At 41.2% G+C, this 57,671-nt stretch carries 56 protein-coding genes and 1 riboswitch (2 of these 57 running past the window's edge); of the genes, 39 read left to right on the forward strand and 17 right to left on the reverse strand.

Annotated elements, in window-relative coordinates; translation table 11 throughout:
- A protein-coding gene (locus tag ACULLH_RS07515) for an RNA polymerase sigma factor (protein ID WP_190809072.1) crosses the window boundary here: on the reverse strand, positions 1–266 show its 5' portion. The gene continues 244 nt to the left of window position 1, outside the view; the window shows 266 of its 510 coding nt (coding positions 1–266); the start codon lies at positions 264–266; its stop codon lies beyond the left edge, outside the window.
- 211 nt (positions 267–477) lie between these two features.
- Between ACULLH_RS07515 and ACULLH_RS07520 the strand changes: the two genes are divergently transcribed.
- A complete protein-coding gene (locus ACULLH_RS07520) occupies positions 478–1,941 on the forward strand; it encodes a S41 family peptidase (protein ID WP_454088126.1) in 1,464 nt (487 codons plus the stop codon).
- Between the two features lie 59 nt (positions 1,942–2,000).
- Here ACULLH_RS07520 and ACULLH_RS07525 read toward each other — a convergent pair whose 3' ends face one another.
- Positions 2,001–2,945, reverse strand: coding sequence for an ABC transporter substrate-binding protein (locus ACULLH_RS07525; protein WP_454088127.1), 945 nt, complete (start codon positions 2,943–2,945; stop codon positions 2,001–2,003).
- A 17-nt stretch (positions 2,946–2,962) separates the two neighbouring features.
- The gene (locus ACULLH_RS07530; protein ID WP_454088128.1) at positions 2,963–4,825 is read right to left on the reverse strand and encodes a TonB-dependent receptor plug domain-containing protein; all 1,863 of its coding nucleotides are present in this window, start codon (positions 4,823–4,825) and stop codon (positions 2,963–2,965) included.
- 70 nt (positions 4,826–4,895) lie between these two features.
- Positions 4,896–5,127, reverse strand: a riboswitch (cobalamin riboswitch).
- A 54-nt stretch (positions 5,128–5,181) separates the two neighbouring features.
- Between ACULLH_RS07530 and ACULLH_RS07535 the strand changes: the two genes are divergently transcribed.
- The 5 genes from ACULLH_RS07535 to ACULLH_RS07555 all read left to right on the forward strand — a co-directional run bounded on the left by ACULLH_RS07535 (position 5,182) and on the right by ACULLH_RS07555 (position 10,102).
- The gene (locus ACULLH_RS07535; protein WP_454088129.1) at positions 5,182–6,339 is read left to right on the forward strand and encodes an ABC transporter substrate-binding protein; all 1,158 of its coding nucleotides are present in this window, start codon (positions 5,182–5,184) and stop codon (positions 6,337–6,339) included.
- Positions 6,340–7,371, forward strand: coding sequence for a FecCD family ABC transporter permease (locus tag ACULLH_RS07540; protein WP_454088130.1), 1,032 nt, complete (start codon positions 6,340–6,342; stop codon positions 7,369–7,371).
- A complete protein-coding gene (locus ACULLH_RS07545; RefSeq protein WP_454088131.1) occupies positions 7,371–8,150 on the forward strand; it encodes an ABC transporter ATP-binding protein in 780 nt (259 codons plus the stop codon). The genes ACULLH_RS07540 and ACULLH_RS07545 overlap by 1 nt, the downstream gene beginning before the upstream one ends.
- A gap of 62 nt (positions 8,151–8,212) precedes the next feature.
- Complete coding sequence (gene rmuC / locus ACULLH_RS07550; protein WP_454088132.1) at positions 8,213–9,556, forward strand: DNA recombination protein RmuC; 1,344 nt, start codon at positions 8,213–8,215, stop codon at positions 9,554–9,556.
- Entirely contained in the window at positions 9,557–10,102 is a 546-nt protein-coding gene (locus ACULLH_RS07555) for an acyl-CoA thioesterase (protein ID WP_454088133.1), read from the forward strand.
- Here the strand turns inward: ACULLH_RS07555 and pgl are convergent.
- The gene (gene pgl / locus ACULLH_RS07560) at positions 10,099–10,812 is read right to left on the reverse strand and encodes a 6-phosphogluconolactonase (RefSeq protein WP_454088134.1); all 714 of its coding nucleotides are present in this window, start codon (positions 10,810–10,812) and stop codon (positions 10,099–10,101) included. The genes ACULLH_RS07555 and pgl overlap by 4 nt on opposite strands.
- A 159-nt stretch (positions 10,813–10,971) precedes the next feature.
- Positions 10,972–12,504 (reverse strand): glucose-6-phosphate dehydrogenase, encoded by a 1,533-nt coding sequence (gene zwf / locus ACULLH_RS07565; RefSeq protein ID WP_454088135.1) that lies wholly within the window; start codon positions 12,502–12,504, stop codon positions 10,972–10,974.
- Between the two features lie 185 nt (positions 12,505–12,689).
- Here zwf and gndA point away from each other — a divergent pair, with 185 nt between their 5' ends.
- From gndA to ACULLH_RS07635, 14 genes are all read left to right on the forward strand, one after another.
- A complete protein-coding gene (gene gndA, locus ACULLH_RS07570; RefSeq protein ID WP_454088136.1) occupies positions 12,690–14,099 on the forward strand; it encodes an NADP-dependent phosphogluconate dehydrogenase in 1,410 nt (469 codons plus the stop codon).
- Between the two features lie 6 nt (positions 14,100–14,105).
- Positions 14,106–15,386 (forward strand): RNA polymerase sigma factor, encoded by a 1,281-nt coding sequence (locus ACULLH_RS07575; RefSeq protein WP_454088137.1) that lies wholly within the window; start codon positions 14,106–14,108, stop codon positions 15,384–15,386.
- An 86-nt stretch (positions 15,387–15,472) separates the two neighbouring features.
- Complete coding sequence (locus ACULLH_RS07580; RefSeq protein WP_454088138.1) at positions 15,473–15,829, forward strand: YciI family protein; 357 nt, start codon at positions 15,473–15,475, stop codon at positions 15,827–15,829.
- A 10-nt stretch (positions 15,830–15,839) separates the two neighbouring features.
- Positions 15,840–16,040, forward strand: a complete 201-nt coding sequence (locus ACULLH_RS07585) for a hypothetical protein (protein ID WP_454088139.1) — start codon at positions 15,840–15,842, stop codon at positions 16,038–16,040.
- Positions 16,041–16,042: 2 nt separating this feature from the next.
- Positions 16,043–16,519, forward strand: a complete 477-nt coding sequence (locus ACULLH_RS07590; RefSeq protein ID WP_454088140.1) for a YHS domain-containing (seleno)protein — start codon at positions 16,043–16,045, stop codon at positions 16,517–16,519.
- A 274-nt stretch (positions 16,520–16,793) separates the two neighbouring features.
- The gene (locus ACULLH_RS07595; RefSeq protein ID WP_454088141.1) at positions 16,794–17,597 is read left to right on the forward strand and encodes an ABC transporter ATP-binding protein; all 804 of its coding nucleotides are present in this window, start codon (positions 16,794–16,796) and stop codon (positions 17,595–17,597) included.
- Complete coding sequence (locus ACULLH_RS07600) at positions 17,581–18,333, forward strand: hypothetical protein (protein WP_454088142.1); 753 nt, start codon at positions 17,581–17,583, stop codon at positions 18,331–18,333. The genes ACULLH_RS07595 and ACULLH_RS07600 overlap by 17 nt, the downstream gene beginning before the upstream one ends.
- A 1-nt stretch (position 18,334) precedes the next feature.
- Positions 18,335–18,703, forward strand: a complete 369-nt coding sequence (locus ACULLH_RS07605; RefSeq protein WP_454088143.1) for a GntR family transcriptional regulator — start codon at positions 18,335–18,337, stop codon at positions 18,701–18,703.
- Positions 18,690–19,244, forward strand: a complete 555-nt coding sequence (locus ACULLH_RS07610; protein ID WP_454088144.1) for a GIN domain-containing protein — start codon at positions 18,690–18,692, stop codon at positions 19,242–19,244. The genes ACULLH_RS07605 and ACULLH_RS07610 overlap by 14 nt, the downstream gene beginning before the upstream one ends.
- Before the next feature lie 118 nt (positions 19,245–19,362).
- Entirely contained in the window at positions 19,363–19,839 is a 477-nt protein-coding gene (locus ACULLH_RS07615) for a hypothetical protein (RefSeq protein WP_454088145.1), read from the forward strand.
- The gene (locus tag ACULLH_RS07620; protein ID WP_454088146.1) at positions 19,836–20,087 is read left to right on the forward strand and encodes a hypothetical protein; all 252 of its coding nucleotides are present in this window, start codon (positions 19,836–19,838) and stop codon (positions 20,085–20,087) included. Before ACULLH_RS07615 ends, ACULLH_RS07620 begins: the two co-directional genes overlap by 4 nt.
- A gap of 24 nt (positions 20,088–20,111) precedes the next feature.
- Positions 20,112–20,792, forward strand: coding sequence for a DUF4386 domain-containing protein (locus ACULLH_RS07625; protein WP_454088147.1), 681 nt, complete (start codon positions 20,112–20,114; stop codon positions 20,790–20,792).
- A gap of 85 nt (positions 20,793–20,877) precedes the next feature.
- On the forward strand, positions 20,878–21,711 hold the full coding sequence (locus tag ACULLH_RS07630) for a DUF2306 domain-containing protein (protein WP_454088148.1): 834 nt from the start codon (positions 20,878–20,880) through the stop codon (positions 21,709–21,711).
- Positions 21,712–21,866: 155 nt separating this feature from the next.
- Positions 21,867–22,703 carry a hypothetical protein gene (locus ACULLH_RS07635; protein ID WP_454088149.1) on the forward strand — a complete coding sequence of 279 codons (837 nt, stop codon included), beginning with the start codon at positions 21,867–21,869 and terminating at the stop codon, positions 22,701–22,703.
- 8 nt (positions 22,704–22,711) lie between these two features.
- On the opposite strand, the gene carB is transcribed toward ACULLH_RS07635, so the two are convergent.
- Positions 22,712–25,564, reverse strand: coding sequence for a carbamoyl-phosphate synthase large subunit (carB, locus tag ACULLH_RS07640; RefSeq protein WP_454088150.1), 2,853 nt, complete (start codon positions 25,562–25,564; stop codon positions 22,712–22,714).
- A 101-nt stretch (positions 25,565–25,665) separates the two neighbouring features.
- Positions 25,666–25,824, reverse strand: coding sequence for a 50S ribosomal protein L34 (gene rpmH, locus ACULLH_RS07645; RefSeq protein ID WP_073176261.1), 159 nt, complete (start codon positions 25,822–25,824; stop codon positions 25,666–25,668).
- 170 nt (positions 25,825–25,994) lie between these two features.
- On the opposite strand from rpmH, the gene ACULLH_RS07650 reads away from it, so the two are divergent.
- A complete protein-coding gene (locus ACULLH_RS07650; RefSeq protein ID WP_454088151.1) occupies positions 25,995–26,510 on the forward strand; it encodes a DUF2892 domain-containing protein in 516 nt (171 codons plus the stop codon).
- A gap of 13 nt (positions 26,511–26,523) precedes the next feature.
- Here ACULLH_RS07650 and ACULLH_RS07655 read toward each other — a convergent pair whose 3' ends face one another.
- Complete coding sequence (locus ACULLH_RS07655; RefSeq protein ID WP_454088152.1) at positions 26,524–27,483, reverse strand: lytic transglycosylase domain-containing protein; 960 nt, start codon at positions 27,481–27,483, stop codon at positions 26,524–26,526.
- Positions 27,484–27,528: 45 nt separating this feature from the next.
- On the reverse strand, positions 27,529–28,194 hold the full coding sequence (locus tag ACULLH_RS07660; protein WP_454088153.1) for an alpha/beta fold hydrolase: 666 nt from the start codon (positions 28,192–28,194) through the stop codon (positions 27,529–27,531).
- A gap of 149 nt (positions 28,195–28,343) precedes the next feature.
- Here ACULLH_RS07660 and ACULLH_RS07665 point away from each other — a divergent pair, with 149 nt between their 5' ends.
- Entirely contained in the window at positions 28,344–28,637 is a 294-nt protein-coding gene (locus ACULLH_RS07665; protein WP_454088154.1) for a GNAT family N-acetyltransferase, read from the forward strand.
- A 47-nt stretch (positions 28,638–28,684) separates the two neighbouring features.
- Here the strand turns inward: ACULLH_RS07665 and mtaB are convergent, their stop codons facing one another.
- From mtaB to ACULLH_RS07690, 5 genes are all read right to left on the reverse strand, one after another.
- On the reverse strand, positions 28,685–30,013 hold the full coding sequence (gene mtaB / locus ACULLH_RS07670) for a tRNA (N(6)-L-threonylcarbamoyladenosine(37)-C(2))-methylthiotransferase MtaB (RefSeq protein WP_454088155.1): 1,329 nt from the start codon (positions 30,011–30,013) through the stop codon (positions 28,685–28,687).
- A gap of 159 nt (positions 30,014–30,172) precedes the next feature.
- Positions 30,173–30,643 carry a YybH family protein gene (locus ACULLH_RS07675; RefSeq protein WP_454088156.1) on the reverse strand — a complete coding sequence of 157 codons (471 nt, stop codon included), beginning with the start codon at positions 30,641–30,643 and terminating at the stop codon, positions 30,173–30,175.
- A gap of 153 nt (positions 30,644–30,796) precedes the next feature.
- Positions 30,797–31,912, reverse strand: a complete 1,116-nt coding sequence (locus ACULLH_RS07680; RefSeq protein ID WP_454088157.1) for an anion permease — start codon at positions 31,910–31,912, stop codon at positions 30,797–30,799.
- A gap of 178 nt (positions 31,913–32,090) precedes the next feature.
- Positions 32,091–33,263 (reverse strand): GlmU family protein, encoded by a 1,173-nt coding sequence (locus tag ACULLH_RS07685; RefSeq protein ID WP_454088158.1) that lies wholly within the window; start codon positions 33,261–33,263, stop codon positions 32,091–32,093.
- A 79-nt stretch (positions 33,264–33,342) separates the two neighbouring features.
- Positions 33,343–33,612 (reverse strand): type B 50S ribosomal protein L31, encoded by a 270-nt coding sequence (locus ACULLH_RS07690; RefSeq protein WP_452127339.1) that lies wholly within the window; start codon positions 33,610–33,612, stop codon positions 33,343–33,345.
- Between the two features lie 163 nt (positions 33,613–33,775).
- Here ACULLH_RS07690 and ACULLH_RS07695 point away from each other — a divergent pair, with 163 nt between their 5' ends.
- A complete protein-coding gene (locus ACULLH_RS07695) occupies positions 33,776–34,294 on the forward strand; it encodes a DUF4199 domain-containing protein (protein WP_454088159.1) in 519 nt (172 codons plus the stop codon).
- A gap of 42 nt (positions 34,295–34,336) precedes the next feature.
- The gene (locus ACULLH_RS07700) at positions 34,337–35,284 is read left to right on the forward strand and encodes a glycosyltransferase family 2 protein (RefSeq protein WP_454088160.1); all 948 of its coding nucleotides are present in this window, start codon (positions 34,337–34,339) and stop codon (positions 35,282–35,284) included.
- Here ACULLH_RS07700 and ACULLH_RS07705 read toward each other — a convergent pair.
- Positions 35,281–37,920 carry a T9SS type B sorting domain-containing protein gene (locus ACULLH_RS07705; RefSeq protein WP_454088161.1) on the reverse strand — a complete coding sequence of 880 codons (2,640 nt, stop codon included), beginning with the start codon at positions 37,918–37,920 and terminating at the stop codon, positions 35,281–35,283. The two genes, ACULLH_RS07700 and ACULLH_RS07705, sit on opposite strands and share 4 nt — an antisense overlap.
- 160 nt (positions 37,921–38,080) lie before the next feature.
- Between ACULLH_RS07705 and ACULLH_RS07710 the strand changes: the two genes are divergently transcribed.
- The 6 genes from ACULLH_RS07710 (at position 38,081) to ACULLH_RS07735 (ending at position 43,698) form a co-directional block, all read left to right on the forward strand.
- On the forward strand, positions 38,081–39,787 hold the full coding sequence (locus ACULLH_RS07710) for a phospho-sugar mutase (protein WP_454088162.1): 1,707 nt from the start codon (positions 38,081–38,083) through the stop codon (positions 39,785–39,787).
- 4 nt (positions 39,788–39,791) lie between these two features.
- Positions 39,792–41,624 (forward strand): ABC transporter ATP-binding protein, encoded by a 1,833-nt coding sequence (locus ACULLH_RS07715; protein ID WP_454088163.1) that lies wholly within the window; start codon positions 39,792–39,794, stop codon positions 41,622–41,624.
- Positions 41,625–41,698: 74 nt separating this feature from the next.
- Positions 41,699–42,241: an RNA polymerase sigma factor gene (locus ACULLH_RS07720; RefSeq protein ID WP_454088164.1), complete on the forward strand. Its 543-nt coding sequence runs from the start codon at positions 41,699–41,701 to the stop codon at positions 42,239–42,241.
- A 34-nt stretch (positions 42,242–42,275) separates the two neighbouring features.
- The gene (locus tag ACULLH_RS07725; RefSeq protein WP_454088165.1) at positions 42,276–42,806 is read left to right on the forward strand and encodes a hypothetical protein; all 531 of its coding nucleotides are present in this window, start codon (positions 42,276–42,278) and stop codon (positions 42,804–42,806) included.
- Entirely contained in the window at positions 42,799–43,239 is a 441-nt protein-coding gene (locus ACULLH_RS07730) for a hypothetical protein (RefSeq protein WP_454088166.1), read from the forward strand. The genes ACULLH_RS07725 and ACULLH_RS07730 overlap by 8 nt, the downstream gene beginning before the upstream one ends.
- Before the next feature lie 108 nt (positions 43,240–43,347).
- Entirely contained in the window at positions 43,348–43,698 is a 351-nt protein-coding gene (locus ACULLH_RS07735) for a DUF6515 family protein (protein ID WP_454088167.1), read from the forward strand.
- A gap of 51 nt (positions 43,699–43,749) precedes the next feature.
- Here the strand turns inward: ACULLH_RS07735 and ACULLH_RS07740 are convergent, their stop codons facing one another.
- The gene (locus ACULLH_RS07740; protein ID WP_454088168.1) at positions 43,750–44,778 is read right to left on the reverse strand and encodes a WD40/YVTN/BNR-like repeat-containing protein; all 1,029 of its coding nucleotides are present in this window, start codon (positions 44,776–44,778) and stop codon (positions 43,750–43,752) included.
- 74 nt (positions 44,779–44,852) lie between these two features.
- On the opposite strand from ACULLH_RS07740, the gene ACULLH_RS07745 reads away from it, so the two are divergent.
- From ACULLH_RS07745 to ACULLH_RS07770, 6 genes are all read left to right on the forward strand, one after another.
- A complete protein-coding gene (locus ACULLH_RS07745) occupies positions 44,853–46,064 on the forward strand; it encodes an RsmB/NOP family class I SAM-dependent RNA methyltransferase (protein WP_454088169.1) in 1,212 nt (403 codons plus the stop codon).
- A 460-nt stretch (positions 46,065–46,524) separates the two neighbouring features.
- Entirely contained in the window at positions 46,525–50,190 is a 3,666-nt protein-coding gene (purL, locus tag ACULLH_RS07750) for a phosphoribosylformylglycinamidine synthase (protein ID WP_454088170.1), read from the forward strand.
- A gap of 36 nt (positions 50,191–50,226) precedes the next feature.
- Complete coding sequence (locus tag ACULLH_RS07755) at positions 50,227–51,864, forward strand: beta-N-acetylhexosaminidase (protein WP_454088171.1); 1,638 nt, start codon at positions 50,227–50,229, stop codon at positions 51,862–51,864.
- A 79-nt stretch (positions 51,865–51,943) separates the two neighbouring features.
- Positions 51,944–52,372, forward strand: coding sequence for a GNAT family N-acetyltransferase (locus ACULLH_RS07760; protein WP_454088172.1), 429 nt, complete (start codon positions 51,944–51,946; stop codon positions 52,370–52,372).
- 2 nt (positions 52,373–52,374) lie between these two features.
- Positions 52,375–52,947: a Crp/Fnr family transcriptional regulator gene (locus ACULLH_RS07765; RefSeq protein ID WP_454088173.1), complete on the forward strand. Its 573-nt coding sequence runs from the start codon at positions 52,375–52,377 to the stop codon at positions 52,945–52,947.
- 63 nt (positions 52,948–53,010) lie between these two features.
- Positions 53,011–53,367 carry a DUF4406 domain-containing protein gene (locus ACULLH_RS07770; RefSeq protein WP_454088174.1) on the forward strand — a complete coding sequence of 119 codons (357 nt, stop codon included), beginning with the start codon at positions 53,011–53,013 and terminating at the stop codon, positions 53,365–53,367.
- A 23-nt stretch (positions 53,368–53,390) separates the two neighbouring features.
- On the opposite strand, the gene ACULLH_RS07775 is transcribed toward ACULLH_RS07770, so the two are convergent.
- Positions 53,391–54,650 carry a cytochrome-c peroxidase gene (locus ACULLH_RS07775; RefSeq protein ID WP_454088175.1) on the reverse strand — a complete coding sequence of 420 codons (1,260 nt, stop codon included), beginning with the start codon at positions 54,648–54,650 and terminating at the stop codon, positions 53,391–53,393.
- A 198-nt stretch (positions 54,651–54,848) separates the two neighbouring features.
- Between ACULLH_RS07775 and ACULLH_RS07780 the strand changes: the two genes are divergently transcribed.
- The 3 genes from ACULLH_RS07780 to ACULLH_RS07790 all read left to right on the forward strand — a co-directional run.
- Entirely contained in the window at positions 54,849–56,618 is a 1,770-nt protein-coding gene (locus ACULLH_RS07780; protein WP_454088176.1) for an AMP-dependent synthetase/ligase, read from the forward strand.
- A gap of 141 nt (positions 56,619–56,759) precedes the next feature.
- Positions 56,760–57,206 carry a MarR family winged helix-turn-helix transcriptional regulator gene (locus ACULLH_RS07785; RefSeq protein ID WP_454088177.1) on the forward strand — a complete coding sequence of 149 codons (447 nt, stop codon included), beginning with the start codon at positions 56,760–56,762 and terminating at the stop codon, positions 57,204–57,206.
- Positions 57,207–57,219: 13 nt separating this feature from the next.
- Positions 57,220–57,671, forward strand: the beginning of a protein-coding gene (locus tag ACULLH_RS07790; protein ID WP_454088178.1) for a 3-hydroxyacyl-CoA dehydrogenase/enoyl-CoA hydratase family protein. 1,954 nt of this gene lie beyond the right edge of the window; 452 of the gene's 2,406 nt are visible here — the first part of the coding sequence; the start codon lies at positions 57,220–57,222; the stop codon falls past the right edge of the window.

Consider the following 57,671-nt stretch of genomic DNA (forward strand, 5'->3'; position numbering starts at 1 on the left):
TCATCACTATAATTGCTATGCACCAATTTTAGGTTGCCTGCCTGTTTGGATTTTAATCGGTCCAAACAGAAATTCTTGGTCATCGTCATCGCAAAGGCCTCTACATTTTTATACTCTCCCATGCTCTCGTTCTTCGACCATAGTTTCAGCAAAATTTCTTGCGTGGCATCTTCTGCTTCTTCCCTTGAGACCAGCAACCGCTTAGCAAGTCGGTATAGCTTGTCCTTAAAGGGCATTACCACATTTAAAAATTCAGCCTGTTTCATTCGGTTGTCTTAGTTGTTATAAGCTTTTTTTTCTTCGCTTATAGTATCACGACGACACATATCGAATTTTGTTACAAAAAATTTGTATTCTCCTTTTATGTGTCTATTTTGTGACTCCAATTTGTAAGAATCTAGATAATTATACCACATATTTACTATGTTTTCCAATTTATATGGAATGATAATTGATGGTTCTTATTAAAATTTAGCTATGAAAAAATTACTTTTCCCCCTAATTGCCCTCCTATTTGTTGCTTGTTCCAGTGATGACAATGGCATTGAAAACCCTAATCCAGATCCCCCGACCACTACACTTGAAGATGTTCTGGTCCAAAACTTTATGTGGGGCGCCATGAATCTATGGTATTTTTGGCAAGCTGACGTTCCTGATCTGGCAGACGACAGATTTGCAAACGATGATGAATACACTGAATTTTTAGCACAGACGGAAAATCCTTCGGATTTTTTCTTTGATGTGCTTTTGTTCAACGATGATCGTTTCAGTTTCCTTAATGATGATTACACCGAGTTGGTAAGTAATCTTTCCGGTGTATCAAAAAGCAACGGCTTGGAATTTGGACTTGTCCAATTTTCAGGAAGCAATGACCTTTTTGGATATGTCCAATATATTGTACCTGATTCCGATGCATCTACCAAAGCCATCGCTCGTGGAGATATCTTTACCCGGGTTGATGGACAACAACTCACCATAAGTAATTATATCAACTTACTTTTTGGAGATAACGACACCTATACTTTGGGAATGGCCGACATTGGTGGAGGTACAATTACCGATAATGGTAACGAGGTGACCTTGACAAAGATTGAAAACCAAGTTGAGGACCCTATTTTGGTTGCTGAGACATTGGATGTCAATGGCACTAAAATTGCATACCTGATGTACAACCGATTCTTAAGAAATTTTGATGAGCAACTAAATGCGGCCTTTGGCCAATTTGTTGCCGATGGTGCCACAGAGCTGGTTCTTGACATGCGCTATAACCCTGGGGGATCGGTAAATACCTCTAGACTCTTGGCCAGTATGGTTCACAGCACCGACACTGATAAACTTTATATTCGTCAGCGTTGGAACAGTAAGATTCAAGGCCAGTTAAGTACAGCACAATTAGAGGATTATTTTGCAAGTACTACCGGAACAAGCGCAATTAATTCATTGAACTTAAGCACGGTTTACATATTGGCCACAAACGGATCTGCTTCGGCCAGTGAACTCGTTATGAATGGTTTGGCACCACATATGGAAGTAGTTCATATCGGTGGAACCACGCGTGGTAAAAATGAATTCTCCATCACCTTGGTCGACGATCCAGACAATGCCTTTATATATGACAGTGATCGTGAGGATCAAATCAACTCAGAAAATAGTTGGGGACTGCAACCTTTGGTTGGAAGAAATGAAAATGCGGACGGATTCTTCGATTATACCGATGGCCTGGCTCCTGATATTGTTTTGCAAGAGGATCTGGAAAATCTTGGTGTATTGGGTGATGTAAATGAGCCATTATTGGCGAGAGCCATCCAAGAAATTACAGGTGTAACCACGAAGCGTAGCTTTTCAGTACAAATGCCCGCCAAGATGTTTACAAGCTCTAGGATTGAAACTTCACTCAAAGACAATATGTTCCTGGACAAAAAATTGATTTTGAACAAATAATAACACGAATTGTGTGTATATAAAAGCGGCCATTAGGCCGCTTTCTTTTTTTATAATGGTTATTGAATCACATTAACCTTTGCCGTATCGACTTGTCTGTATTTTTTGGACAAGCCTTTCGGAACTTTTATAACATCTGGGTGGAATAGACCGGCAAGCAGTTCAATACCATTGACCAATGTATTTGCTGATGACTGTGTGAACATATCAAAGTCCGCAATAAAGACCGCATTGGTCTGAACCGCTTTCAAACTGTCCCATCCATCTTTTTCAGTCAAAATATGTAGTTCCTCCAAAGTACGGTCGACCGTAAAGCCACATGGGGCGATTATCAAAACTTCTGGATCATATTTCACAATCTTATCCCACTGGGTCACAATACTGTCTCCAGAAGGATTGGAAAGCATATCCACGCCTCCCGCAAAGGCAATCTGATGGGGTATCCAATGTCCACAATTGAAAATAGGATCTAACCATTCCATCAGCATTATACGCTTAGGTAAGGTCTTGGCCTCCCTTAGTTTATCCACAACAGTGTCAATCCGTTGGTGCAACCCATTCAAGTAATTATATGCTATCTCCTCTTTGCCCAATGCTTTGGCGATGGTTACGGCAGATTGAAAAACATCTTCCAAAGATTCAGGACTGATCGAAATCAATTCCGGTTGCTTCTCCAAATTGGCAACTGCTGCTGCAGTGCATGCCGTATCAATTTGGCAGATATCGCACATATCCTGTGTAAATATGATATCTGGTGCTATTTGCTCCAACAAAGGTTCATCAACATAATACAGGTCCTTTCCTTGGTGCTTGCTTGCTGAAAAAAGTGCATCTATCTCAATACTGGACAGGTTTTTTCCTTCAAGCACGCATCGTACCACGGGTTTTTTTTCTTTCAAGGCCTGTTCTGGACATTCAAAAGTGATGCCATGCAGGTGCTCTTCCAATCCCATATCATAAAGCATTTGGGTCACAGCCGGTAAGAACGAACAAACTTTTAGCATGGCATCAAGTTATTGAATTATAAGGTTAAATTAAACCCTGCACTTATATTTCTTCCGCGAGTTGTAAAGCCAATTACCTCTACATATTCCTCATTCAACAAATTGTTGGCATTTAGAAATACTTTCAATTTATTCGGCTTCAATTGATGCTCCACATACAAATTCACGAGTGAAAAGGTATCCAAGGCGATATCGGTAAATGTGGTGAAATCCGTATCAAACCGTTCTCCTGTATACGCATAGCTGAGCGAAATACCCGTGGTTTCACATACTTGATAATTTAGGGTCAAATTCACCTTATGCTTTGGAATTCGGATAGCGTTATCGCCTTTTCGTTCGGTAAATGTATAGTTGGCATCGACCGTGAACTCCTGTGAAGGCCGCCACGATGCCTCTACTTCCACACCATTGGCGTCTATTTCATTAGCAACGTTGATGCTTGTAAAGTTTTGGTCAAAACCGATGGTATTCTTCTCGTTACGATTAAAATAAAGGGCGCTCAACCGTATTTTATCATTTACATAGTATTCCACACCCCCTTCTATGGTACGGTTTTCCTCAGGTTCTAAATCCGGATTGGCCCCAAAATCCCCAAACAATTGAATCAAATTTGGCGTGATATACGATGTGGCATACGACCCCAGTAATTTTACGTACCCATTATCCGTGGTAAGTGCGTATGATGGATTGAGGTTGTACACGATATGGTTTCCGTATTCTGAGTGGTTATTGAATCTTATACCGGTGTTTAGGTTAAATCCAAAATCCGATACATAGACCACATTTGCATAAGGGTCGAAAATGGTAAATTCTGCCTCGTTGCTAAAAACAGCTTTATCCTTTAGGTAATTTACCCCTAAAATGGTGTGCCATTTATCATCGAACACATATTTATTATAGAAATCAAGAACGAGGTTCTTTCCATCCGAAATACTCTCACCAAAAGTGCTCTGTGAATCCGTCTCATAGTCCGTATAGGCGGTATTGATATGGATGGACCCTTTGTTATATTTGAATGATGAGGAAAGTCCAGCCCTGTCCTGTCTGACCTCGGAACGATTGGGAGCTTCTGCTAGGGAAGCATCAAACTCTGTATCAAACTTTGTTTGGTTTCCATAAATGGATACTTCAAAATTATCCGAGAACTGATAGCCCAGCTTAAGATTGGCGCTGTAATGCGAAAAGGAGTCCTCTTCATTTTCTGGCGTTACGGCTGCAGAAAGTCCATTCGAATATCTGTTGGAAAAACCAGCATTATACGTGAATTTATCCAATGTCCCATTTATAGTTACTGCGTTTCCAAAACTTGCCAAATTGTAGTTCTGGTTATCAGCAGTCTGATTGGTCCCGATGGTGGACTGCACATTTACGGCAATTTTTTCTTTGGAGCTCTTCTTTGTGGTAATGTTGATTACTGCCGTTGCGGCGTTGGTACCATACAGTGTACTGGCCGCTCCCTTGATAATTTCAATGGATTCAATATCAGCTGTTGATAGTAATCTCAAATCGTATTCAGAAGAAAAAGAAGATGGATCGGTTACCCTTACCCCATCGATGATAACTAAGGCTTGACGACCTCTACCTCCCCGGGCAAAAACACCAAATACAGACCCATCGCGTCCACGGCTTCCCGTAATTTCGATACCGCTTTTAGTATTAATGATTTCAGGGATGGTTCGTCCCTGGTTCCTTTCCAACTCCTCGGCAGAAATCTTAATGACCGTTTTACCGGAGTTTTCCCGTTTCAATTGAAACCGGGAATCACTCACAACCACTTCTTGCAGTTGCTGTACTTCTACAGAATCTTTCTGCGATTCCTGTGCAGAAAGGCCCTGACCCGCTACAAAAGCGGCACATAACAATAAATAATTTTTTTTCATTTCGTTTAAGTGAATAAACGGGAGAATAGTATGCTGTCCCATACGTAAACCTTTATCCCGAAAGTTTAACAATGTTTGTTTGAACTTGGCAGGTCTCCTGACTTGCGTCTTGCACACTACCTTCCCGTCCGACGGACAGTGGTTTGGAAGTTGCGGCAAGCACCTCCTCCTTGCTGATACTCTAGAAATATCATTTTGGACTCAGCTTAGCTTACAGTTGCGGGAACAGTTCCGGATTTGCACCGGATTCCCTTTTAATCATGCGAAAAACCCTCGCACAAACCAAAATTCGGCACGAAAGTAATCATTCTGTTTAATCTTTTTTTGAAAAAGTTAAATAATCTTACATTTGGACCATGTCAAAAAAACTCCTTTCAGCGCTTTGTTTTGGGACTTTGTTCCTAGTTATCCTCTCTTCATGTGGTGAAAAAAAGAAAACGCTTCCAGTTAAACAACCCCAATCTGAATCATACTCGCAGTACGCTACCGGCTTTACCATAGAAAAGTCCGGAGATATCACGATAATCAATGTTTCTTCGCCTTGGCCAGGTGCAAAAACGGATTTTACATATGCATTGGTTCCAAAAAATAAGCTGGCTGCTATAACCCTTCCCAGAGATACTTATGATGCCATAGTGGCAACCCCAGTTCAAAACATGGTCATTACCTCTACCACACATATTCCTTCATTGGAAGCTTTGGAGATACTGGATGTTGTTTCCGGCTTTCCCAACACCGATTTAATTTCCTCACCTGCTGCTCGTGAGCGTATCGATAATGGCCAAATAAAAGAGTTGGGAACCAATGAGAGCATCAACACTGAGGTGGTTTTGGAGTTGAATCCAGAAGTCATTATGGGTTTTGGCATTAACGACACCAACAAAGCTTATGAAACTTTAAAACAATCGGGAATTCCCATTGTATATAACGGGGATTGGACAGAGCAAACTCCGTTGGGTAAGGCGGAGTGGATCAAGTTTTTTGCACCGTTCTTCAATAAAGAGGCCGAAGCGGATAGCATTTTCAAAAACATTAAAACCTCGTACGAACAAGCAAAGCTTTTGACCCAAAAAGTAACGCAAAAACCCACGGTCCTCACTGGCGGACTATACAAAGATGTATGGTACGTGGCAGGTGGAAACAGCTGGATGGCACAATTTTTAAAGGACGCAAATGCCAATTACCTGTGGTCGGATACCGATAATACCGGAAGCATTGGTTTGAGCCTTGAGGCTGTTCTGGAAAAAGGCCAGCAAGCCGATTTCTGGTTTAATCCCTCATTGCACGCCAGCTACGGAGAGTTGTTGCAGGCAAATGCCCATTATGAACAATTTGAAGCTTTTCAAAACAACAAAGTATATTCGAATGCTGTCAAGAAAGGAGTTACTGGAGGACTGCTGTATTACGAATTGGCACCGCAACGACCTGATCTTGTTTTAAAAGATTTGATTTCCATCCTGCATCCAGGTCTGTTATCCGATTATGAACCACACTTTTTCATGCCCTTGCAATAGATGGATTCGATAAAGCCATATCGTATCTCTTTCGTGCTACTGGCATTGGCATTGTGCCTTGCATGGTTGTTGAACATAAGCTTGGGGTCTGTCACCATTCCTTTCGAAGCCATGTTCTCCATTTTAGCGGGATCCACAGCAGAAATAGATTCTTGGAATTATATCATTTGGAATTACCGTATTCCAAAAGCTTTTACGGCAGTTTTGGTCGGAGGTGGACTTTCCATCAGTGGCTTGCTGATGCAGACCTTATTTCGCAATCCCTTGGCTGGACCTTTTGTGCTGGGAATTAGTTCCGGGGCCAGTTTGGGTGCTGCCCTAATTTTAATGGGGGCTTCGCTGATATCAGGAATAGCAACCTTTACTTTTATCAATGATATTTCCATGGCTATCGCAGCCAGTTTGGGGAGTTTTATGGTATTGCTTGTGGTTATGTTGGTTGCAAATAGAGTTAAGGATACCATGGCCCTGCTCATTATTGGTTTGATGTTCGGCAGTATTACCGCGGCCATTGTCAGTGTTCTGGCCTATTTTTCAACCGCAGATGATTTGCAACGCTTTATCTTCTGGTCTTTCGGAAGTGTTGGCAATCTAACCGGCCAGCAAGTGATGCTTTTGTGTGGGGTAGTGTTTCTAGGATTATTGCTTAGTATTTTATCCATTAAAAAATTGAATGCTTTTTTGTTGGGTGAAAACTACGCACAAAGCTTGGGGGTGTCCTTAAAAAAATCAAGATTGATTATCATTCTTGCCACTGGAATATTGGCAGGCGGCATCACCGCTTTTGCCGGTCCAATTGCCTTTATCGGCCTGGCCGTACCGCATCTTACACGGCAGATTTTTGATACCATGGAACATCGTATATTGATTCCGGCCGTATTTCTTTATGGTGCCATCTTGATGCTGTTATGCGATACTATTGCCCAGTTGCCCACATCGTCCAATGTGCTGCCCATAAATGCCATTACTTCCTTGGTAGGTGCACCGGTCGTAATATGGCTATTGGTAAGAAAACGTAAAATGCTCTTTTGATGTCCGAACTGAAAAAACATAGCATCGCTGTCAATAAGCTATCCATTGGTTATAAAACCAAAATGGTTGCGGACAATCTCAATTTTACGATGGCCCAAGGCCAGCTATGTGCCATTGTAGGTGTGAATGGGGTTGGGAAATCGACGCTTTTACGTACGCTCGGGAAGCTTCAACCCAAATTATCAGGTGAAATTACCATTAACGAAAAGGTGTTGGAGTTGCATTCGTCTTTTGAATTGGCAAAAACCCTCAGCTTTGTGCTCACGGAGCAGCCGGCCTCTAAAAATTTGACCGTTCAGGAGTTGATTGCGCTCGGTAGGCAACCTTATACCAATTGGATTGGGACCTTGTCCGTAGAAGACAAACGACAAGTAGAAGAAAGTTTATCCTCGTTTTTGTTGAAAGAACTTCGCCATAACAAATGCCATGAACTCAGCGATGGACAATTGCAAAGGGTGCTGATAGCACGTGCCATGGCCCAGGACACGCCTCTGATTCTTTTGGATGAGCCTACCACCCATTTGGACCTCTATCATAAAGTCCAAATTTTAAAATTGCTTCAAGAATTGGCCCATTCCAAACAAAAAACCATCATTTTCACTACACATGAGATCGATTTGGCCATTCAGCTATGCGATAAGATCCTGATATTGGATGGTCAAGAAAATCCAAGCGGAACGCCTTGCGAATTGATTGAACAAAGACACTTTGAACAATTGTTTCCTTCGGAAATGGTTCAATTTGATTCCAAAACAGGCTCTTTTAAAGTGAATAAGTAATTTACATTGTCATTCCTGCGAAGGCAGGAATCTCACTATATTTATCCCCAGAATAGCATTTTATGAGCAGCGAACTGATTTATGTAATTGTTGGACTTTTTGCAGTGGCTATTGGCTTGTTTTTGGGCATGTACATCCAAAAACTGAAGACCAAATCCAATGCAAGTGTCTGGCAAGAAAGGGAACAACAGCTGAACAGTACTGTCAAATCACTAAATGACAAACTGCTGACAAATGATGAGGATAAAAAACAACTGCAGTCCGAGAAGGAGCAACAGAGCAATCAAATTGTGCGGTATCAGGCAGATTTAGAAAACCTACAGCGCATTAATACAGAACAAAAGGAAGAGGTCGAAAAGCTTCAAGAAAAATTCACCAAGGAATTCGAAAATCTTGCCAACAAAATCTTGGATGAAAAAAGCACCAAATTCACAGAACAGAATCAAAAAAATATCAAACAAATTTTGACTCCCCTACAGGAGAAAATTCAATTGTTTGAGAAGAAAGTGGAGGCTACCCAAAAGGAGAACATCAGTATTCATTCAGCATTAAAAGAGCAATTGCTCAATCTTCAAAACCAAAACCTTAAAATCACCCAGGAAGCGGAAAACCTCACCAAGGCATTGAAAGGAGACAGCAAAATGCAAGGGAATTGGGGGGAATTGGTATTGGAACGGGTACTTGAAAAATCAGGGTTGGAAAAGGATCGTGAATATAGTGTTCAGCAAAGTTTTGCCCGTGAAGATGGTTCACGTGTTATGCCCGATGTTATTATTCACCTTCCAGATGGCAAAAAAATGGTGGTGGATTCGAAGGTCTCCCTTACAGATTATGAACGCTACACCAATGCCGATGAGGAACAAAAGGAAAAACACCTCAAAGACCATATCAACTCCCTTAAAAAACATGTAGAGCAGCTTTCCGCCAAAAAGTATGAGGATCTATACGAAATGGAAAGTCCGGATTTTGTGTTGTTGTTTGTTCCCATTGAACCCGCATTTGCGGTAGCCATCAATAATGACAATTCGCTCTACAACAAAGCCTTTGAGCAAAACATTGTAATCGTCACCCCTTCTACCTTATTGGCCACACTTCGGACCATTGATACGATGTGGAGCAATGAAAAGCAACAGAAGAATGCCATTGAAATTGCACGGCAAGCAGGAGCTTTATATGACAAATTCGAAGGATTTGTAACCGATCTGACGAAAGTGGGGAAAAAGATGGATGAAGCCAAGACCGAATATCGTGGTGCCATGAACAAATTGGTGGAAGGCCGTGGCAACATTGTAACCAGCATAGAAAAACTCAAAAAAATGGGAGCCAAAGCCAAAAAATCCATTCCTGAGCCCATTTTAAAGAGAGCAGAAGAAGATGATTTTGAAGAACCTAAATTGGAACTCTAAATGAAAAAGTTCAAAACGGCGAAAGAATCCAGAGTTTCCATCACCGAGCTTATGCTTCCCTCCCATTCCAATTTTGGAGGCAAAGTCCACGGCGGACATATTTTAAGTTTGATGGACCAAATTGCCTTCGCCTGCGCCTCAAAACACTCACAAGCCTACTGTGTCACCGCTTCCGTAAATCGTGTGGATTTTCTACATCCCATTGAAGTTGGAGAATTGGTTACCTTGAAAGCGTCTATCAACTATACCGGGCGAACTTCCATGGTTGTAGGCGTTCGTGTTGAATCCCAAAATGTGACCACAGGGCAGCGCAAGCATTGCAATTCTTCTTACTTCACCATGGTTGCCAAGGGGGAAAATGGGAAAAACCTGCCTGTACCAGGGCTAATCTTGACAGACAAACAAGGAGTAAGACGTTTTGCAAGAAGTGTGGAACGCAAAGCTTCGGCGAGTTCCAGAGATACCAAGTTTGAGTCGGCAAAATTCAACGCAGACAACTATTTGAAAACTTTAGCAGGTGAAAATGCAAAGGTCGATTTGCATTAATCGAGTGATGCAGCGGCAGCTTCATCCATAAACCAAAGTAACTTTCCAGTGCTTGGGTTCACCAAAGAAGCTGGATAGGCGTCAAAACCTTCAGTTTTTTCTAAAATGGATTTCACTTTTTCTGCCTTGCCGGCTCCGGTAACAAGAAAAGCCACTTCCTTCGCTGTATTTATAACTTTTCCGTTAATGGAGACCCTTTTTTGACCCGAATCAGGATGGGTTGCCACAACGCAATGGTCCTTCGCATCCCACAAGCCAATCTCATGTGGAAAAATGGAAGCGGTATGTCCATCATCACCCATACCAAGAACAACCAAATCGAATTGGGGGATTCCTTCGACCCTATCCAAATTAATTTCCAACAAATTGGCATAACGCATGGCCTCTCTGTCAGGTTCGGCTTCACCCAAAACACGATGGATATTCGCTTCGGGCACCTTTATTTTTGAGAACAGATGCTCCACGGTCATTTTGTAATTACTCTGGTCGTCTGTAGGAGGCACACAGCGTTCATCACCCCAATAAAAATGAATATTGCTCCAATCAATGTTATCACCATATTCCGAAGCAATTACATCAAAAACTACTTTCGGTGTGCTACCGCCAGACAGCGCAATATGAAACTCGGTTTTATCTTTTACCAATTCTGCAAAATACGCCGCAAACTGCTTCGCAACTTCCTGTTTATCCTTATATACTTTTAATTCCATAGATTATTTTAATCGCTAAATAGTTCTCGACTGCTCCTTCGACAAGCTCAGGATGACAGCTCGAACTGACCTCTGACTTCCGCCCTCTGACTACTGATTACTGATTACTGATTACTGATTACTGATTACTGATTACTGATTACTGATTACTGATTAAACCTAACAAATCACACAATATCCAGGATCATCCGCCAAGTTCTCCCCTGGGTTTCGCCAGTAGCCTAGATCATCCATCAACTCATCCGAATTTTCTGGTCCCCACACACCTGCCGCATAGCCATACATACGCACATCCTTTCCATTCTTCCAATAATCCAAAATAGGGTCCACAAACTCCCAAGCTGCCTCAACCTCATCAGCCCTAGCATATAATGTAGCATCGCCTTGCATGGCATCCAATAAAAGTCTTTCATAGGCCTCCATAACGTAGGTTTGCGCCAAGCTGGAATAGTAAAAGTCCAAATTGGCCCGCTCCACCTTAAATCCTTGCCCAGGTACTTTCACACCAAACTTAATGAGCACACCTTCATCGGGTTGAATACGGATAATCAACTTGTTGTCTTTGCTATTGACTCCGGAATCCTTAAAAATTTGATGATGTGGCGTTTTAAAATGAATGATCACCTCCGTGACCTTGGTTGGCATGCGTTTAGCAGTCCGTACATAAAAGGGAACCCCTTGCCACCTCCAATTATCCACAAAAAACTTCACCGCAGCATAGGTTTCCGTGGTCGAATTGGAGTCAACCCCATCCTCTTCTCGATATCCCTTTACTTTTTCACCATTGATTTCTGAAGCTACATATTGCGCACGTATGGTGTTATCAAAAAGTGTTTTATCATCACGCATAATGCGGAGGGACTTTAGTGCCTTGACCTTTTCGTTTCGAATCTCCTCGGGTTGATCCCCAATGGGAGGCTCCATAACAACCAAGGAGACGATTTGCATCAAATGGTTTTGGAACATATCGCGTAAAGCACCGGATTTATCATAGTATCCACCTCTTTTTTCAACCCCAACACTTTCCGCATTGGTGATTTCAACATGGTGGATATAATTTCGGTTCCAAAGTGGTTCAAAGATGCTGTTGGAAAAACGGGTCACCAAAAGATTTTGAACCGTTTCCTTACCCAAATAATGGTCTATACGATATATCTGGGGCTCTTTAAAGTATTGTTGAAGGCCACTATTCAAAGCTTTTGCACTGTCCAAACTATAACCGAAAGGTTTTTCCACAATCAACCTTTTCCACCCCTTTTCTTGACTGCTCAGTCCAACATCAGCCAGGTTTTTGGCAATGGGTTCATACAAACTTGGCGGTGTGGAAAAGTAAAACATATAATTGTTTTCTGTCCCATTCTGATCGTTCAAGGTTTCGATTCGCTTGGCCAAGCCGGAATATTCAGCAGTATAATCGCTTCCCAAATCTTCATAAAAGATCCTATCGGTAAAACCTTTGATGTAATTTTCCTTTAGATCCTCCAGTTTCGCCTTCAAATAAGGGCTATTATTGACCACCTTGTCCCGAAATTCTTCATCGGTGAGATCACTCCTACTGGCACCCAAAACCACAAAATTCTGGGGCAATTGTCTAGCAACATACAAGTTGAACAATGCAGGAATAAGTTTACGGGCAGTTAAATCTCCAGAAGCTCCAAAAATAATGAGCATTTGGTTGTCGGTCTTTTTCATAAGGTGCTGTACTTCTTTGTTTGGAAATCTCAAAAAAAGAATGGCTTGGTTATGTTTTTGCGAAAAACTATCCGAGACCTTCTTTTATTTTTGAGCATAACGAATATAACGCTATTTTAGGTTCAGAATTCAACTAATTTGGCTTACTTAAAGCTGTCTTGACCTAAGACATAAAAATAAAGAACATGGCAGATACATACGATTTTGGTCTTGTGGGACTAGGTGTAATGGGGCGTAATTTTATTTTAAATGTTGCCGATAATGGCTTTACAGCCTTTGGCAACGATTTGGACAAAGAAAAGGTGGATGCCCTTATCGAGGAAGGAGACGATGTAAATCGTGTGAATGCTACCACAGATGTTGGCTCTTTTGTGAATTCCCTGAGTACACCGCGCAAGATCATGTTGTTGGTTCCTGCAGGAAAAATTGTGGATGCCGTAATTGAAGGGCTGCTTCCTCATTTGGATGAAGGTGATATTATTATTGATGGTGGAAATTCCTTTTTTACGGATACGGACCGACGTGAAGCCTATTTAAAGGAAAAAGGAATCAATTTCTTCGGAGCTGGTGTATCAGGTGGCGCCAAAGGAGCGAGAAAGGGTCCAAGCATCATGCCTGGCGGCTCCAAGGATGCATACCAACATGTAAAACCCATTTTCGAGGCCGTTTCGGCCAAATATAAAGGGGAACCCTGTGTAGCCTATTTGGGTCCTAAGTCAGCAGGAAACTATGTGAAAATGGTTCATAACGGCATCGAATACGGACTAATGCAATTAACTTCTGAAATCTATGACCTTTTGAAGAAGGCCGGCGGATTGACCAATGAAGAATTGCATGAAACTTATGCTGCTTGGAATGCAGGTCGATTACAGTCCTTTTTAGTGGAAATCACCTCAGAAATTTTTGCTGAAAAAGATGATTTGGGTGATGGGCATTTAGTGGATAAAATTTTGGATAAGGCAAAGCAAAAAGGAACTGGAAAATGGACTTCGCAAAATGCCATGGATTTAGGGATTCCTGTGCCTACAATAGACATAGCCGTGAGCATGCGCGAAATCTCTGCCTTAAAAGCAGAACGCGTCCAGGCCGATGAGCTTTATAACCGGCCGAAACCCCAATCCGTCGTGAAAGATTCTTTGGTGAGCAAAGCAGAACAGGCACTCTATTTTTCGTTTATCATTACCTATGCGCAAGGAATGCACCAGCTTGCTGATGCATCCAAAGAATATGGGTATGAGCTTCAACTGGGTGAAATTGCCAAGATCTGGAGGGCAGGCTGTATCATCCGTGCGGCACTGTTGGCGGATATCACCGAAGCCTTTAATGATGACAACGCCCTTCAAAACCTGCTGCTTTCCCCTTCGTTCGTGGAAAAAGTGAAAGAAACCGTGGATTCAGCCAGGGAACTGGTCGCTTATGGAGCAACCAATGGCATTCCCCTACCCGGCCTTTCCAACGCGCTTACCTATTTTGATGCCTATACCAGTGGTCGATTGCCATTGAATTTAATACAGGCACAAAGGGATTATTTCGGCTCACATACTTACGAGCGATTGGATCGCGAAGGTATTTTTCATACGGAATGGGAAGATTAAAATGAAATGACCCAAGGTCAATCCAACATAGCAATTCAAATTGACCATCTATTCCGGCAAGAGCATGGAAAATTAATTGCTGTGTTGACCAAAACTTTTGGAACCTCCAATATAGATTTGGCCGAAGATGTGGTGCAAGAGGCCATGGTCGAGGCGTTGGGCAAATGGACCGACAATGGGATTCCAGATAATCCGGTAGGTTGGATTTACAAAGTAGCCAAGTATAAAGCTGTAAACATCCTTAATCGGGAAAAATACAAGCGGGAATATGCTTCGGAGGTAGCTCATCACCTTCAATCCGAATGGACTTTGGAACCTGCTTTAAACCACATTTTTACCGATAAGGAAATTGCGGATGACCAGTTGCGAATGATCTTTACTTGTTGTCACCCCGTGCTTTCAGCGGATTCCCAGATTGCCCTTACCCTAAAAACCCTATGCGGATTTAACATTCCCGAAATCGCACAAGCTTTTTTAACCTCGGAAAGCAACATCAACAAACGTCTGGTAAGAGCTCGCAAAACCATAAAAGAAGCCAATATTCCATTTGAAGTGCCGGCAGGAAGCCAATTGGAGCCAAGATTGTCCAGTGTTCTGGAAACCATTTACCTCTTGTTCAATGAAGGGTATAATTCCACTTCGGACGACAGTTTGATTCGAAAAGAACTTTGTGAAGAAGCTATCCGTCTTACTGAAATCATTATTCAGAATCCTTCAATAAATTCTTCGAATGCACATGCCCTGTTGGCGTTAATGCTGTTCAACACAGCTCGATTTAACTCAAGATTAGATGAATTGAGCAATACCATCAGCCTTGAACATCAAGACAGAAGCAAATGGGACCAAGCAATGATCAAAAAAGGATTGACACATTTGGCTTTTGCGGCAGAACAAAAGGAAATCTCAATCTATCACCTTCTTGCCACAATTTCGGCACAGCATTGTACCGCTGCAACCTTTGAATCCACCGACTGGAAAGGTATTCTATCTTTATATGATATGCTTCTTGAGATTGATGATTCTCCAATCATCCAACTAAACAGGATTATAGTCCTTTCCAAAATTTCAGGAGCAAAAGCGGCCATAGAGCAATTAAAGCGTATTGAAAACCACTCCTCTTTAAATACTTATCTGCCCTATTTTACCTCAAGTGCGGAGCTCTATTTTCAGGACAAGCAACCTAAAAAGGCCATTGAACTCTTAGAAAAAGCGTTGGAACTTCAAATTGGAGATAATCGTAAGTTGCTAATTTCCAAAAAGATAGAGGGTTACTCTAAAAATATTTGATATTTTTCCGCTTTCCATGTCCTTTTTTGTCCCTTTCAATTGACTATGGGATATAAAACAACATTAAATCATTCAACACATTGATTATGCAAGAATTCATGATTTTCATTAAAACCAAAGGAGATCACTTGGAAGGTCTATCTCCCGAACAACAGCAGGCCCACGTACAAAAAATAGGAAAGTATATCGGTGGATTGATGGAATCTGCAAAATTAAAAGGAGCGCAGCCATTGGAAATGGACGGAGCAATTATTCATGGGAACAAGGGAGTCTTTAAGGATGGCCCATTTAATGAATCCAAGGAGGTCATTGTCGGGTACTTTCACATCGTAGCGGAAAATCTAGAAGAGGCAATCGCTATTGCCAAAGCAAACCCCATGTTCGAAGATGCTGAGGGAAGTATTGAAGTACGCCCTATTAAACAAATGGAAGGTATCAACTAAAACAAGAAACATGAGCGCCAATAATTTTGAATACGAAGGCAAATGTGCCTTTGCAATGAGCTTGGGGAAAGAAGCTCCCAGAACCAATGGAAAATATACCCTGACCAAGGATGGCAAAACCTACACTTTTTTGAACCCAGTGGCTAAATTTTTGTTCAAGATGTTCCCATACAGCGTGCAAAAAGCTGACGCAGCTTGGAATAAAAACTAGTAATGATGAAAAGAAAAGCACTAAAGATTATCGGAATTACAATTGTGATATTGTTCGGATTGCTATTTACGTTCGCCAAGGTAAAAAGAGTCACCCCGCTCTCATGGGGCCATAAGGAAGTAAACCAGCCCATATTTTCAGATATCGCGATCAATGGATATGACCCAGTAGCGTACAGTTTATCCAACCAAGCCGTGGAAGGGAATGAGCAATATACTCATTTATGGAAAGCGGCCACCTGGTTATTTGCTTCGGAGGAAAACAAAAACAAGTTCATGGCGAACCCCGAAAAATACGCTCCACAATATGGTGGCTATTGCGCTTTTGCAGTGAGCAAGGGTTTTACCGCGAATACGAATCCTGAAGTTTTCGAGCTAATCGATGGAAAATTGTATCTTTTCGATGGAGAAGATGTAAAGCAGGAATGGAAAGCTAATCTGAAAGAGAATCTAGAAAAAGGTAAAATCAACTGGAAATAATACCATAGTACAACACTCAATTAAATGCAAAAGCGGTCTAGGAATCACCCTATTCCGCTTTTTTTTTGAGCACTACCTCCAACCTGAAACTGTAGCTTTTATAGGAGTTTCGATCATCTCAACCTCCTAATAATTAGGGTTTTGTGACTAAAGTTTTCCATAGAAATTTGGAGAATTCAAAATTTTATTTACATTTGTAGTGTTCTAGTTATCTAATACACTATAAATGTTAGCTATTAAACATTTGAATTTCAATTACCCGAAAAGCCGGTTCGTGCTAAGATCCATCGATATGGATTTTAAGGCGGGAAACATCTACGGTCTTTTTGGTAAAAATGGAGAAGGTAAAAGTACCTTGCTGAAAATCATGACCGGATTGCTCTTTCCCAAGACCGGAAGCTGCATGTTGGATGGTTATGAAACCAGAAAAAGGGACGTACAGTCGCTTCAACATATCTTTTTGGTACCTGAGGATTTCGAATTGCCCGGAATACCGATTCGGACATTCGAGAAAGCCCAGTCCTGTTTTTACCCCAATTTTTCCACGGAGCAGTTTTACGAACTTATAGACGAGTTTCAGCTCTCCCCTACCGATGTGATTTCAAGATTGTCCTTTGGACAAAAGAAAAAGGTGCTTATCGCCTTTGGTATAGCTACGAACACCAAATTATTATTGATGGATGAGCCGACCAACGGCCTGGATATTCCATCGAAAAGTCAGTTTAGAAAGGTCATGGCATCCGCCGTCAATGAAAACAAATGCATTGTTATTTCTACCCATCAAGTGCGGGATTTGCATAGCCTTATTAACCACATTATGATCCTGAATAATGGTCAGGTGGTTTTTAATCAATCCCTGGATACGGTATCTGATAGGCTGTGGTTTGGAAAACCAGCTTCGGACGAACTTGACAATGTTATTTATTCGGAATCCTCCTTTGGTGGTAAGGCAATCCTACCTCGATTGGACAAATTTGAAACCGAGGTCGATTTAGAACTGATGTTCAATGGGGTGTTGAACGAACCTGATAAAATAAACGCAGTCTTAAACCAAAAACATCATGACGAACGAATTTAGCTTATCGCGTATAGGGCAGTTCATCCGTCGTGATATTGCCATACTCAAAGGAACATTCATCACAGGTCTGCTCGTTGGAATCGTGTTGCTATTCTTGTTCTGTATATTCAACATGATGTGGGACAAAGAGTTGGCCCTGGCGGAGTTTTTTGGAATCTTTGGGGTAATCTATGTTCCTCTAGGTGTACTATTTACCTTCGCTATTTTTCGGGAATTCAACAATTCCAAAGCAAATCAGCTTTACCTCTCGCTTCCCGTATCGATTTTGGAAAGACTTGCAGCCAAGTGGTTTACATCCGTGGTCATATACACCATTGTATTTTCGGTATTGGCCGTACTGACCGGAACACTCGCCATGGTTTTCGGGGTATTGATTCTAGGGGCCAACTTTACTCTGATCTCACTCTTTTCAGAACCTTACTGGGATTTGATACGAATTTACTTTTTGGTCCAACCGATTTTTTTGGTGGGCGCCATCTCATTCTCAAAAAACAGAATTGGAAAAACCCTTTTGACCCTGGGCGTATTAGTTTTGGGATTTATGCTTTTCAACTTCCTGTTGTTTGGAATATTCAACCATGATTATGAGGTGTTTTCAGGTAACTCATTGGCTTCCATAGCATTTGATAAAACTGCCGACGATTTTTCAGTTGTTGGAAGGTGGTTTTACGGACTGCTTATGGGACCGGTAATGCTGGTGGCAGCTTATTTTAAAATGACGGAAAAGGAGGTGTAGGATGGATTTTGACAATAGCAAGCCTATTTATTTGCAGATTGTGGACTTTTTCTATGAAAACATCCTCATCAAGCGCTGGACCGATGAAGAACGCATTCCCTCTGTTCGGGAAGTTGCCATGATGGTTGAAGTAAATCCCAATACCGCCATTAGGGCCTTTAACCATTTACAGGACCTTGGTGTAATTTATAACAAAAGGGGTATTGGATACTTTGTAGCGAGCGATGGCTATACCAAAGTACTGGACATAAAACGAAAGGAGTTTATGGAGCAAATGCTCCCGGATGTGTTCAAAAAACTGAGTTTATTGGATATTTCATTTGAAGAATTAAAAAACGTATACAACCAACACCAAAATGAAAAAAAGTAATCTAATCTTGCTAGGAGCTTTGGGAGCGGCCATCTTTTTTTCGCTTGTCTTTCAATTGTCGGTCCATAGCAATGTAAAAAAGGAAAAGGCCAATGAAGTTCCGGTTGAGATCGTATCAGAATCTAGGACATTGTCCCATTTTGATGGAATTCTTATTGAAGATAGGATAAGCGTTGTCTTTCGCCAAAGTGAGACATCCAAAGTGATTGTAAATGCTCCCAATTACATTATCGATTCGGTCATTACTGAAACAGTGGATGAGAATCTGGTCATTAAAACCGCAAAGAAGCTGAAGAAAAAGGACAGTATCCATATTCAAATAGACCATCCAACATTAACAGCCCTTGAGTTACACAACAACTCCCATTTTGAAGCTGATGGACAAATTTCAGGTGGACAACTAAACTTGGTTTTTAAAGACAACAGTTCCGCCAACTTGAATCTGAATTACGATGCAGTAAAGTACACCAACAATACCCAAGGCAAGGTCAATTTGCAAGGAGAAATCAAAAAAATTGACTTGGTCTCAAATAAAGAATAATAATCAAAAAACGAACATCATTTAGTTAATCATCAATCAATCATCAATCAATCATCAATCAATCATCAATCAATCATCAATCATCAATCATCAATCATCAATCAAAAAACGAACAATCATGGAAACAGAGAATATAAATCATGCTCGCCATAAGGTAGAACGACCGCCTCTTTTTAGATTATTGCTAATGAGGGCACTTTACTTACTGACATTTATCGGATTGGCATATGAAGCTTGGGAATACCTTTTATTTCCAGACGAACCGCTTGACTATATTACCGGCATAACATTTAGTTTTTGGGCCACATATGCCACTTTAATGGGATTGGGGGTCCGATACCCGTTGAAAATGTTACCCTTGATTTTTCTACAACTGGCCTATAAGGCCACCTGGGCGATAACAGTATACCTTCCCATGAAATCTGCTGGTACCATAACCCCCGACGCAGAATCATTTTATTGGATCTGTGTTACCGCAGTAATCATTGATATAATTGTCATACCGTGGAAGTACGTTCTCGATCATTACGTCAAACCTTTTTTTAGTAAAGCAGCCATTCTGTCTGATTACCAATCGAAAAAAGAGAAGGTATGAATTCTAATATCCATAAGAAAGGCAGGAATGTCATATTTCCGCTTTTAGCCGCAGCGCTTGTAGCTGTGTTTACCGTTTCAGTTCTCATAGTCAATCGCAATCAACGCCAAAAGAAAGAAGCCGAAATAGTATTCATTGAAACCAGGAAAGCTATAGAGTTATTATCAATCCATCTGGACAAAGGATTGGAAAAAATGGCCCACTTAAACCAGTTTGAAAGAACTGTGCAAAAAATATACATTCATTAATCATCAATCAAAAAACGAACAATCATGGAAACAAATCAAAAAACCGGAAGGATCATTGGCTTTTTATTGCTTTTGATCATGTTAGCAGGAATTCCCTCCGTCATGTTTAGAGGGTTATCCATTTCACTGGTCAATTCACCTGATTTTTTACATCACATCTTTGAAAATGCCATGGAAATGCGGGTCGCAGTGCTATTGGATTTAATTGTTTGCGCGTTATGGGTTGCTGTAGCGACAATAGTATTCTCACTAATCAAAAAAATCAATAGCAGATTGGCTTTAGCTTACTTCGGAATCTGGATGGCCTATTTGGCAATCATCGTCTTTAGTAACATAAGTCATTTATCCCTACTATCCCTTAGTCAGGAGTTTGTAGCAGCTGAAACACCCAACATGGAGTACTTTTCCATAGCGGGTCGCCTCAAGATAGAGGACTATTTTTGGGCGCACTTTTTCGCAATCATGTTCTATGCTTCCGCAGCTTTTATGTTTTATTACTTTTTGTTTAGAACCAAGCTGGTCCCAAGGCTCTTATCCGTTTGGGGCATGATAGCTATCTCCATAGTTTTTGTGGCTTGCTGGCTGAACATCTTTGACCTGCATGTGAGCTTCAGCTTTTTTAGCCAAAATGGACTCCATATGATCGTGTTAATGGGATGGCTTATTGCTAAAGGATTCTCGTCAAGCAAAATTTCCGCAGCTTAAATCAGTTGGCAGTTAGCAGTTATCAATTATCAGTTGTCAATTATCAGTTATCCGTTATCAGTTATCAATCAAAAAATGAACAATTATGATTTCTAATTCTAAAACCATATCCCCTACCCTTACCCATAAAAAGTGGCCTAAATCCCTGTTGAATTTCTCAGTCCAATTCTGGTTTGTCACTGCCGTATTGGGCCAATGGATCTTTGCCTTCTATGTTGCCGCATTTTATGGCGGAGCTGCCATGGACGGTGACTTTATGCGATGGAACAGAGTGTTGCCACACGGTTATGTGGAAGGTGAAACCATCGGGAACCTAGCAGTGGCCATTCATTTGCTTTTTGCAGTAATTGTAATGGTTGGCGGTCCGATACAATTTGTACCTCAATTGAGGAACTATGCACCTAAATTCCATAGATGGAACGGAAGATTCTATCTGAGTGCCGCTGTCTTGATCAGTTTAAGCGGAATTTACATGGTGATTACCAAAGGAACTATTTCGGGCCTTATTGGCGACATCAGTGTAAGTTTAAATGGGGTCCTAATTTTGACTTTCGCCTATTTAGCCATACAAAATGCGGTAAAACGAAAATTTGATGCCCACCGTAAATGGGCGCTACGCTTATTTCTGGTTATGGCCGGTGTCTGGTTTTTCAGAGTGGGATTAATGTTTTGGCTATTCATCAATGGCGGTCCTGTTGGCTTCGACCCCGAAACATTTCGAGGCCCTTTTCTAGTTTTTCTAGGGTTTGGCCAATACATTATTCCGTTGCTGATCGTGGAGCTTTATTTTATGGCCCAACGTAAAAAACAAATGGCACCAAAATTACTGGCCTCAATTACCCTATTGGTATTTACGGTTATTACGGCTCTGGGTACTTTTGCCGCCACCATGGGTATGTGGCTGCCAAGAATTAGCTAACCGTCAACTTATAACTAGGTTATCCAACCTTAAATGCAACGGAGTGAAGCATACTGTGCCACTAGGCATAAGCTTCACTCCGTTTTTTTTTCTTTTCGATGAACGGTATACGCTGACATTCCTTATTTCGTTATATATCAGAAAATTACCTACTTATGAAAAGGATATCCCATTTTACATTTTCAGTGTTTTTGTTTTTGTTTTTTGCCTGTTCTTCGGATTCGGTAGAACCATTTTTATCGGATGATGACACCAATGGGCAGTCCCAAGAAGATTCGGAAGATACCTCTGATACAGATGATGGAACGGATACTGATTGGATTACCGAAAATTTTGATGGCACAGGTCCTCTGGTCGACTTTGTCACCAACAATGAGACTTCTTTACCTGATGTAGAGAGAAACAACGGAAGATACAGGGCCGAACTCACCGATAACACCAATAATATTACCCTGCATTTTAATGATGAGCAAGGTAGATTGGATGCCAAATCGGTTACCTTTCCTTTTGAGTTTATCGCCAGAAACATCGGAATCGGTACTTTGAATGATTCCCAAACGGCTCCAACCCCTGAAAATTCCCTTTATATTTTTGCTGGGGTCCAAGTGCACGTAGCAACCTTGGATTCATTTAATTCAGCGCATGTGGTCGTGGGACATCGTGGTAATACCTACTTTACCATAGAGGGCAAAAATACGGTCAATGGCGACTCTTCTGTCAATGACATCGGGGCAAACACCGTACCTGATGGCAGAGCCGACATAAGAATAGTTGGAAATCAAGATCGAACCATAACTGTGTACTGGCAATTACCGAATTTAGACTTTGCCACAACTGCCGATGATTGGCAATTGTACAATGAAACCGGTAGTTTACCTGGCACTGCTCCCGAGTTTGAAGCAACAGTTTATGTTGGCTTGATTACCTATGCCTATGGCTCCAATGGAATTCCCTTTGTTGGCACCTGCGATGCCCTGCAAATAGCTGATTGAGAAAGTATCTACTTGCTCAAGTACATTTTCCTGCGGGAATATAGGTTATAAAAGTCATCATCCTTAAGGCTGTCGATGAACAAAATACTTTCCCCGGTACTCTTCATTTCCGGGCCAAGGTTTTTGTTGACATTCGGAAACTTATTGAATGAGAATACCGGCTGTTTTATAGCGTATCCGTCCAAGTGTGGCTTAAAGTCAAAATCCTTGATTTTCTTTTCCCCGAGCATCACTTTTGTGGCATAATTCACATACGGTTCACCATAAGCTTTCGCGATAAAGGGAACCGTTCTTGATGCTCTTGGGTTAGCCTCAATGATGTATACAATGTCATCCTTGATTGCGAACTGAATGTTGATCAGGCCTACGGTATTCAATGCCAAGGCGATTTTTTTCGTGTGGTCCTTGATCTGCTGCATTACGAATTCTCCCAGATTAAATGGCGGTAAGGTAGCATTGGAATCTCCGGAATGGATTCCACAAGGTTCGATGTGCTCCATAATTCCGATGATATATACCTCTTCCCCATCACAAATTGCATCGGCCTCGGCTTCAATGGCGCCATCTAGGTAATGATCTAACAACAATTTGTTGTTCGGGATACTTCTTAGCAGATCCACTACATGCGCTTCCAATTCATCTCTATTGATCACAATTTTCATTCCCTGACCTCCCAACACATAGGATGGTCTTACCAATAGTGGGAAGCTAAGCTCATCAGAAAGTGCCAAAGCTTCATCTGCCGTCTCTGCTACACCAAATCTTGGGTAAGGAATGTTGTTATCTTTCAAAAGTGTTGAAAAACTTCCTCTGTCTTCAGCCAAATCCAAGGACTCAAAGCTGGTTCCTATGATATTGATACCATATTTATCCAGTTTTTCAGCCAGTTTCAGGGCAGTTTGTCCACCCAGCTGTACGATTACGCCTTCAGGCTTTTCATGACGTATAATATCATAGATATGTTCCCAAAAAACGGGTTCAAAATATAATTTGTCTGCGGTATCAAAATCCGTGGATACCGTCTCCGGATTGCAGTTGATCATAATGGTCTCATAATCACATTCTGCCGCCGCCAAGACTCCATGCACACAACAGTAGTCAAACTCTATCCCCTGTCCTATTCGGTTTGGTCCGGAACCTAGAACAACAATTTTCCTTCTCTCCGTGACTTCGCTATCGTTGGCCACATATCGATTTCCATCCGCTGTTTCAATCTCCTCTTCAAAAGTAGAATAGTAATATGGCGTCATCGCCTTAAACTCGGCGGCACAGGTATCCACCAACTTGTATACTCGATTAATTCCAAGTGCCGTACGTTTTTTATGCACTTCACTTTCGTAGCAATCCAGCATATGTGCTATCTGTCTGTCTGCAAATCCTTTTTGTTTTGCTTCCAATAGCAAGGATTTGGTCAAACTCTCCACCGTATATTTTGAAATTTCTTTCTCCAAGAAATGTAATTCTTCATATTGTTTTAAGAACCACATGTCAATTTTGGTAATATCATAGATGGTTGACAATGGAATTCCCAGTTGTATGGCATCATATAACACAAATACCCTATCCCAACTTGGCACCTTGAGCTTGTGAATGATAGTGTCATAGTCTTTGTATCCTTTTCCATCCGCACCTAAGCCATTTCGCTTAATTTCAAGGGATTGCGTGGCTTTATGGAGTGCTTCTTGAAACGAACGACCTATACCCATAACTTCTCCAACAGCCTTCATTTGTAATCCCAAGGTTCTGTCTGAACCTTCAAACTTATCAAAGTTCCAACGTGGAATTTTCACGATGACATAATCAATTGTGGGTTCAAAAAGAGCTGAAGTAGACTTGGTAATCTGGTTCTCAAGTTCGTCCAGAGTGTACCCGATGGCAAGCTTGGCAGCTACTTTGGCAATTGGATATCCCGTAGCCTTCGAAGCCAGTGCAGAGGATCTAGATACCCTTGGGTTGATTTCAATGGCAATAATATCCTCTTTTTCATCTGGACTAACAGCAAACTGTACATTACACCCTCCTGCAAAGTCGCCTATGCTCCGCATCATGTGTATCGCCATATCCCGCATGCGTTGGAATGTGCGGTCGGAAAGTGTCATTGCCGGAGCAACGGTAATGGAATCCCCAGTATGGATTCCCATAGGATCCATATTCTCAATGGTACAGATAATAACTACGTTGTCATTCTTATCACGAAGCAGTTCCAATTCGTATTCCTTCCACCCCATCAGTGCCTTGTCAATCATTACCTCGTGAATCGGAGATACTTCAAGAGCATGGCTCAACTGATTGTCAAATTTTTCAGGTTCATACACTATGGAAGCTCCCGCACCTCCCAAGGTAAATGAAGCCCTGATCACCAACGGAAAACCAAATTCTTGGGCAATTTCTTTTCCTTTGAGGAAAGATGTTGCAGCTGCCTGCGGTGGCATTCCAATACCGATTTTGAGCATCAACTCCCTGAACTTCTCCCTATCTTCGGTAATGTTGATGGCATCAATATCCACACCTATGATTTCCACGCCAAAATCTTCCCAAATGCCTTTTTCATCCGCCTCAATACATAAATTCAGGGCTGTTTGTCCACCCATAGTGGGTAATACAGCATCTATATTGGGGTGATTCTTTAAAATCTCAATGATTGATTTAGTATTCAGCGGTCTTAGGTATACATGGTCCGCCATGGTAGGATCGGTCATGATCGTCGCTGGATTGCTGTTGATCAAGATGGTTTCAATCCCATCTTCGCGCAAAGAGCGAAGCGCTTGGGAACCAGAATAATCAAACTCACATGCCTGGCCAATAATGATTGGACCAGAACCAATAATCAAAATGGATTTTAAATCTTTTCTTTTAGGCATTTTTTTGTGTTACTCGTTTACAAAATTTTTCAAAATTAGGTCAAAAAAAAGGTGCTAATCTTGAAAAAGTAGCACCTTTATTAAAAAGTTATTTACAGTCATTATTTCTTATGACGGGGTTCTGATGAAACAGATATTTTTTTTCTTCCCTTGGCTCTTCGGCGAGCAAGAACTTTTCTACCATTGGCAGTTGCCATGCGCTCTCTAAAACCATGCTTGTTTCTTCTCTTCCTCTTTGAGGGCTGGTACGTTCTTTTCATTTCGGAACTATTTTAATGGATTTTGTTGATGGGGAGCAATCGCTACCCGAAAAATTCTGGGCGCAAATATACGAAGAGTTTTTACTTTGACAAGTGCAAAAAGAAAATATTTAAAATTGTTTTTAGTACTTTTGCCTCCTCTTGAAACTGACTCAAAATTCGAACAAAATATGTTCCATAAAAATATAAAATTAGTCATTGCCGCCTTGATTGTTGGCTATTCTGGGTATCAATTTGTAGAAGGTTATATTGGTAATGGTATTGCCCTGATTTTCCTTTCCCTGGTATTTATTTTTCTGTATTTCAGAAATGAACTTATCCTTTTGGCCTTCTTACGAATGCGGAAGCAGGATATGGAAGGTACTCAAAAATGGTTGTCCAAAATTAAAAACCCGGAAGCTGCACTGATCAAGAAGCAACAGGGGTATTACAACTACCTACATGGTATTATCTATTCACAAAAAAATCTAACCCAGGCTGAAAAATTCTTTAAAAAGGCGCTAAAATTAGGGTTGACCATGGATTACGATGTGGCCATGGCCAAATTGAGTCTTGCGGGCATTGCCATGCAAAAGAGAAGAAAGCGTGAAGCCACAACCTTATTGCAAGAAGCCAAGAAGTTGGACAAGAACAATATGCTTACCGAGCAAATCAGAATGATGCAGCAGCAGATGAAGAAAATTTAATTTCTCTCTGCGACTACTGCCCAGTACCTGTAATTCTGTAGTAACCCTTGTTGGGAATCTCAATTACATACTTCTTCCGTGAAGCATTGTTCAAATGTGGCTCTCGTAACCAGGGGTTATGCCTTTTTAAAACCTTATAATTGATTTCGTAGAGTTTGGCAAAATCTGCCCAGCTGGTTACAGCAGTATCTACTTGTACCTGAAAAGTAGGCACCGTATTGTAAAAATCTGCTTTCTCTACATCAAAACCATATTTACCGGGATTCGAAAGAATTTCTTTAAGCGCCAAGATTCGGAATACGTAGCGACCTGTTTCTTGACCCAATAAAAGGTCATAATAGTCGTCAACCTTTTGTATTCTCATGTATTTCTGAACCCCGGCTGGACCTGCATTATAAGATGCGGCCGTAAGCGTCCAGGTTCCAAATCGTTTTTTCCATTTATTAATGTATTCACAAGCCGCCTGGGTAGATTTTTCAATATGGTATCGCTCATCGACATTGGAATTTACTTCCAACCCATATTCCCTTCCAGTTGCTTTCATAAAATGCCACATTCCGGCTGCACCTTTTGGAGAAGCCACGTCAATTAGTGCGCTTTCAGCAACCGCTAAATATTTGAAATCATCAGGAATGCCGTTCTTGGCCAAAATAGGCTCTATAATCGGGAAATACTTGTTGGCACGTTTCATCAACAGCAAGGCATTGGACTGCCAATAAGTGTTTACCAAAAACTCACGGTCTACCCTTTCCAAAACTTCAGGGTCATCCACCGGTACCGGTTCTCCGGCAAAGTTTAAATCCTCCGGAATCTCTATGGCACTGATTCTGTAACCATCCGAAACGTTCTTATCATCCTTTATCTCTGCCGTTTTTTTGGGTTGCTCAACTTGATCGGATTGAACAGCAAAAATCAAACTCCCCATCACCGCTACCAATCCTATTCCTGCCAAAATATTCTTTATATACTTCATGCTTGGTTTTTCTATTTCTTTCGTAAAGATATACTATATACAACTCTATTCCCCTAAAATAATTGCGGGAAGACGCTCATTGAACCATTTGGCCCGATGTATGATCATGGTGTGCGTGCCGTTTTTTACGGGCGTGCAATCTTTTATATTTATTATAGGAAAGACCGCATCCTTTTCCCCATGAATGTGCACTAGGTTCTTGGTCGGAGTTGTTGGTTTCCAATTTACAATTTGATCCAAAGACCAATCAATATAATACTTGTCTCGTACAGAAAGGTATTTTTCGTAGAGCTCCAATCTTTTGGTGACGGTCTCCCCGAATGCATATTTCGCCAAGAGTTCAACATTGTTCACCAAGCCAGTGGGCAATAGCTTATGGGCCTTGGTGTATTTTGCAAAAAGCATGCGTTTGGGAAGTTCAGAATTTTGTTTGACACTGGAAACAATGATTACCTTGGAGGTGTCGATATGTTTTGCCATTTCTTGGACCAGCATGCCCCCAAAAGATACACCAAGCAACACAGGGTTCTCATGGTCAATCTTAGAGCACATTTTTTTTGCATAAGCAGAAAGCGTCATTCCTTTGTCTGGAACAAACCATTCCAATCGATGCGTTTCAAAACGTTCGGGCGGTAATTTAATGCCATCAAAAATGGATGGATTTGCAGCCATTCCTGGCATGAGGTAAACTTGGGTTTTATTGTCGGGCATTTCTGTCCTAATATCGATTTGGCTAGGAAATTAGCAATTTTTTGACTAATTTTGTGTCCCTTTTTTGCCACTGCCCCAAATGCATAAGGAAGGAAATCCGTAATTACCGCTTTGGTAATTAGCACCATGTCAAATAAAAACAAAACTATATGACAGAAATCAAAATCAATGACAATAGTTTCTTACGCCAATATGAAACTAGGGTTGATGGGCATTTAGCCAAGATTGAATACTCCTCGCAAGAACGCAAGGTATTTTTAACAAAATTGGTCATTCCTGAAGAAATTACACAAGAAGATTTTAAGGAAACTTTTATCAAAGCAGTTTTGCACGAAATCCAAGAGAAAAACCTAAGGGTTGTTCCTACTAGCCCGCACATTGCAGGTTTTCTAAGAAAAAACAGACAGTATAAAGAGATGCTTCCCGTTGGGATACGTATCTAATTTATATTAAGGTGTAAGTTGAAAAGCCTCTCTTTTGAGAGGTTTTTTTATGCGAATACTTTTTCAGAAACAAACTCAAATCGCACCAATCCATCTTCGTCGATCTCAGTTAGTTTGACTTGGTGCAATTGATTTACCAATTCAGGGTTCCATGGTGCCTTTACCTTTACATAGTTCTCTGTAAAGCCGTGGATATAGCCAGATTTATTCTCTCCTTCAAACAAAACGGTTCTTGTACTTCCCAATTGACTTTCATAAAAGGCCCTTCTTTTCTTAACGGACAAGCCTCGCAACATTTTGCTCCGCTTGCTACGCACATTTTTCGGAACCGGATTTTCCATGGAAGCAGCCAAAGTATTATCTCGTTCTGAATAGGTAAACACATGTAAATAGGAAATATCCAACTCGTTTAGAAAATGATAAGTTTCCAAAAAGTGCTCATCAGTCTCTCCTGGAAAACCTACAATGACATCCACTCCAATACAGGCGTGAGGCATAGCTTGCTTAATTCGCTTTACTCTATCCACATAGAGATTTGAAAGGTATCTTCTGCGCATCAACTTAAGGATTTCGTCACTACCACTTTGCAAGGGAATATGGAAGTGAGGAACAAAAGCATTGCTTTCAGCTACAAAATCAATGGTTTCGTTTTTGAGCAAATTAGGTTCAATGGACGAAATACGAAGTCTTTGGATACCCTCAACATTATCCAAGGCCTTAACCAATTCGAAAAAGGTGTGCTCATGCTTCTTGTTACCGAATTCCCCTTTTCCATAATCGCCAATATTGACTCCTGTCAGCACAATTTCTTTGATATCCTTAGAAGCTATCTCTGCCGCATTCCGTAGCACATTTTCAAGCGTATCGCTTCGTGATATACCCCTGGCCAGTGGAATAGTACAATAGGTGCACTTATAATCACACCCGTCTTGAACTTTTAAAAATGCACGGGTTCGGTCACCAATGGCATAACTGCCCACATAAAAATCGGCGTCCTCTATTTCACAAGAATGCACTTCTCCCCTATCATTTTTGGTCAGATCATTGAGGTAATCCGTAATCTTGAACTTTTCGGTGGCCCCGAGTACCAAATCCACTCCGTCCACAGCGGCCAATTCCTCCGGTTTTAATTGGGCATAACAGCCAACAGCAGCAACAAATGCTTCAGGATTCGCCTTTTGGGCCTGCTTTACAATGGTCTTAAAGCGTTTGTCGGCATTCTCTGTAACCGAACAGGTATTGATTACATAAACATCGGCCTCCTGGGAGAAGTCCACACGCTCAAATTCCTCCTTTTCAAAACTTCTTGCAATCGTCGAAGTTTCGGAAAAGTTGAGCTTGCAACCCAAAGTATAAAAAGCGACCTTTTTGTTCATTGACCTATTCTGAATTTTGGGGTGCAAAGATAGTAATTAGTTGGATGCCAAGGGTAAGGGCGTGAGCTGTGGTTAATCAAATTTTGTAAATCGAAGTTAGTCCATTAAATCCGTTCCATTTATTGAGCAATACAGAAACCCTTTTTTCAAATGATTTACTTACAGCAGTGTATAATGACCATGGATGCATAACCACTTGCCCTCTTCTTTTACAAATATTCTGGTAGACTTCCCTCGAGAAGTAAATGGCTCTCCATTTGTTATCCCTTTATCCCGCCAATAGTAGGTTATCCAAGCTACATCACCTTTTATCGTAATCAATGGATCGTCCATTTCGGTATGTATACCCTCCGAGCTTTTTATCCATTCGGCCACTCCGCTAATTTCTATTTCTTTCCCAATCTTTAAAATAGAATCCATTTCCCCGAACTGGGTAAACTCTGGGTGCACAGAACTTGCATAACGTTCAACATTGCCTTTTTCGATGGCATCCCACATGGACACAAGAGTTGCAGTAATGGCCTGTTTTTCCTGTTCTTCATCTGACGTCACTTTTTCAAGCTTCTTTTGTTCGGACATACAGCTAACGAACACAGGCAACAAGGCAAAAATTACTATGGATGATCTCATGGCAAAGTCTGGTTTTAGATAAGCAATATTCCTGTAAAAGTAAGGAAGCTATCCAAAGTTTGAATATGATTGGATGCAATATTTAGTTCCGCATGAAGATTAGATGTTCAGCGAACAGCCATATCGTGGCTGTTTATCCTTTTGTATGAAGCGCTATGTCAATACCCAATAAACCAACGCACTGAAAAAAGCTGCAATCGGAAGGGTCAATAGCCATGACAGAAGAATGTTCCTAACCGTTTTCACATCTGCTTTTTTAGTGACAGTACCAATGCCAAATATGGACCCTACAGAAACATGCGTAGTCGAAACCGGCATGCCATGAATACTGGCAGTGGTTACTAACAGCCCGGTTATGAGATTGGCCGTAAAACCTTGCCCGTGATTCATAGGGGTTATCTTTTTTGCAACCGTATGACCCACCTTTTTAGCATTCATAAGGCCACCGATGGCCATGGCAAGTGCAACGGCAACCATTCCCCATTCAATGCCAAGGGATTGAATGACCAGCAATAACCCCACAATCTTTGGCGTATCGTTCAATCCTCTTGCAAAACTTACTACACCGGCACTTATGTAATGGGCATAATCCAAAAGTTTCTGTGCTTTGACACCCAAAAAGTTTCCTTGATATCTTTCTTCACTACGTTCGCCCACCGATAACTTGGTCGACTTTTGACTGACAACTCCAACAGCCAATGAATTATCCTTATTTTTAATCTGTGGGGTCAATTTGGTTTCTTCACTTACGTAAACATAGGTCTCCTTGGAAACACCTAACGCTATCCGTAACCTCCTAAAAACAATATAGACCATTAAACTAACCACAGCCGCCATTAAGGGACTCACTATCAAAGGAATTAAAAACGTATTGCCGAGTTTCTCAAAGTTGAAGGCGCTACCCACGGCAACCACGCCGCTACCAAACAGAGCTCCTACTAAAGAATGTGTAGTTGAAATTGGCATACCTATCCTGGTGGCCAAGAAAACTGTAATTCCTGCACCCAAAGCTATTGCAACGGCAAAATTTGGATCTTGAATCAATTCACTAGGCACCAAACCTTTCCCTGAAAAATTTTTGACCAAAGTATCTGCAAGGTATATTGCGGCCACAGACCCTAGAAAGGTTGTTACTGTTGCCCAAGTTATTGCACCTTTATAATTGGTTGTCCCACTTCCGAACAGCGTGGCCACCCCTTTAAAGTTATCATTGGCTCCATTACTATAGGCCAAAAAGCATGCAACAATAAAAAGAACAACGAGAATCATACAAATAGCTTTATAGACTGCACCCCAAACGGATACCGTTCGGATACTTTGGTCAATACTATTTCTCTTGGTCGGTATTTATATGGATACTTACCCAAATGTAGCGGCATGACTTTTATCTAAAGTCAAAAACTCTGAATATTAAGCGACTGAATCGATATAAACCAAGGGGATAAGGTCAATAGTTACGCCACTTTTTGGTTTCTTCAAACACATGCTCCAGAATCTTGGCTTCCTTTTCATCGAATTCCGCACCCCGCCTAGCCATCATCACTTTGGCTGTTTCAAAGGCCTTTTGCGTATGGTATGTTCGAAACCCGGAAGCTCCACCCCAACTAAAACTCGGAATAAAGTTTCTAGGGAATCCGGGGACGTAAATGTTTGAGTTTACTCCAATTACTGTCCCAGTATTGAACATGGTGTTGATGGCCGTTTTACTATGGTCGCCCATCATCAATCCACAAAACTGCAGTCCGGTATGGTCAAATTTTTCGGTATCGTAGTTCCATATTCGAACTTTGGCGTAGTTGTTCTTTAAATTGGAATTGTTGGAGTCCGCCCCGATATTGCACCATTCTCCCAAAACAGAGTTGCCCAAATATCCTTCGTGCCCCTTGCTCGAGTATCCAAAGATGACCGAATTACTAATTTCACCACAGACCTTACCATGCGGTCCAACCGTGGTAGGGCCGTATATTTTAGCGCCCATCTTTACTATAGCCTTCTCGCAAAGTGCCAACGCTCCTCTTATAAGTCCACCTTCCCATATTTCTGAATCTTTTGCCAAGTAAATTGGTCCATCTGTAGCGTTTAAAATGCTATGCTCAACTATGGCGCCTTCTTCCAAAAAGATATTCTCAGGGCGAATCAGTTTGTTGGTATTTGAAATGGGAGCACTTTTGCGTCCTTTGGTGATCAAATCAAAATCAGCTTGCAATGCCTCCCCATTTTTAGAAAATATGTCCCAAGTATAATCCACGGTAAGCAAGGGCTCCTCAAAGTCGATACGTTTGTAACCCGATATATCTTCTTCATTTGGGTTTGAACTACAGTAAGCAACCAATTTATCCTCAAAATAAATAGCTTCATTTTCCTTCAGCGAGAGTATGGATTGCACCAAGTGCTCGGTGGGAAGGAACGATGCAATAATGACAACGTTCTCCCCAGCAACCATCATTGGGTATTTTTCTAATAAATAATCTTCGGTTTTAAAACTTGTTGATGTTTTAAGGTACTTTTCCCATTTTTCGCGAATGGTCAAAATTCCTATTCTAATTTCCGCGACTGGCCTGGTAAACGTAAAGGGCAGCAATGCTTTTCTTTGCGGTCCGTCAGCAAGGATGTAGTTCATGGTCTTGGTTTAATGCTGCAAAAATAAAAAACGCCCCTGATTAATAACCGGAGGCGTCAAATATTGTTGTGAAAGAAGCTTATTCCGCTTTCTTTTCTTCTTTGCTGAACTTTTTATACTTATTCTTGAACTTGTCAATTCTACCAGCGGTATCAACCAATTTGGTCTTACCAGTGTAGTAAGGATGCGAAGTTCTTGAAATTTCCAATTTTACCAAAGGATACTCAACACCGTCAACAGTGATGGTCTCTTTAGCTTCAGCAGTAGACTTTGTGATAAATACGTCATCGTTGGACATATCTTTGAAAGCTACCAATCTATAATTTTCTGGGTGTATACCTTTTCTCATCGTCTTAAATGCTTGATCTCAGAATTTTCGAGGTGCAAATTTAATGATTTATTGGATATTGACAACTTAAAATCATTAAAAAAGAAAAAATCTATTTTTATCTGTAACAAAATAACCAACTGTCTCACTAACAAGCAACAATCAACTCTAAAATTTAGACAAAATGGAAGAAAATCAGCCAAAAACCGGGAAATTTTCCCTGAATTATGGATTAATCCTTGGTGGTATAAGCATTGTCTTTGGGATAATGTTATACACTCAGGACATGCATACTTCGCAGAGTCCTGCTATTATGATAATCGGTATAGTTCTAGCTGCCGTTATAACTTTTTTGGGTATTTCAAATTTCAAGAAGGCCAATGGAGGTTACCTAAGTTTGGGAGAAGCCTTAAAAATTGGAGCTGGGATAGCACTGATATCAGCAATTATCGCAATAGTTTATAATCTAGTGCTAATCAATTATATAGACCCCGATGCACCTTCGAAAATAATGGATGCCCGATTAGGCCCCGCTCTTGAAAGCGGAGAGATTACCCAAGAACAGTTCAATACGCAAAAGGAACAGAGCATTAAGTATTGGTGGATGGGATATCCATTTATTCTTATCATAAATGTTCTTATTGGTCTTGTTTTAGGACTTATATCCGGTTTAATTTTGAAAAAGGCCAAACCTGCCTACTAAACCAAAAAATACTACTTTTGAAGGGAATTCCAGAAATAGACAATGCAGATTTCCGTTGTAATTCCGTTACTTAACGAACAAGAATCGCTCAAAGAACTTCATGATTGGATTGCACAGGTTATGCAATCCAATCATTTTTTATATGAGATAATCTTTATTGATGACGGTAGCACTGATGGTTCTTGGCATACCATTGAAACATTGTCCGATTCCAATAGCAATGTCAAAGGGATTAGGTTTTTAAAGAATTTTGGAAAATCCCAGGCACTGCATGCCGGTTTCAAAGCTGCCCAGGGTGAGGTGGTAATCACTATGGATGCAGATCTGCAGGACAATCCGGAAGAAATACCCGAACTATATAAGCTGGTCACCGAAGAAGGAAACCATATTGTTTCTGGATGGAAGAAGAAACGATACGACTCCATTATTACCAAAAATATCCCCTCAAAGCTTTTTAATTGGGCCGCTAGGAGGACATCGGGACTAAAACTTCACGATTTTAATTGCGGGTTGAAGGCCTATAAAAATGAGGTGATAAAAAGTATTGAAGTGTCTGGTGATATGCACAGGTATATTCCTGTATTGGCCAAAAATGCCGGTTTTTCGAAGATTACCGAGAAAGTGGTACAACATCAAGCCAGAAAATATGGTAACACCAAGTTTGGTGCCGAACGATTCATCAACGGTTTTTTGGACTTGATCACCATCTGGTTTGTATCAAAATTTGGGCGACAACCCATGCATTTGTTCGGAGCTTTGGGTGTGCTCATGTTTATAGTTGGTTTCGGTTTTTCCATCTATTTGGGAGTAGATAAACTTTATATCAACAAAACTGGTAGACTAATAACCGATCGTCCCCAATTTTATATCGCTTTGACCGCAATGCTCATTGGATCACAATTGTTTTTGGCTGGATTTATAGGAGAAATTATTGTTAGAAGTAAAAAAACAAATTTGGGCTATAAAATCCACTCTACCCTCAATCTTTAACGCTTGAGCGTAAAATATCCTGTTATCAAACGCCCTTGTTCCAATTCTAATTTGTACCAATAATCATCAGAAGGCATGGGTTGATTATTAAAATTACCATCCCAACCTTTATCGGCATCGTTAAAAGCCCCCAAGATCTTTCCATAACGGTCAAAGATGCTTATGTTGAAGTTTGGAAAAAAATCATCATTTGGCAAAGTCCAAATATCGTTGAAACCATCATTATTAGGAGTAAAAAAGGGAGGAAGTCCCCCTACAATGACAGTGTCTTCCAAAATGGTACAGCCCAGATCCACCTCTAAATCATATATACCAGGGTTCAATCCAACAAAATGGTTGGATTGCTGAAACGTATTTCCGCCATCCATGGAAAACCGGATGTCTTCCTGTTCATTCTCCATATGGATAACCACCTCATTAGTCTTCTGGAAATCCCTTATTTCTATATTCTGAAGGTTATTCACATCCCTCTCATCTACAAGAAATGTTTGCGAATATTCACACTGGGCGTTGGAAAAGGTAACAGAGTATTCCCCAGTTTGATTTACTTGTAAACTTTGTCCTCCCGTCAATCCTGGAGACCATTCATAATTTACATAACCTTCCGGAGCCATCAAAACTGTTTCCCCATTGCACAGGGAAGCTGTAACGGTGCTTTCAAAATCCGGTACTTGAATAATTTCTATTCCCAATCTTCCGATAAATTCGCATGAATTACCATCCTCAATCCTAAAATAATAGGCCAACTCGTTCAATGGCCCAAAAACTCTTTCTTCCAAAGCCAATTGATTCTGTTCAAGTAACGCATCCTCTTTTGTCCCATAAAGGTAAATTGCATCACTGGTCGGAAAATCCCCTCTCAAAAACTCCCAAGCCAGGGAAGAATCAATCGTAATTGCCAATAAAATTTCCTCACTTGCACAAAAAACAAAATCATCATAGAAGCCCAAATCAGAGAGCGGTTGAACTTCCAACACCACTTCAACTATGGTGAAACATTCCGCATTTTCAAAGGCCCGGGCATAAATCATCTGCCCATTGGTATTATTGGCATATCCAATTGGGTCCAAATGATTGACATTGTTCTGTGCATCCGATAAACTCTCAAAAAATAATCCATTCATATCAGGATTACCATTGGCATACAGGGTTATTGCTTCATTAAGATTGAACAACGATAGACCATCATCAATACCATCGACATCACACTGAACAAGGGTAACCCGACTTTGAGCATTCGGCACTTCCGCAATCTCAACAAATTCCAGAAATGTCTTTGATGGGCCGTTGACAAATGAAACATCTATGGTCACCGTGTATGTGCCAGGTGCTGAAAACACATGGGTTGTGTTCAGTTGCGACGAATAATTTGATGCCCCGGAAGCAGGGTCCCCAAAATCCCATTGTATCGATGCTACATTTTGGCCTGAATCCGTTGTGAAAGTAGTTGTTTCCCCCTCACAAAAGTTTTCGATGGTAACAATGGTCTCAAAAAAAGACTGCACAAAAGGCGGTAAGCCGTATGTTGCGGAACGGGCACCCAAATCCACTCCAAATGCCCTAAAATCACAATCAATACCCCTTAGGTTTGGAGTCCGAATAACCGATAAATTTTCATTTGGTACAGCATGATAGATTTTTTTATCGATGGCAATTTGGAGGTTTCCAGAAATACTTACCCCATCCTCACCAGGAAAGGTCTGTACGATATATTCGGATCCCTGAATATCATTCTGGGTCAAATCAAACTGTGCAATCTCTAGTTCTTTAAGGGAAACCTCACCTCCATCTACAGCTATCCTTTTGCCGCTAGCATAAAGCATGGACGAATCGGAAGAAAACTCAACACCATAGTAGACCCTGTCATCTCCGATGGAAGTCCCATTGCTAACTACCCCAGTAGCCGTATTGAAGTCGAAAAGATAAAGACTTGAGGCAAAGACTGGGCTAAGAATGGTGTGGGCCACTGCAAGTTTTTCTCCATTTGGAGAGATTTTCATGGCTCCTCTTATATTATCCATATTATCAATCAACGGACCTATTCTGGACATTACCGGAGTAGTATTGACACCAGCACCATCCACACGATAGGCATAAAACGAATCTCTATAATGGGTTATTACCCAATAGAAATCACCCGTAGGCCCCAATACTGCTGACACTTTTTCGGAGCTTTGGGGCAATAAATCGAAGTTCTTGGTGGTAACATCTCCCTTGCCACCATCCAATGCCATATTCACTGTGGAGTAGTTAAACCCGTTGGAACCACCCAACATATAAACCAATGCATCGTCCGGGGTAAAAATGTAATAAATGTTGGAGTTGGAAGGGTTAGGGACCACGAGAGCTGATTGAGTGGTGGAAAAACTCCCCCCCAAGCCACCACCATTGGGCATTACCTCATGAAAACGATTCCAAACCGTATTCCCCTCCGTATAAAACAACAGGTTGCCATTGGCATCTGAAAATGTTTCACAACCTTCGGCAGTACGTATTTGACCATCCAAAAGAGGCTGTGGGGTACCTGAATTAAAATCGAGCCCGGCAAAAGTACCAAAATACCAATTTGCCGCTTCTCTTTGCGAATACATATCTGACACAAAGAGGAGCGTTATAATAGCTATCAAAACCCTCATAAGGCAGAAATTTACCAAAAAAACATGATTCGGGATAAAGATCATCGATATACCACTGTTCTTTTTTACAAATGGAATCAAAAACCCTATATTCATGTTGATATTTTCAGACATTCTGATGTAATTTTACAACCTAATTCTAATCTCTAATCACATTTAAATGGTTTCCATTACCTCAAATGCCCAAACTTGGCTTACAGATTTTTTCGATTCAGAAACCAAAAAAGAAGTACAAGACTTAATAGACAACGACCCGGAGGAGCTTAAAGAGCGGTTTTACAAAGACCTTGAGTTCGGGACTGGTGGAATGCGAGGTGTAATGGGCGTTGGGACCAACAGAATCAATAAATATACCCTTGGCAAAAACACACAGGGACTCAGCAATTACCTAAAAAAGACATATTCCGGAGAAGAAATTAAGGTGGTCATCGCTTATGATTGCCGACACAACTCGGACACCTTGGCCAAAACGGTTTCCAAAGTTTTTGCTGCCAATGGTATCAAAGTCTTTCTCTTTTCAGAATTACGGACAACACCGGAATTATCCTTCGCTGTTCGTCATTTAGGCTGTCACGCCGGAATCGTGTTGACCGCTTCGCACAATCCTCCAGAATATAACGGATACAAGGTGTACTGGACTGATGGAGGACAAATTGTACCCCCAGAAGATGGCGAGATCATTGCGGAAATCAACTCGCTTTCGTTTGAAGATATCAGGTTCAATGCCGATGAGAGTCTTATCCAATTAATTGATAAGGATGTGGATGAAGCCTTCTTTGAAGCTTCTGTAGCCAAAGGTAGTTTTGGCGCCAAAGGCAAGGATGATTTTAAAATTGTATTCACTTCGTTGCACGGTACCTCCATCACGGCAATACCAGAAGTGCTGAAACGAGCCGGGTACCACAATGTGACCATCATAGAAGAACAGGCAAAACCCGATGGTGCATTCCCCACGGTTGAATCTCCCAATCCCGAAGAGCCCGAAGCCTTAAAAATGGCCATTAAAAAGGCGGAAGAAATTGGGGCCGACATGGTCGTGGGAACCGATCCAGACAGTGACCGCTTAGGAATAGCTGTTCGGAATTTGGAGGGTGAAATGGAGTTGCTGAACGGTAACCAAACCATGGTGCTAATGACCAAATTCCTGTTGGACCAACATAAGAAAAAAGGATTTCAAGGAAACGAATTCGTGGCCACAACTATAGTTTCTACCCCAATGGTGGAACAGATGGCCAAGACCTATGGTGTGGAATTCAAGACTGCCCTAACAGGATTCAAATGGATTGGTCAAATGATCAAGGATTTTCCAAATTCCACCTTTATCGGAGGAGGTGAAGAAAGTTTTGGTTATATGGTCGGGGATTTTGTCCGTGATAAGGATGCTGTCACCTCTACCCTATTGGCCTGTGAAGTTGCCGCTGATGCCAAAGCAAACGGAAGTTCTTTTTATAAAGAGCTTATCGATAGCTATGTAAGCTTTGGTTTCTACAAGGAACATTTGATCTCCTTGACCAAAAAAGGGATTAGTGGCGCTGAAGAAATCAAGCAAATGCTTATCGACTTCAAAGAAAATCCGGTAGAATCGGTGCAAGGTTCTAAAGTGGTTTGGATAGAGGACTACAATACCTCCATTGCTAAAAATGTCCAGACAGGAGAGGAAAAGATTATCAACTTACCCAAATCCAACGTGTTGATTTATGAAACGGAGGATGGTACCCGAATCGCTGCCAGACCTAGCGGGACAGAACCAAAGGTGAAATTCTACATCACCACAAATACTGCATTGGAGAAAGCTGCAGATTTTAAATCCGTAAATTCGCAGTTGGATACCAAAATTAAAGGAATCCTTTCCGAATTGAATTTGTAGCTGAATGAATTACTTTAAAAAGATTCTCCGATTTGCGGTGCCTTACCGCAAATATGGTTTTCTAAATATCCTATTTAATATCCTCTATTCGATTTTCAATGTATTGTCGATAATTATTTTTATCCCAACCCTTGGAATTCTATTTGGAACTCAAGAGAAAGTTGAAAAAGCCCCAGTTTATGAGGGGATGGGCAACCTTAAAGAGTACCTTGAAGGTTCCCTGAATTACTTTCTAACTGTTAAAGTGGACAACGAAGGTCCTGTTGCTGCATTGGTTTTCATCTGTATTGCCAGTATCGTTATCTTCTTTTTGAAAAACTTCTTCCGCTATGCGGCCATGTATGTGCTTGCCTATCTGAGAACCGGCATGGTCAAGGACATTCAAGATAAGTTATATCTAAAAACCCTCGATTTGCCCTTAGGTTACTTTTCCGAAGCTCGAAAAGGTGATTTGCTGGCTCGGATGACTTCCGATGTAAAAGAAGTAGAAAACTCTATCATCAATTCGTTAGAGGCATTGGCCAGGGAGCCCATTACCATTGTAATTGTGTTGATTTCCATGTTGGCCATTAGCGCCCAACTCACTTTATTTGTTTTCATCTTTCTTCCCATAGCAGGATTTTTGATTTCCATAGTCGGAAAAAAACTAAAGGCTCAATCTCTAGAAGCACAAAAAGAAACAGGGGTGTTTTTATCCTTTATTGAAGAGACTTTAGGAGGGTTAAAAATTATCAAGGGCTTTAATGCCGAGAGTAGATTAACTGAAAAGTTTACCGAATCAACTTCTAGATTCAAAAAAATAATGATTGCTGTATTACAGCGCAAAGGCCTGGCATCTCCATTTAGTGAATTTCTGGGTGTAGCCGTTGTAATCACCGTGCTCTGGTATGGTGGAAGTTTGGTATTGGGTAACCAAAGTACACTTTCACCCCAGGAATTTATGGGCTATATAGGGCTTTTTTATACCATAATAAATCCCGTTAAAGCCATTACAACGGTAAATTACAATATTAAAAAAGGGAATGCGTCCGCTGAACGCATCTTTGATATTTTGGATACCACCAATCCAATTTCTGATGCTGAAAATGCCATCGACAAAACTGGATTAACCTCAAATGTCTCTTTTCAAAACGTTTCATTCAAATATGAGGATGACTACGTTCTGGAGAATTTTAATTTGGAGGTCAAAAAGGGGCATACCGTGGCCTTAGTTGGGCAATCTGGAAGTGGGAAAAGCACCATCGCAAATCTGGCCACCCGCTTTTATGATGTCAATCAAGGTGAAATTTCCATTGATGGCACCAATATCAAGGACATTACCAAAAAATCCTTAAGAGGCTTGATGGGATTGGTGACTCAAGATTCCATTCTGTTCAACGATACGGTAAAAAATAATATTGGTCTGGGAAAAGAAAATGCTTCGGAAGATGAGATCGTAGCAGCAGCCAAGGTGGCCAATGCACATGATTTTATCATGGAACTACCTGAAGGATACAATACCAACATTGGTGACGGTGGAAACAAACTCAGTGGAGGTCAAAAACAACGACTTTCGATTGCAAGGGCAGTGCTCAAGAATCCTCCTATTATGATTCTTGACGAAGCTACCTCGGCTTTGGACACCGAGAGTGAGCGCTTGGTGCAAGACGCGCTTGAAAAAATGATGCAAAATCGCACTTCCATCGTCATTGCGCATCGATTGTCCACTATTCAAAATGCAGATTCCATTGTGGTGCTCAGTAAAGGAAAGATTGTGGAACAAGGCACTCATGAGGAACTGATGAAATCCAAAAAAAGCTACAAAAAATTGGTAGAGATGCAATCTTTTGGCTCCTGATTGATCCCAAAACCAAATAAACCCATTAAACCTTTCGTTACCTTCGTAGTCATAGCACCAAAATGTAGAAACATTTGATTGCTGAGGAAACCTTAGTCAACGAGCTAAAACAAAAAGAAAGCCAAGCACGGGCCTTTGAGGTATTGGTCAATACCTACAAAGAGCGGTTGTATTGGCATATACGAAGGATTGTTTTAAATCATGATGATGCAGATGATGTGTTGCAAAACACATTTATAAAGGTGTATCGCAATATTGAAGGTTTTAAAGGAGACAGTAAGCTATACTCATGGATGTACCGCATAGCTACCAACGAATCACTGACTTTTTTGAAACAGAAATCAAAAAAATTGGGGGTCAGTGATGAAGAACTTAAAACAGCAATGATTGAAAACCTGCAATCCGATGTGTATTTTGAAGGAAGTGAAATCCAGCTAAAATTACAAAAAGCACTGGCTACACTTCCCGACAAACAAAAATTGGTGTTTACCATGAAATACTATCAGGAAATGAAGTATGACGAAATTTCGGAAGTATTGGAAACATCGGTCGGGGCATTAAAAGCTTCGTACCATTTGGCCGTAAAGAAAATTGAAACGTATCTTAAGGCAGATTAAACCTTTATGTGGTCTGACTGTCTAACCAAAAAAGATGGGAAAGGATAAAGAAAATAATTTCAAAACCCCAGAGGGCTATTTTGATAGTTTCCATGATCGACTCATGGATAAAATCAATCAGCAAGAAAGTGGGCAGGAAGCATCGATCATACCAAAATCGGATGGGTTTAGTGTACCCGAAGCGTATTTCGAACAAGTACAAGAAAAAGTCTTATCCAAAATTGACCTTAAAGAACCTCGGGTTATCCAACTAAAATCTTATAAAAACTTCTATTACAGTGCCGCCGCCATAGCAGCAGTGTTCCTTTTGGTTTTTGGGTTGAACTGGAAAACATCCACACCGGTTGCGTTTGAGGATTTGGCCTCTGCGGAGATCGATGCTTATTTGGACAATACAGAACTGGGCTTTAGTTCCTATGAGTTGGCTGAAGTTGTGGCTATCGACGAGCTTACCTTGAACGATGTTTTGGAAAATCAACTTGAAGAGGAGAACATCTTGGAATATTTAGATGAAAATGTAGAGGATATTGAAGATTTAAATTTAGATTACGATGATTATGAATAAAAAGCTACTTATACTGTTGGTTTGTTTCATGGGGACCTCATGGTTTTACGCCCAAGGCCCTGCTAGAAACCGAATTAAGACATTGAAGGTCGCCTTTATAACCGAACGGGTTGGACTCACCTCTAAAGAGGCACAATCGTTTTGGCCAATATACAATGAGTACGAGGAAACTTTGGAAGCCATCCGTAAAAAAGAACGCTTTGAGCTTCGGTCCCAAATATCTATGATTCAGGATTTATCCGATGAAGAGTCTTCATCTCTTTTGGACAAGTTCCTTCTTATCCAAAAAGAAAAACATGCAGCTGAACAAGATTTTATCTCCAAAATCAGGAAAGTTCTTTCACCCAAGAAAACGGTATTGCTGTTAAAGGCGGAAGAAGATTTTAAACGTCGCTTACTTCAACAAATGCGCAAACGAAAAGGTGGAGGATAGTCCTAGTTTCGACGAATTACAGTAAAAAGGAGCCAAAAGGCTCCTTTTTTCATTAAACCTTCTTCCAAAACCAGGGTCAAAGAACTATAAACCATAAAAATCTACGTTATGAAAAGTTTGAAAACAATAGTGTTCGTAATAGCACTTCTAGGTACAATGTTATCCGTAAATGCCCAACGAACAGTAGTCAAGGTATATCCGAAACACGGCACAGTTGTGACCAAAATAACCAAACCCAAGATTGTGGTACACCAAAGGACCAATTTCTACTTTGCCGATGGCGTGTGGTATAAAGCAAGAGGTAAGCGTTATGTAGTCTGCGCCGCTCCAACCGGAATCAAAGTCAGAAGATTGCCAAGAGCAAGAAAAGTGGTTGTGGTCAACGGAAGAAAATTATATAAGTACCGAGGTATTTGGTACAAAAAAACTGGAAGACACTACATAGTAGTAAATGTTTAGTTGGTTAGGTTAGTTGTTAGTCAAAAAAAGAGCGGCAAATGCCGCTCTTTTTTATTTGAATACTAGTTTGGAAATCTTATGCCTTCCTGCTGCATAGGCCACGGAATCGTTTAAAAACCGAATAGTGTAGAACCCTTCATCACTTAGTTTTTGCCAATGGACACCTTGGTCATTGGAGCAAGAAATGCCTGTGAAACCAACGGCTACCATTGTTTGCCCTTGGGCTCCAGGAACAAACTGCACACAACTTTTATAATTGGGTTCCATTCCATCAGCGATCAGTTCCCATGTGCTACCGCCATCCTTGGTAATAATTTTGTTTTTACTGTTTGAGTCGGGGCCGGTATAATCTCCTCCAATGGCAAAGCCCAAATTCTCATCATAAAAATCAATGGAATAAATCCCTTCTGTAGGTTTGTCCTTTACAATCGGTGTTTGGCTTACCTCCCAGGTTTTACCTTTGTCCGCAGAGAAATATATATTTCCCGCCGAGGTGCCAATCCAAGCCTTGTCACCAACGATATCAATATTGGTGTTACTCGCTGCGAATGCTCCTTCACCTTCCAAAGACTTTGGTAATTGTGAACAAGGTAGCTTATCCCAATTTTTGCCACCATCCCTGGTTATAATGATTGAAAGGCAGCCATCCATGGTGTCTCCCACGGCTATTCCTTCCAAATCGTTCCAAAACCTCATGGCATCATAAAAGACATTTTCATCCTCTTCTTTGTAGACCAATTCCATTTTACCCGTATCCCCCGTTTTATACAACAAAGCTGGATTAGCTATCGATAGCATAAAGAAATCCGAATTGGTATGCGCCACGGCCCTAAAGGCGGGCACTATGGTATCGTGCCGCTGAATATTGCTCCTGACCTTATTGGTTCGCACATCAACCGTTCCATAGATACCATCACTGCCTGCAAACGCAAGCGTATTGGCATCTAGGTATTCAATGGCGCGAATGCTAACCGAATCCCGGAAAACAGTTTCAATTGCAACTTGGGAGTACTGAATAGGTTTTTCCTTTGTTGTGCATCCAATAATCAACAATGCTCCGAAAATCAGTCCATATTTCATGTAAAAACAGCTTTGCCCAAATGTAATTGGAATCTTATTAGAAACCATACCTTTGCAATCCTTAAATTTTTGGGATGCGTTTACATAGGAATCTGGTTTTTGCTGTTATTGATGCGCTTCATCTTATCTTCAACGAAAATGAATATGCGGATAAGGTCATTGAAAAAGTACTGCGTTATGATAAACGCTGGGGTGCGCGCGACAGGGGTTTTATTGCTGAAACCACTTATGACATCGTTCGTTGGAAACGTCTCTATGCGGAAATAGCGGAAGTTCATGAACCCTACTCCAGGCCACATTTATTTCGATTGTTTGCTGTTTGGTGCGTGCTTCGGGGCATCAGAATACCAGATTGGAAACAGTTGGAAGGCACTCCAGAACGTCGAATAAAAGGAAGGTTTGATGAGCTTTCAAAGATTCGAAAATTCAGGGAATCCATTCCGGATTGGCTTGATGCATTGGGAGAGCAATCTTTGGGAAATAAACTTTGGACCAAGGAAATTGCAGCGCTGAACAAACAGGCCGAAGTTATTCTGAGGGTAAATACCCTTAAGATTCAAAAAAGACAACTTCAAACTTTGCTTGCCGAGAACGAAATTGAAACCATCGAGATCAAGGGCAGTCCTGATGCATTGAAACTCAAGGAGCGTAAAAACGTTTTTACGACGGAGGCATTTAAAAATGGTTATTTTGAAGTTCAGGATGCTTCGTCCCAGTTGGTAGCCCCATTTTTGGAGGTAAAGCCTGGGCAGCGTGTGGTTGACGCCTGCGCCGGCGCTGGTGGCAAAACCCTTCATTTGGCATCGCAGATGGAAAACAAAGGTCAGCTCATCGCTTTGGATATCTATGAAAGTAAATTGAAAAAACTTAAAAAGCGAACACGGAGAAATGGCGTCCATAATGTGGAAACCCGCGTAATCGATTCCACCAAAATCATCAAAAAACTACATAACAGCGTAGATCGACTTTTACTGGATGCTCCCTGTTCCGGTTTGGGTGTGATCAGACGGAATCCAGACACCAAATGGAAGTTGGAGCCTCAGTTTGTGGACCGTATCATGGGTGTCCAGCAAGATATTCTCCAAAACTATAGTAAAATGGTAAAAAAGGGAGGGCAAATGGTCTATGCAACCTGTTCTATTCTACCTCAAGAAAATACGGAGCAGGTGAAATCCTTTCTCGAATCGGAAAATGGAAAAGGGTTTGAATTGGTCAAAGAGCAAAATGTCTTCGCCTCAGAAAGTGGTTATGATGGTTTTTATATGGCACTTCTAAAAAGACAATGAAACAATCATCAATTTTCAATGGGCAATCGTTGATTCATTCTTACCAAAACCCTATTCACCTCCTATAAACTGCTAAAAAATCTTTTCAATAATAGTCTAAAGAAATTAACCCACTCCCTGTCCTCATCAAATCCCAAATAATACAATAGCGCAATCACAAAGAGGAACGCCAGTGAAAAATACCATCTGTTTGAAAATGCTTTTCCCGTTGTTGACCTTCCTTGTTTTTTAGGTTCTGGCTCATTCATAATTTTTATTGTCTTTTCAACATAAGATATTCTGAATCCCGAACATGCATTTAATTGATAGAACCATCAAAAGGTTTGATGTTTGAACACTTTTGGCCAACCGATAGAAGTTATTGACAATATCGGTTCAAAACTGTTTTCCAAGAGTCATAAAATTCAAACCTAAAAGCGTAAATTTGCATTTTCTTAATCTGTTCAACATTTAAGCTGATATGATTCATTTCTTTGGGGACGTTGCAACTAAAGTATTTGCCGTCCAGACTGCTCAAGAAATTATTCCAGAAGACATAAAAAAATTGACATGGTTGTTCGGCAACCAATCTAAGATAAACTCGGCGTCTCTTGACGCCTTTTTTATTGGCCCACGGGCCGCCATGATTACGCCCTGGAGTACCAATGCGACTGAAATAACCCAGAATATGGGTGTGGAAGGAATCTTGCGGATTGAGGAGTTCCATCCGGTGGATGAAAGCTCCCAAGGTTACGACCCCATGCTCTTTCAAAGGTACGATGGGTTAAACCAGGATATCTTTACTATTGATATCGTTCCAGAATCCATTCTGGAGATTGATGACATAGCAGCCTATAATCAACAGGAAGGTCTTGCATTAAATGCTGATGAAATCGCCTACTTGGAGAACCTCTCAGCGAAGCTGGAGAGAAAGTTAACCGATTCTGAGGTTTTTGGTTTTAGTCAGGTCAATTCGGAACATTGTCGACATAAAATTTTCAATGGCACCTTTATCATCGATGGCCAGGAAAAACCCACTTCTCTTTTTAAACTCATAAAAAAGACCTCGGAGGAAAATCCGAATGACATTGTTTCGGCCTACAAAGACAATGTAGCTTTCATCAAAGGCCCCAAAGCGGTTCAGTTTGCTCCAAAGAGCGCTGACAAACCTGATTTTTACGAAGAAAAAGAATTTGATTCCGTTCTCTCACTAAAAGCTGAGACACATAATTTCCCTACCACTGTGGAGCCCTTTAATGGTGCTGCAACAGGTTCTGGAGGAGAAATTCGGGATAGATTGGCAGGCGGAAAAGGTTCATTGCCTCTAGCTGGCACAGCGGTCTACATGACTTCGTATTCACGTCTGGAAGAAAATCGTCCATGGGAAAATGGAATGCAGGAGCGCGAATGGCTGTACCAAACTCCAATGGATATTTTGATAAAGGCCTCGAACGGAGCTTCTGATTTTGGAAACAAATTCGGTCAGCCCTTGATTTCTGGTTCGGTGCTGACTTTTGAACATGAAGAAGAAGCGCGTCGCCTTGGTTTTGACAAAGTTATTATGCTTGCAGGTGGAATCGGCTATGGAAAGGCCCAACAAGCATTGAAAGACACTCCAAATAAAGGTGACAAGATTGTGATTTTAGGTGGGGACAACTACCGCATCGGTATGGGTGGTGCAGCGGTTTCCAGCGCGGATACTGGGGAATTCAGCTCTGCAATCGAATTAAATGCCGTGCAGCGTTCCAATCCTGAGATGCAAAAACGGGCTTCCAACGCCATTCGTGGTCTGGTTGAGAGTCACTCAAATCCCATAGTTTCCATTCACGATCACGGTGCCGGCGGTCACCTCAACTGTTTATCTGAATTGGTTGAAGAAACTGGTGGTGTCATCAATACGGACAAACTTCCTGTTGGCGACCCCACACTTTCGGCAAAAGAACTCATCGGGAATGAATCCCAAGAGCGTATGGGATTGGTTATTGGAGAAAATGACATGGAACTTTTGGACCGTGTGGCCGCCAGGGAGCGTTCGCCGATGTATGATGTTGGAACCGTTACAGGAGATCATCGATTTACCTTCGCTTCAGAAAAAACAGGTGAAAAACCAATGGATTTGGAACTGTCAGATATGTTTGGAAGTTCCCCAAAAACCATAATGGAAGATACTTCGGTACAAAGAAATTACGCTTCAGGCAGCTATTCATTGGAGTATTTCCACGATTATCTGGAGCAAGTGCTGCAGCTTGAAGCAGTTGCCTGCAAAGACTGGCTGACCAACAAAGTTGACCGATGTGTAGGGGGTCATGTTGCCAAGCAACAATGTGCCGGACCTTTACAACTCCCATTGAACAATTGCGGTGTTATGGCCCTTGATTTTAAAGGCAAAGAAGGAATCGCAACCAGTATTGGGCACTCCCCCATTTCGGCATTAATTGACCCATCCGCTGGAAGTAGAAACAGTATTGCCGAAGCATTGACCAATATTGTATGGGCTCCCCTGAAAGATAACTTGCAATCCGTTTCCCTGTCTGCAAACTGGATGTGGCCCTGCAAGAATGAAGGAGAGGATGCCAGATTGTACGAAGCCGTTGAAGCAGTGTCAAACTTTGCCATTGAACTTGGGATAAATGTCCCTACGGGTAAAGATTCGCTCTCCATGAAACAAAAGTACAAGGATGGTGATGTTATTTCGCCAGGAACCGTGATCATCTCTGCGGCCGCGAACTGTAATAATATTAGCAAGGTTGTTGAACCTGTACTTCAAAAAAATGCAGGTGACATTTATTACATCAATATTTCAAAGGACAACGCTAAGTTGGGCGGTTCCTCATTTGCCCAGATATTGAACGCTGTTGGTGATGAGACTCCCACAATTGTGGATTCCAACTACTTTACGTTGGTTTTCAATACGCTTCAGGAGCTCATCAAGAATGATATGATCCTGGCTGGGCACGATATAGCTTCAGGAGGATTGATAACCACATTGTTGGAAATGTGCTTTGCGGATACCTACCTAGGGGCAACATTGGATTTGTCCGATCTTGGAGAGCAGGACATCATCAAACTTTTGTTCTCAGAGAATGCTGGAGTGGTTTTCCAAGCAAAAGATGATACTGTTGAAAAAACACTTGCCGAAGCAGGGATTGATTGCAAAAAAATAGGTTCTGTCAATTCCGACGAAAGCCTGAACATCCAAAACAATGGTATTGAAATCGGATTGAACATCGCTTCGCTTCGAGATACCTGGTTTAAGACCTCCTATCTATTGGATCAGAAGCAAACCGCAAACGATTTGGCGAAGGATCGCTACGATAACTACAAGAACCAACCCCTTAAATATACCTTCCCAAAGGGTTTTGATGGATCATTACCATCTCGTGAGCTGTCGGGCGAACGTCCAAAGGCTGCCATCCTTAGGGAAAAAGGGAGTAACTCCGAGCGTGAAATGGCCAACGCCATGTACTTGGCAGGTTTTGATGTAAAGGATGTGCATATGACAGACTTGATTTCAGGCAGGGAAACCTTGGAAGATATTCAGTTTATCGGTGCAGTGGGTGGTTTTTCAAACTCCGATGTTTTGGGAAGCGCCAAAGGCTGGGCTGGTGCCATCAAGTACAACGAAAAGGCGAACAAAGCTATAAAAGATTTCTTTGCCCGTCCTGATACCCTGTCGGTAGGCATATGCAACGGTTGTCAGTTGTTCATGGAACTGGATTTGATCAATCCAGAACACGAGACCCATGGCAGATTGACCTACAATGATTCCGGGAAACACGAGAGCAATTTCACCTCAGTAAAGGTTCAGGAGAACAATTCGGTCATGCTTTCCTCCCTTGCTGGAACCACATTAGGTGTCTGGATTTCACACGGTGAAGGGAAGTTCAACCTTCCGCATGACGAAAAAGACTATGACATCGTCGCGAAATACGGATATGATGCCTATCCTGCAAATCCAAATGGAAGTAGTTTTAATACGGCCATGCTCTGCGATAAATCCGGTCGTCATTTGGTAACTATGCCGCACATCGAACGCTCCACTTTCCCATGGAACTGGGCGCATTATCCAAAGGATAGAAACGATGCAGTTTCGCCATGGCTTCAGGCTTTTATTAACGCCAGGGAATGGATATTGCAAACGAAATAACTATTTTTAAAGACCAATAATTTTTAATTCCAAAAAATGAACATCAATAACCACCTAGCAAAGGGACTGTTTGTTCTCTATGCTGTATGCTTTCTTTTGACAACAGGATGTGTACGTAAACATCGTAGTTTTTCAGCATCCGAAATCAGTTTACTACCTCAGCCCAACGAAATTGTTCTAGCCGAAAATTCTTTTGGTTTAGAGGACGGAATGGTTATCGTATATTCTGATGAGATGGCCACCAATACTGCCCAAAACCTAGCCAAGAATCTTCAAACCAAAACAGGTTTAGAGCTTGAAGTATTTTTTGCAGGCAACGGAAATATCATTTTTGACCTTGTTCAAGATTTAGCGGACGAAGCTTATCAATTAAATGTATCTCCCAAGGGAATCAAAATCTCAGCAAGTACAACTGCGGGCTTTTTCTATGGAAGTGAGACCTTGAAACAATTGCTTACGAAGGACACAGACGAATCTCGATGGCTGATTCCCTCCCTTACCATCAACGACGAACCACGATTTGGATGGAGAGCCTATATGTTGGACGAGTCCCGTTATTTTCAGGGAGCAGATTTTGTAAAGCAAATATTGGATCAGATGGCATCGCTTAAAATGAATGTTTTTCACTGGCATTTGACCGATGATGCCGGTTGGCGGGTCGAAATAAAAAAGTACCCCAAACTTACCGAAGTGGGTTCTCACAGAACCGATTCTGAAATCGAGACCTGGGGAAGTGGCAAACTATCGGGCGAGCCCCATGGCGGATTTTATACCCAGGAACAGATCAAGGAGCTTGTGGCTTACGCTACAGAAAGGAACATTACAGTAATTCCGGAGTTTGAAATTCCCGGGCACAGCAGCGCCGCCATAGCTTCATATACATGGCTGGGTACTGCCGGTAAGGACATTGATGTACCCGTAAAATTTGGACGTCATTATGACAACTATGATGTGACCAACCCTCAGGTGGAGCAATTTGTGAAAGATGTCTTGTTGGAGCTTTTTGAGCTCTTTCCTTCCGAAGTAATCCATATTGGTGGCGACGAAGTGGGTTACAAAGTTTGGGAAGAATCAAAACACGTTCAAGACTATATGAAAGAGCATGGGATAAAAACAGAGGCCGACCTGCAAATAGCCTTCACCAATAAAATTTCGAAGTTTATAGAACAACATGGTAGACGTATGATGGGATGGAATGAGATTATGGGAAAGAATATTCATGGGGATTTTGAGGAGAAAAAGTTGGATGAAGAAGCTGAAACTGAATTGGCCAAAAACGTCGTGGTACATTTTTGGAAGGGCGATTTGGATTTGGCGACCAGCGCCGCCCAAGAAGGCTATGGCATTGTCAATTCCCTTCATAGCAATACCTATCTTGACTATAATTACAAGAGCATTTCATTGGAAAAAGCATATGGGTTTGATCCAATTCCAGAAGGGTTGGAATCCAAATACCACGACAACATTTATGGGTTGGGGTGTCAAATGTGGACTGAATGGACCCCTACCTATAAAGATGTGGAACGGCAAACTTATCCCAGAATTGCGGCGTATGCCGAAGTAGGCTGGACAAATATTGAAAACAAGGATTTTGAAAGCTTCAAATCTGCCTTAAAAATCAAACAAAAGGAATGGGCTGACCTTGGTATAAATTATGCCAGAGTTTTGGAGTAACTTGTTGGGGTAAATTCAAATTACCTCTAGACTGGAAGCAAAGACCATCATAAGAAAGGCCATATCAAAAGATGTTCCTTTGATCGTAGAAATGTTGGCCAATGATAAATTAGGAAAGCTACGGGAAGATTTTAGGAATCCCCTTCCTGAAGTATACCTCCAAGCCTTTGAAAATATTGATAGTGATCCGAATCAGGAATTGATGGTCATCGAAAATGAATCGGGACACGTAATTGGTACGTTTCAGTTAAGCTTCATCCAGTATCTGACCTATCAAGGAGGTGTTCGGGCGCAGATTGAAGCAGTAAGGGTGCATGAAGATTATCGCGGTAAGGGCATTGGTAAAATGGCGTTCCAATGGGCCATACAACGATCAAAACAGAAGGGTGCCCATGTGGTACAATTGACCACGGATAAAAAAAGACCAGAAGCTTTGGAATTTTATAAATCCTTGGGATTTGTGGATTCGCATGAAGGCATGAAGCTTCACCTTAATCCAAAATCTTGACCATGGATTTTGAAGCCATTCTACAAAACATTTCCAATCATATAACATTGACATCAGAGGAAATCCATGCCCTTACCTCCTCATTGATCGAGAAAAAACTGGAAAAAGGTCAAATCCTTCTAAAACAAGGTAGTTATTGTGACGCTATTTATTTTGTAAATGAAGGAACTCTTCGTGCTTATTTTTTAAGTCCTGAGGGTAAAGAAACTACAATAATGTTTGCTGTAAAGGATTGGTGGATTACAGATATGTTTGCCTTTACCAAAGCCGTAAAAAGTAAACTAAGTATCGAAGCACTCGAACCATCACATGTGTTTTGTCTATCCAAACAGAATTTTGAACGTTTCCTTCGTGAAATACCTAAGTTAGAACGGTTTTTCAGAATTCTTTTGCAGAATGCATACATAAGGGAACAACTACGAGGATTGGAAAACCTGTCTTTGACCGCAAAGGACAAATACGAAATCTTTATCAAAAAGTACCCTGCGATAGCCGAAAGGGTGAATCAAAAGCAGATTGCTTCTTATCTTGGAATAACGCCTGAATTTTTAAGCATGATCAAAAATGAACGATAGCACTTAAACTAGTTTATTTTTTCTCCTCTTGCTTTTAAGTTTCTTTACACAAAACTGTTTGGTATGATGATATTGATAGCAGGACCCTATAGAAGCGGTACAAACAACGACCCAGAACTTATGCGACAAAATCTAGAACGATTGGAAGCAATGGCACTTCCTTTGTTTAGGATGGGGCATATGCCCATTATTGGCGAATGGTTGGCACTTCCATTGCTAAAATTGGCAGGAGCCAAACAGCCAGGAGATGAAGTGTGGCAAGAAATACAATATCCAGCTGCGCACCGAATGCTATTAAAATGTGATGCTGTTCTTAGAATACAAGGAGAATCCAAAGGAGCGGACAACGATGTTAGGATAGCTAAGGAAAATGGGCTGAAGATCTATCATAATTTGGAAGATGTCCCTAAGGCGAATTAGCCCTAGGAACACCTTCCGCCAACCTACTGCAATTGATTTATAAATGGATTTGAGAACTTTTCATTTGCAATAAAGGTCTCATCCGTTAAGGTGTTCAAAAAGTCTACCAAGGCCTGCTTGTCTGCGTCGGATAGATTCAATCTCCTAATATTGCCTCCTTGTACCCGAAGTCTGTTATCCAGATTGGGGCTATTTTGCACACCATTGTCATAATGCTCTATGACTTCTGCTAAGGTTTCAAATCGGCCATCATGCATATAAGGTGCCGTAAGGGCAATATTCCGCAAGGATGGCACTTTAAACTCACCATTCTGATTGTTATTTCCGGTCACTCCTCCTACGCCCAAATCCGTAAGAGTTACATCCAGTCCATTATTTCTGGCCCTATCCCCAACTTGCACGTTGGTATCATGGCATTGGGCGCAGTTCGTCTGATTACTCATAAACAACTGCTTGCCTCTATTTTCAGAAGCTGTAAAATTGGGAAAGTTATTGTTCGGATTGTTCACTTGGGCCAAGCCCGCATCAAACCTGGATTGATACGATACCATGGAACGGACAAATTGTGCCAGGGCCAACGAAATTCGATTGCTTGTCACCTCTTCATCACCAAAAACCAACCGAAAGAGTACTCCATAATATGCTTCATTACCCAATTTGGACTCCAATTCGTCCAAAGTAAGTCCCATTTCAACAGCATCTTGAATGGGTTGCAGAACTTGGTCTTCCAGACTCGCGGCACGTTCATCCCAAAAAAATCGTCCATTTTCATAGAATCTCGCATTGGCAAGTCCCATCGAATTCCTACCGGTAAGTCCACCTTCAAAACCTATACTAAATTGATTGGGGTCCGAAAAACCATTTTGCTGCACATGGCAAGATGCGCAGGAAACCGTGTTGTTTGCCGACAACTGAACATCATAGAACAATACCCTTCCTAAAGTTGCACCGGCATCGGTCACGGGATTGTTGTTTGGTGTGTTGTCCTCATCTTGGAGCTCATTGTCTAGAAAGAAATTAGGGAGTTGGACAGTATAATCGAAATAATCTGATGGCAAATTCAAGGTCAATTCAAGAACATCCATATCTTCTTCCGAAATGGTTCCCTCATCATCCTGCATATCATCATCGTCATTGTCATTATTGTCATTTCCATCAGGAGTTTCATCATCATCATTTACGATGGCATCTGGTAAGTTCACGATTTCTTCTGAAAAATCATCTTGGCAAGAAAACTGGAGAATAATAAAAAATAAGAGTAGAATATTGAAAACACTTTTCATACTGTGGAATTTAAAATGATACAAAAAGTAGTTTTCTGCATAAGCGGGATCTGGGTCGTTTAAATTTTAGATGCATGTTCTTCCCAAAACTTGCGCTGGAATATCATTTTTATTAATTCTGAAAGGATTTTGTTGAATTTTCCATTTTAAAATCCCGCTTCCTTTCCCTATTTTGCAATTACTTTACAGAAACTTACTATGCAAAAAGTTACCCGTTTATTCGATTTTCCATATTACTCACACGAAAAATATAATCTATCCAACGCCCTGGTCACCAAGGTGGATGGGAACTGGAAATCTACCTCTTCCCAAGAATATATTGACAAGGCAAATGCCATTAGCCGTGGCTTGTTGAAACTTGGAGTTGAGGCCAACGATAAGGTTGCCATAATCTCCATGACCAACCGTACCGAATGGAACATAGTCGATATTGGCATTTTACAGCTTGGGGCACAAAATGTCCCGATTTATCCAACTATTTCAGAGGAAGATTATGAATATGTCCTGAACCACTCCGAGGCCAAATATTGTTTCGTTTCCTGTGGTGAGGTTTTGGAAAAGGTATTGGCGATAAGCTCAAACCTCCAAAAATTGAAGGATGTTTTTTCGTTTGATGAATTGGGAAATTGCAAAAATTGGACTGAAGTACTCGAGTTAGGTAAGGACACCTCCAACCAGAATACAGTTGAAGAACGAAAAGCTGCTGTAAACCCTGAGGATCTGGCCACTTTGATTTATACATCGGGAACTACCGGAAGGCCTAAAGGTGTAATGTTATCCCATAATAACATCGTGTCGAATGTGGTTTCCAGTGAAAAAAGGGTTCCCTTCGATTCCGGAGGTAAAGCATTGAGTTTTCTGCCTATTTGCCACATTTTTGAACGCATGATCTTGTATCTATACCAATACTGCGGGGTGCAGATTTATTTTGCAGAAAATCTCGAGAAAATCAGCGATAATCTCAAAGAGGTCAAACCTAATGTCATGACGGTGGTTCCTAGGCTTTTGGAAAAAGTCTACGACAAAATCATTATGAAAGGTACTGAGTTAACAGGGCTGAAAAAGAAACTATTCTTTTGGGCGGTTGAATTGGGGTTAAAATATAAGCCATACGGCCAAAATGGTTGGGCATATGAGAAAAAACTGGGGTTGGCCCGAAAACTCATCTTTAGTAAATGGCAAGAAGCTTTGGGTGGTAATTTGGACATTATGGTGTCTGGTAGTGCGGCCCTTCAACCAAGATTAGGCAGGGTATTTGGAGCAGCAGCAATTCCTGTTATGGAAGGTTATGGACTTACCGAGACATCGCCCGTAATTTCTGTAAACGATCAGCGGAATCACGGATGGAGAATCGGGACCGTTGGAAGAATCATCGAAGGTGTGGAAGTAAAAATAGCTGATGATGGCGAAATCCTTTGTAAGGGTCCCAACGTAATGATGGGTTATTACAAAGACCCTGAAAAGACCTCCGAAGTACTCAAGGAAGGATATTTCCACACTGGGGATATCGGTGAAATAGATGCTGATGGCTTTTTGAAAATTACAGACCGTAAAAAGGAGATGTTCAAAACATCGGGAGGAAAATATGTAGCTCCACAACTTTTGGAGAACAGATTTAAACAATCCCGTTTTGTGGAACAGATCATGGTTGTGGGTGAAGGTGAAAAAATGCCCGCCGCCCTGATTCAACCAAATTTTGAATTCCTATACGAATGGGCCAATAGACATGATATCACCCTGGGTGAAAACTCGGACATCATCTTAAACGAAAAGGTAATCTCACGCATTCAGGAAGAAATCGATTTGGCAAACGAGGATTTCGCCAAATGGGAAAAAGTAAAACAATTTAGATTGACTCCCGATGTGTGGAGCGTAGATGATGGTCACCTTACCCCTACTATGAAACTTCGTAGAAAAATCGTAAAAGAAAAATATATAGATCTCTATAATAATATCTACGGTCATTAGCGTTGCGCAGCGCTTTCCAACCAAATTTCAAAGGGCCCAAATTCATTTTTGGGCCCTTCTTTTTTCATACGTTATAATAATTCCTATTTATTATGCATGCATAATAAATTTTTGTATATTTGGTCACACCAAACCGGATTTATGAAAGAGTTGACCATTGATTATGCGCTAAGGGCTACATGGCAGGCAGTAAGTAAGATGTATAACGAGGAAGCCAAGCACTACGGACTTACAATGGCTATTGGTTTTACGCTCTTGAGTATTGATCCAAAAAAGGGAACTCCCAGTACCGCTTTAGGTCCCAAAATGGGCATGGAAGCGACAAGTTTATCCAGAATTCTTAAGAATATAGAGGAAAGAGGATATATCCAAAGAAAACCAAATCCAAAAGATGGACGGGGCGTGTTGATACACTTGACCGCACTTGGTTTGGAAAAGAGGAAGGATTCTAAAGATGTGGTTTTGCGCTTTAATGAGGTCGTAAGGGATAACGTCGCTGAAGAAGATTTGGTCAGTTTTTTTAAGACTGCCGAAATCATAAACAAACTGATAATTGAAAAGAAAATTTATACAAAAACAACTAATTAATTCGCACTCATAAATGAAAAGGCATATCAATAAAGTTGCCGTAATAGGCTCTGGTATCATGGGTAGTGGCATAGCCTGTCATTTTGCCAATATCGGGGTCGAAGTTTTATTATTGGACATTGTTCCCCGAGAGCTCAACGATAAGGAAAAAGCGAAGGGATTGACCTTGGAGGATAAAATTGTTCGAAACCGTTTGGTCAACGATTCGTTGGCTGCAGCCCTTAAATCCAAACCTTCACCTATTTATCATAAAAAGTTTGCCACTAGGATCTCTACTGGTAATCTTGAGGATGATATTTCAAAAGTTGCTGATGTTGATTGGATCATTGAGGTTGTTGTAGAACGTTTGGATATCAAAAAGCAGGTTTTCGAAAATTTGGAAAAACATAGAAAACCGGGCACCCTGATTACCTCAAATACTTCGGGGATACCTATTAAGTTTATGAGTGAAGGGAGAAGTGAGGA

The organism is Flagellimonas sp. 2504JD4-2 (genome assembly GCF_053642935.1).

Bases quoted from the DNA above. Each gene is read 5' to 3' on its own strand.
- ACULLH_RS07665 (WP_454088154.1), top strand. From the start codon at position 28,344: ATGACAGAAATCAAAATCAATGACAATAGTTTCTTACGCCAATATGAA.
- ACULLH_RS07610 (WP_454088144.1), top strand. From the start codon at position 18,690: ATGAAAAAAAGTAATCTAATCTTGCTAGGAGCTTTGGGAGCGGCCATC.
- ACULLH_RS07710 (WP_454088162.1), top strand. From the start codon at position 38,081: ATGGTTTCCATTACCTCAAATGCCCAAACTTGGCTTACAGATTTTTTC.
- ACULLH_RS07590 (WP_454088140.1), top strand. From the start codon at position 16,043: ATGATGAAAAGAAAAGCACTAAAGATTATCGGAATTACAATTGTGATA.
- ACULLH_RS07605 (WP_454088143.1), top strand. From the start codon at position 18,335: ATGGATTTTGACAATAGCAAGCCTATTTATTTGCAGATTGTGGACTTT.
- ACULLH_RS07785 (WP_454088177.1), top strand. From the start codon at position 56,760: ATGAAAGAGTTGACCATTGATTATGCGCTAAGGGCTACATGGCAGGCA.
- ACULLH_RS07695 (WP_454088159.1), top strand. From the start codon at position 33,776: ATGGAAGAAAATCAGCCAAAAACCGGGAAATTTTCCCTGAATTATGGA.
- rpmH (WP_073176261.1), bottom strand. From the start codon at position 25,824: ATGAAAAGAACGTACCAGCCCTCAAAGAGGAAGAGAAGAAACAAGCAT.
- ACULLH_RS07780 (WP_454088176.1), top strand. From the start codon at position 54,849: ATGCAAAAAGTTACCCGTTTATTCGATTTTCCATATTACTCACACGAA.
- zwf (WP_454088135.1), bottom strand. From the start codon at position 12,504: ATGAAAAAGACCGACAACCAAATGCTCATTATTTTTGGAGCTTCTGGA.
- ACULLH_RS07655 (WP_454088152.1), bottom strand. From the start codon at position 27,483: ATGAAGTATATAAAGAATATTTTGGCAGGAATAGGATTGGTAGCGGTG.
- ACULLH_RS07690 (WP_452127339.1), bottom strand. From the start codon at position 33,612: ATGAGAAAAGGTATACACCCAGAAAATTATAGATTGGTAGCTTTCAAA.
- pgl (WP_454088134.1), bottom strand. From the start codon at position 10,812: ATGGAATTAAAAGTATATAAGGATAAACAGGAAGTTGCGAAGCAGTTT.
- ACULLH_RS07660 (WP_454088153.1), bottom strand. From the start codon at position 28,194: ATGCCCGACAATAAAACCCAAGTTTACCTCATGCCAGGAATGGCTGCA.
- ACULLH_RS07535 (WP_454088129.1), top strand. From the start codon at position 5,182: ATGTCAAAAAAACTCCTTTCAGCGCTTTGTTTTGGGACTTTGTTCCTA.
- ACULLH_RS07715 (WP_454088163.1), top strand. From the start codon at position 39,792: ATGAATTACTTTAAAAAGATTCTCCGATTTGCGGTGCCTTACCGCAAA.
- ACULLH_RS07530 (WP_454088128.1), bottom strand. From the start codon at position 4,825: ATGAAAAAAAATTATTTATTGTTATGTGCCGCTTTTGTAGCGGGTCAG.
- ACULLH_RS07735 (WP_454088167.1), top strand. From the start codon at position 43,348: ATGAAAAGTTTGAAAACAATAGTGTTCGTAATAGCACTTCTAGGTACA.
- ACULLH_RS07525 (WP_454088127.1), bottom strand. From the start codon at position 2,945: ATGCTAAAAGTTTGTTCGTTCTTACCGGCTGTGACCCAAATGCTTTAT.
- ACULLH_RS07600 (WP_454088142.1), top strand. From the start codon at position 17,581: ATGACGAACGAATTTAGCTTATCGCGTATAGGGCAGTTCATCCGTCGT.
- ACULLH_RS07580 (WP_454088138.1), top strand. From the start codon at position 15,473: ATGCAAGAATTCATGATTTTCATTAAAACCAAAGGAGATCACTTGGAA.
- gndA (WP_454088136.1), top strand. From the start codon at position 12,690: ATGGCAGATACATACGATTTTGGTCTTGTGGGACTAGGTGTAATGGGG.
- ACULLH_RS07755 (WP_454088171.1), top strand. From the start codon at position 50,227: ATGAACATCAATAACCACCTAGCAAAGGGACTGTTTGTTCTCTATGCT.
- ACULLH_RS07765 (WP_454088173.1), top strand. From the start codon at position 52,375: ATGGATTTTGAAGCCATTCTACAAAACATTTCCAATCATATAACATTG.
- ACULLH_RS07650 (WP_454088151.1), top strand. From the start codon at position 25,995: ATGTTCCATAAAAATATAAAATTAGTCATTGCCGCCTTGATTGTTGGC.
- ACULLH_RS07630 (WP_454088148.1), top strand. From the start codon at position 20,878: ATGATTTCTAATTCTAAAACCATATCCCCTACCCTTACCCATAAAAAG.
- ACULLH_RS07575 (WP_454088137.1), top strand. From the start codon at position 14,106: ATGACCCAAGGTCAATCCAACATAGCAATTCAAATTGACCATCTATTC.
- ACULLH_RS07775 (WP_454088175.1), bottom strand. From the start codon at position 54,650: ATGAAAAGTGTTTTCAATATTCTACTCTTATTTTTTATTATTCTCCAG.
- ACULLH_RS07730 (WP_454088166.1), top strand. From the start codon at position 42,799: ATGAATAAAAAGCTACTTATACTGTTGGTTTGTTTCATGGGGACCTCA.
- ACULLH_RS07725 (WP_454088165.1), top strand. From the start codon at position 42,276: ATGGGAAAGGATAAAGAAAATAATTTCAAAACCCCAGAGGGCTATTTT.
- rmuC (WP_454088132.1), top strand. From the start codon at position 8,213: ATGAGCAGCGAACTGATTTATGTAATTGTTGGACTTTTTGCAGTGGCT.
- carB (WP_454088150.1), bottom strand. From the start codon at position 25,564: ATGCCTAAAAGAAAAGATTTAAAATCCATTTTGATTATTGGTTCTGGT.
- ACULLH_RS07740 (WP_454088168.1), bottom strand. From the start codon at position 44,778: ATGAAATATGGACTGATTTTCGGAGCATTGTTGATTATTGGATGCACA.
- ACULLH_RS07685 (WP_454088158.1), bottom strand. From the start codon at position 33,263: ATGAACTACATCCTTGCTGACGGACCGCAAAGAAAAGCATTGCTGCCC.
- ACULLH_RS07520 (WP_454088126.1), top strand. From the start codon at position 478: ATGAAAAAATTACTTTTCCCCCTAATTGCCCTCCTATTTGTTGCTTGT.
- ACULLH_RS07770 (WP_454088174.1), top strand. From the start codon at position 53,011: ATGATGATATTGATAGCAGGACCCTATAGAAGCGGTACAAACAACGAC.
- ACULLH_RS07615 (WP_454088145.1), top strand. From the start codon at position 19,363: ATGGAAACAGAGAATATAAATCATGCTCGCCATAAGGTAGAACGACCG.
- ACULLH_RS07705 (WP_454088161.1), bottom strand. From the start codon at position 37,920: ATGAGGGTTTTGATAGCTATTATAACGCTCCTCTTTGTGTCAGATATG.
- ACULLH_RS07675 (WP_454088156.1), bottom strand. From the start codon at position 30,643: ATGAGATCATCCATAGTAATTTTTGCCTTGTTGCCTGTGTTCGTTAGC.
- purL (WP_454088170.1), top strand. From the start codon at position 46,525: ATGATTCATTTCTTTGGGGACGTTGCAACTAAAGTATTTGCCGTCCAG.
- mtaB (WP_454088155.1), bottom strand. From the start codon at position 30,013: ATGAACAAAAAGGTCGCTTTTTATACTTTGGGTTGCAAGCTCAACTTT.
- ACULLH_RS07680 (WP_454088157.1), bottom strand. From the start codon at position 31,912: ATGATTCTCGTTGTTCTTTTTATTGTTGCATGCTTTTTGGCCTATAGT.
- ACULLH_RS07620 (WP_454088146.1), top strand. From the start codon at position 19,836: ATGAATTCTAATATCCATAAGAAAGGCAGGAATGTCATATTTCCGCTT.
- ACULLH_RS07635 (WP_454088149.1), top strand. From the start codon at position 21,867: ATGAAAAGGATATCCCATTTTACATTTTCAGTGTTTTTGTTTTTGTTT.
- ACULLH_RS07545 (WP_454088131.1), top strand. From the start codon at position 7,371: ATGTCCGAACTGAAAAAACATAGCATCGCTGTCAATAAGCTATCCATT.
- ACULLH_RS07555 (WP_454088133.1), top strand. From the start codon at position 9,557: ATGAAAAAGTTCAAAACGGCGAAAGAATCCAGAGTTTCCATCACCGAG.
- ACULLH_RS07745 (WP_454088169.1), top strand. From the start codon at position 44,853: ATGCGTTTACATAGGAATCTGGTTTTTGCTGTTATTGATGCGCTTCAT.
- ACULLH_RS07700 (WP_454088160.1), top strand. From the start codon at position 34,337: ATGCAGATTTCCGTTGTAATTCCGTTACTTAACGAACAAGAATCGCTC.
- ACULLH_RS07540 (WP_454088130.1), top strand. From the start codon at position 6,340: ATGGATTCGATAAAGCCATATCGTATCTCTTTCGTGCTACTGGCATTG.
- ACULLH_RS07585 (WP_454088139.1), top strand. From the start codon at position 15,840: ATGAGCGCCAATAATTTTGAATACGAAGGCAAATGTGCCTTTGCAATG.
- ACULLH_RS07625 (WP_454088147.1), top strand. From the start codon at position 20,112: ATGGAAACAAATCAAAAAACCGGAAGGATCATTGGCTTTTTATTGCTT.